The 56,568-nt window shown below is 65.5% G+C and carries 55 protein-coding genes (1 of these 55 only partly in view); 20 read left to right on the top strand and 35 right to left on the bottom strand.

Annotation, left to right across the window (positions count from 1 at the left end; all coding sequences use genetic code 11):
• Nucleotides 1-469, bottom strand: the 5' portion of a protein-coding gene (locus tag CH283_RS04995; protein WP_255183088.1) for a TetR/AcrR family transcriptional regulator. Its footprint begins 179 nt before the window's first position; the window shows 469 of its 648 coding nt (coding positions 1-469); the start codon lies at nt 467-469; its stop codon lies beyond the left edge, outside the window.
• Nucleotides 470-599: 130 nt separating this feature from the next.
• Here CH283_RS04995 and CH283_RS04990 point away from each other — a divergent pair, with 130 nt between their 5' ends.
• Nucleotides 600-2,081: an MDR family MFS transporter gene (locus tag CH283_RS04990; protein ID WP_094639063.1), complete on the top strand. Its 1,482-nt coding sequence runs from the start codon at nt 600-602 to the stop codon at nt 2,079-2,081.
• A gap of 1 nt (nt 2,082) precedes the next feature.
• On the opposite strand, the gene CH283_RS04985 is transcribed toward CH283_RS04990, so the two are convergent.
• From CH283_RS04985 to pdhA, 4 genes are read right to left on the bottom strand one after another with little or no spacing between them, the layout of a single operon-like run.
• The gene (locus CH283_RS04985) at nt 2,083-4,230 is read right to left on the bottom strand and encodes a thiamine pyrophosphate-dependent enzyme (protein WP_094639062.1); all 2,148 of its coding nucleotides are present in this window, start codon (nt 4,228-4,230) and stop codon (nt 2,083-2,085) included.
• Nucleotides 4,231-4,281: 51 nt separating this feature from the next.
• On the bottom strand, nt 4,282-5,571 hold the full coding sequence (locus CH283_RS04980) for a dihydrolipoamide acetyltransferase family protein (protein WP_094639061.1): 1,290 nt from the start codon (nt 5,569-5,571) through the stop codon (nt 4,282-4,284).
• A 49-nt stretch (nt 5,572-5,620) separates the two neighbouring features.
• Nucleotides 5,621-6,631 (bottom strand): alpha-ketoacid dehydrogenase subunit beta, encoded by a 1,011-nt coding sequence (locus CH283_RS04975; RefSeq protein ID WP_068050390.1) that lies wholly within the window; start codon nt 6,629-6,631, stop codon nt 5,621-5,623.
• A complete protein-coding gene (gene pdhA, locus CH283_RS04970) occupies nt 6,628-7,710 on the bottom strand; it encodes a pyruvate dehydrogenase (acetyl-transferring) E1 component subunit alpha (protein WP_068050389.1) in 1,083 nt (360 codons plus the stop codon). Before pdhA ends, CH283_RS04975 begins: the two co-directional genes overlap by 4 nt.
• Nucleotides 7,711-7,844: 134 nt before the next feature.
• Between pdhA and CH283_RS04965 the strand changes: the two genes are divergently transcribed.
• Complete coding sequence (locus tag CH283_RS04965) at nt 7,845-8,324, top strand: Lrp/AsnC family transcriptional regulator (protein ID WP_068050387.1); 480 nt, start codon at nt 7,845-7,847, stop codon at nt 8,322-8,324.
• A gap of 249 nt (nt 8,325-8,573) precedes the next feature.
• Complete coding sequence (locus tag CH283_RS04960) at nt 8,574-9,602, top strand: Glu/Leu/Phe/Val family dehydrogenase (RefSeq protein WP_255183104.1); 1,029 nt, start codon at nt 8,574-8,576, stop codon at nt 9,600-9,602.
• 89 nt (nt 9,603-9,691) lie between these two features.
• Here CH283_RS04960 and CH283_RS04955 read toward each other — a convergent pair whose 3' ends face one another.
• Together CH283_RS04955 and gabT are read right to left on the bottom strand one after the other, a co-directional pair.
• Nucleotides 9,692-11,143, bottom strand: coding sequence for an NAD-dependent succinate-semialdehyde dehydrogenase (locus CH283_RS04955; RefSeq protein WP_176460349.1), 1,452 nt, complete (start codon nt 11,141-11,143; stop codon nt 9,692-9,694).
• Entirely contained in the window at nt 11,143-12,507 is a 1,365-nt protein-coding gene (gene gabT / locus CH283_RS04950; RefSeq protein WP_094639172.1) for a 4-aminobutyrate--2-oxoglutarate transaminase, read from the bottom strand. Before gabT ends, CH283_RS04955 begins: the two co-directional genes overlap by 1 nt.
• 131 nt (nt 12,508-12,638) lie before the next feature.
• Here gabT and CH283_RS04945 point away from each other — a divergent pair, with 131 nt between their 5' ends.
• Both CH283_RS04945 and CH283_RS04940 read left to right on the top strand, forming a co-directional pair.
• Nucleotides 12,639-14,168 carry a PucR family transcriptional regulator ligand-binding domain-containing protein gene (locus tag CH283_RS04945; RefSeq protein ID WP_441344167.1) on the top strand — a complete coding sequence of 510 codons (1,530 nt, stop codon included), beginning with the start codon at nt 12,639-12,641 and terminating at the stop codon, nt 14,166-14,168.
• On the top strand, nt 14,165-14,950 hold the full coding sequence (locus CH283_RS04940; protein ID WP_094639058.1) for a YoaK family protein: 786 nt from the start codon (nt 14,165-14,167) through the stop codon (nt 14,948-14,950). Before CH283_RS04945 ends, CH283_RS04940 begins: the two co-directional genes overlap by 4 nt.
• On the opposite strand, the gene CH283_RS04935 is transcribed toward CH283_RS04940, so the two are convergent.
• Genes CH283_RS04935 through CH283_RS04925 form a run of 3 tightly spaced genes read right to left on the bottom strand, consistent with a single transcriptional unit; the run spans nt 14,866 to nt 18,019 of the window.
• Nucleotides 14,866-16,551, bottom strand: coding sequence for a flavin monoamine oxidase family protein (locus CH283_RS04935; RefSeq protein ID WP_094639057.1), 1,686 nt, complete (start codon nt 16,549-16,551; stop codon nt 14,866-14,868). The two genes, CH283_RS04940 and CH283_RS04935, sit on opposite strands and share 85 nt — an antisense overlap.
• Nucleotides 16,548-17,384: a carbon-nitrogen hydrolase family protein gene (locus CH283_RS04930; RefSeq protein ID WP_068050378.1), complete on the bottom strand. Its 837-nt coding sequence runs from the start codon at nt 17,382-17,384 to the stop codon at nt 16,548-16,550. Before CH283_RS04930 ends, CH283_RS04935 begins: the two co-directional genes overlap by 4 nt.
• Nucleotides 17,381-18,019, bottom strand: coding sequence for a helix-turn-helix domain-containing protein (locus CH283_RS04925; RefSeq protein WP_068050376.1), 639 nt, complete (start codon nt 18,017-18,019; stop codon nt 17,381-17,383). Before CH283_RS04925 ends, CH283_RS04930 begins: the two co-directional genes overlap by 4 nt.
• A 111-nt stretch (nt 18,020-18,130) precedes the next feature.
• On the opposite strand from CH283_RS04925, the gene speB reads away from it, so the two are divergent.
• Nucleotides 18,131-19,090 carry an agmatinase gene (speB, locus tag CH283_RS04920; protein ID WP_068050394.1) on the top strand — a complete coding sequence of 320 codons (960 nt, stop codon included), beginning with the start codon at nt 18,131-18,133 and terminating at the stop codon, nt 19,088-19,090.
• Nucleotides 19,091-19,094: 4 nt separating this feature from the next.
• On the opposite strand, the gene CH283_RS04915 is transcribed toward speB, so the two are convergent.
• The 7 genes from CH283_RS04915 to CH283_RS04885 form a co-directional block, all read right to left on the bottom strand.
• Nucleotides 19,095-19,994, bottom strand: a complete 900-nt coding sequence (locus CH283_RS04915) for a universal stress protein (RefSeq protein WP_094639056.1) — start codon at nt 19,992-19,994, stop codon at nt 19,095-19,097.
• Nucleotides 19,991-21,433: an amino acid permease gene (locus CH283_RS04910; protein ID WP_068050370.1), complete on the bottom strand. Its 1,443-nt coding sequence runs from the start codon at nt 21,431-21,433 to the stop codon at nt 19,991-19,993. Before CH283_RS04910 ends, CH283_RS04915 begins: the two co-directional genes overlap by 4 nt.
• Nucleotides 21,434-21,556: 123 nt before the next feature.
• Nucleotides 21,557-22,192, bottom strand: a complete 636-nt coding sequence (locus CH283_RS04905; RefSeq protein WP_068050368.1) for an ABC transporter ATP-binding protein — start codon at nt 22,190-22,192, stop codon at nt 21,557-21,559.
• Complete coding sequence (locus CH283_RS04900) at nt 22,189-23,100, bottom strand: ABC transporter ATP-binding protein (protein ID WP_094639055.1); 912 nt, start codon at nt 23,098-23,100, stop codon at nt 22,189-22,191. The genes CH283_RS04905 and CH283_RS04900 overlap by 4 nt, the downstream gene beginning before the upstream one ends.
• Nucleotides 23,097-23,915 (bottom strand): ABC transporter permease, encoded by an 819-nt coding sequence (locus tag CH283_RS04895; RefSeq protein WP_094639054.1) that lies wholly within the window; start codon nt 23,913-23,915, stop codon nt 23,097-23,099. Before CH283_RS04895 ends, CH283_RS04900 begins: the two co-directional genes overlap by 4 nt.
• On the bottom strand, nt 23,908-24,861 hold the full coding sequence (locus tag CH283_RS04890; protein WP_176460360.1) for an ABC transporter permease: 954 nt from the start codon (nt 24,859-24,861) through the stop codon (nt 23,908-23,910). Before CH283_RS04890 ends, CH283_RS04895 begins: the two co-directional genes overlap by 8 nt.
• A gap of 44 nt (nt 24,862-24,905) precedes the next feature.
• Nucleotides 24,906-26,513 (bottom strand): ABC transporter substrate-binding protein, encoded by a 1,608-nt coding sequence (locus tag CH283_RS04885; RefSeq protein ID WP_094639052.1) that lies wholly within the window; start codon nt 26,511-26,513, stop codon nt 24,906-24,908.
• Nucleotides 26,514-26,624: 111 nt separating this feature from the next.
• Between CH283_RS04885 and CH283_RS04880 the strand changes: the two genes are divergently transcribed.
• From CH283_RS04880 to CH283_RS04870, 3 genes are all read left to right on the top strand, one after another.
• Nucleotides 26,625-27,839, top strand: coding sequence for a PucR family transcriptional regulator (locus CH283_RS04880; protein WP_094639051.1), 1,215 nt, complete (start codon nt 26,625-26,627; stop codon nt 27,837-27,839).
• A 353-nt stretch (nt 27,840-28,192) separates the two neighbouring features.
• On the top strand, nt 28,193-29,260 hold the full coding sequence (locus CH283_RS04875; protein WP_094639050.1) for a TerC family protein: 1,068 nt from the start codon (nt 28,193-28,195) through the stop codon (nt 29,258-29,260).
• A 78-nt stretch (nt 29,261-29,338) separates the two neighbouring features.
• The gene (locus tag CH283_RS04870) at nt 29,339-29,887 is read left to right on the top strand and encodes a Dps family protein (protein ID WP_068050372.1); all 549 of its coding nucleotides are present in this window, start codon (nt 29,339-29,341) and stop codon (nt 29,885-29,887) included.
• Nucleotides 29,888-29,955: 68 nt separating this feature from the next.
• Here the strand turns inward: CH283_RS04870 and CH283_RS04865 are convergent, their stop codons facing one another.
• Nucleotides 29,956-30,399 carry a hypothetical protein gene (locus CH283_RS04865; RefSeq protein WP_094639049.1) on the bottom strand — a complete coding sequence of 148 codons (444 nt, stop codon included), beginning with the start codon at nt 30,397-30,399 and terminating at the stop codon, nt 29,956-29,958.
• A gap of 137 nt (nt 30,400-30,536) precedes the next feature.
• Here CH283_RS04865 and CH283_RS04860 point away from each other — a divergent pair, with 137 nt between their 5' ends.
• Entirely contained in the window at nt 30,537-30,734 is a 198-nt protein-coding gene (locus CH283_RS04860) for a CsbD family protein (protein WP_068050352.1), read from the top strand.
• Between the two features lie 82 nt (nt 30,735-30,816).
• Here CH283_RS04860 and CH283_RS04855 read toward each other — a convergent pair whose 3' ends face one another.
• Nucleotides 30,817-31,545, bottom strand: a complete 729-nt coding sequence (locus CH283_RS04855; protein ID WP_094639048.1) for an EAL domain-containing protein — start codon at nt 31,543-31,545, stop codon at nt 30,817-30,819.
• On the bottom strand, nt 31,542-32,798 hold the full coding sequence (locus CH283_RS04850) for a PucR family transcriptional regulator (protein WP_141215280.1): 1,257 nt from the start codon (nt 32,796-32,798) through the stop codon (nt 31,542-31,544). Before CH283_RS04850 ends, CH283_RS04855 begins: the two co-directional genes overlap by 4 nt.
• Nucleotides 32,799-33,069: 271 nt before the next feature.
• On the opposite strand from CH283_RS04850, the gene CH283_RS04845 reads away from it, so the two are divergent.
• Nucleotides 33,070-34,257 carry an esterase/lipase family protein gene (locus CH283_RS04845; protein WP_094639046.1) on the top strand — a complete coding sequence of 396 codons (1,188 nt, stop codon included), beginning with the start codon at nt 33,070-33,072 and terminating at the stop codon, nt 34,255-34,257.
• An 84-nt stretch (nt 34,258-34,341) separates the two neighbouring features.
• Here CH283_RS04845 and CH283_RS04840 read toward each other — a convergent pair whose 3' ends face one another.
• Genes CH283_RS04840 through CH283_RS04825 form a run of 4 tightly spaced genes read right to left on the bottom strand, consistent with a single transcriptional unit; the run spans nt 34,342 to nt 38,352 of the window.
• Complete coding sequence (locus CH283_RS04840; RefSeq protein WP_094639045.1) at nt 34,342-35,160, bottom strand: glycosyltransferase family 2 protein; 819 nt, start codon at nt 35,158-35,160, stop codon at nt 34,342-34,344.
• On the bottom strand, nt 35,157-36,164 hold the full coding sequence (locus CH283_RS04835; RefSeq protein WP_068050334.1) for a glycosyltransferase: 1,008 nt from the start codon (nt 36,162-36,164) through the stop codon (nt 35,157-35,159). Before CH283_RS04835 ends, CH283_RS04840 begins: the two co-directional genes overlap by 4 nt.
• Entirely contained in the window at nt 36,161-37,270 is a 1,110-nt protein-coding gene (locus CH283_RS04830) for a glycosyltransferase (RefSeq protein ID WP_068050332.1), read from the bottom strand. The genes CH283_RS04835 and CH283_RS04830 overlap by 4 nt, the downstream gene beginning before the upstream one ends.
• Nucleotides 37,267-38,352 (bottom strand): hypothetical protein, encoded by a 1,086-nt coding sequence (locus CH283_RS04825; protein WP_094639044.1) that lies wholly within the window; start codon nt 38,350-38,352, stop codon nt 37,267-37,269. Before CH283_RS04825 ends, CH283_RS04830 begins: the two co-directional genes overlap by 4 nt.
• A 168-nt stretch (nt 38,353-38,520) precedes the next feature.
• On the opposite strand from CH283_RS04825, the gene CH283_RS04820 reads away from it, so the two are divergent.
• From CH283_RS04820 to CH283_RS04805, 4 genes are all read left to right on the top strand, one after another.
• Nucleotides 38,521-39,447, top strand: a complete 927-nt coding sequence (locus tag CH283_RS04820; protein ID WP_068050328.1) for a WcbI family polysaccharide biosynthesis putative acetyltransferase — start codon at nt 38,521-38,523, stop codon at nt 39,445-39,447.
• A complete protein-coding gene (locus CH283_RS28640) occupies nt 39,444-41,765 on the top strand; it encodes a glycosyltransferase (RefSeq protein ID WP_255183087.1) in 2,322 nt (773 codons plus the stop codon). Before CH283_RS04820 ends, CH283_RS28640 begins: the two co-directional genes overlap by 4 nt.
• Nucleotides 41,766-41,850: 85 nt before the next feature.
• Entirely contained in the window at nt 41,851-42,084 is a 234-nt protein-coding gene (locus CH283_RS04810) for a hypothetical protein (protein ID WP_231893824.1), read from the top strand.
• A gap of 10 nt (nt 42,085-42,094) precedes the next feature.
• A complete protein-coding gene (locus CH283_RS04805) occupies nt 42,095-42,919 on the top strand; it encodes a CDP-alcohol phosphatidyltransferase family protein (RefSeq protein ID WP_082898784.1) in 825 nt (274 codons plus the stop codon).
• On the opposite strand, the gene CH283_RS04800 is transcribed toward CH283_RS04805, so the two are convergent.
• A complete protein-coding gene (locus tag CH283_RS04800) occupies nt 42,867-43,703 on the bottom strand; it encodes a YhjD/YihY/BrkB family envelope integrity protein (protein WP_094639043.1) in 837 nt (278 codons plus the stop codon). The two genes, CH283_RS04805 and CH283_RS04800, sit on opposite strands and share 53 nt — an antisense overlap.
• 39 nt (nt 43,704-43,742) lie before the next feature.
• On the bottom strand, nt 43,743-44,135 hold the full coding sequence (locus tag CH283_RS04795) for an OsmC family protein (RefSeq protein WP_094639042.1): 393 nt from the start codon (nt 44,133-44,135) through the stop codon (nt 43,743-43,745).
• A gap of 213 nt (nt 44,136-44,348) precedes the next feature.
• Between CH283_RS04795 and CH283_RS04790 the strand changes: the two genes are divergently transcribed.
• Nucleotides 44,349-45,302, top strand: coding sequence for a hypothetical protein (locus tag CH283_RS04790; RefSeq protein WP_094639041.1), 954 nt, complete (start codon nt 44,349-44,351; stop codon nt 45,300-45,302).
• A gap of 80 nt (nt 45,303-45,382) precedes the next feature.
• Here the strand turns inward: CH283_RS04790 and CH283_RS04785 are convergent, their stop codons facing one another.
• Nucleotides 45,383-46,564, bottom strand: a complete 1,182-nt coding sequence (locus tag CH283_RS04785) for a zinc-dependent alcohol dehydrogenase (protein ID WP_094639040.1) — start codon at nt 46,562-46,564, stop codon at nt 45,383-45,385.
• A gap of 124 nt (nt 46,565-46,688) precedes the next feature.
• On the opposite strand from CH283_RS04785, the gene CH283_RS04780 reads away from it, so the two are divergent.
• A complete protein-coding gene (locus CH283_RS04780; protein WP_094639039.1) occupies nt 46,689-47,696 on the top strand; it encodes an iron-containing redox enzyme family protein in 1,008 nt (335 codons plus the stop codon).
• Here the strand turns inward: CH283_RS04780 and CH283_RS04775 are convergent.
• Nucleotides 47,678-47,842 (bottom strand): CDGSH iron-sulfur domain-containing protein, encoded by a 165-nt coding sequence (locus CH283_RS04775; RefSeq protein WP_094639170.1) that lies wholly within the window; start codon nt 47,840-47,842, stop codon nt 47,678-47,680. The two genes, CH283_RS04780 and CH283_RS04775, sit on opposite strands and share 19 nt — an antisense overlap.
• Before the next feature lie 46 nt (nt 47,843-47,888).
• On the bottom strand, nt 47,889-48,575 hold the full coding sequence (locus tag CH283_RS04770; protein WP_094639038.1) for a HemK2/MTQ2 family protein methyltransferase: 687 nt from the start codon (nt 48,573-48,575) through the stop codon (nt 47,889-47,891).
• Nucleotides 48,576-48,778: 203 nt separating this feature from the next.
• On the opposite strand from CH283_RS04770, the gene CH283_RS04765 reads away from it, so the two are divergent.
• Both CH283_RS04765 and CH283_RS04760 read left to right on the top strand, forming a co-directional pair.
• A complete protein-coding gene (locus CH283_RS04765; protein ID WP_141215281.1) occupies nt 48,779-49,201 on the top strand; it encodes a hypothetical protein in 423 nt (140 codons plus the stop codon).
• A 49-nt stretch (nt 49,202-49,250) separates the two neighbouring features.
• Entirely contained in the window at nt 49,251-50,450 is a 1,200-nt protein-coding gene (locus tag CH283_RS04760; RefSeq protein ID WP_068050312.1) for an NAD(P)/FAD-dependent oxidoreductase, read from the top strand.
• On the opposite strand, the gene glsA is transcribed toward CH283_RS04760, so the two are convergent.
• On the bottom strand, nt 50,406-51,653 hold the full coding sequence (gene glsA / locus CH283_RS27940; protein ID WP_094648553.1) for a glutaminase A: 1,248 nt from the start codon (nt 51,651-51,653) through the stop codon (nt 50,406-50,408). The two genes, CH283_RS04760 and glsA, sit on opposite strands and share 45 nt — an antisense overlap.
• 114 nt (nt 51,654-51,767) lie before the next feature.
• Between glsA and CH283_RS27935 the strand changes: the two genes are divergently transcribed.
• On the top strand, nt 51,768-52,766 hold the full coding sequence (locus CH283_RS27935; protein ID WP_176460350.1) for a fumarylacetoacetate hydrolase family protein: 999 nt from the start codon (nt 51,768-51,770) through the stop codon (nt 52,764-52,766).
• 2 nt (nt 52,767-52,768) lie between these two features.
• On the opposite strand, the gene CH283_RS28635 is transcribed toward CH283_RS27935, so the two are convergent.
• The 5 genes from CH283_RS28635 to CH283_RS27930 form a co-directional block, all read right to left on the bottom strand.
• On the bottom strand, nt 52,769-52,903 hold the full coding sequence (locus CH283_RS28635; protein WP_255183086.1) for a hypothetical protein: 135 nt from the start codon (nt 52,901-52,903) through the stop codon (nt 52,769-52,771).
• A 151-nt stretch (nt 52,904-53,054) separates the two neighbouring features.
• The gene (gene katG, locus CH283_RS04750) at nt 53,055-55,235 is read right to left on the bottom strand and encodes a catalase/peroxidase HPI (RefSeq protein WP_255183102.1); all 2,181 of its coding nucleotides are present in this window, start codon (nt 55,233-55,235) and stop codon (nt 53,055-53,057) included.
• A gap of 79 nt (nt 55,236-55,314) precedes the next feature.
• Nucleotides 55,315-55,794: a Fur family transcriptional regulator gene (locus CH283_RS04745; RefSeq protein ID WP_068050305.1), complete on the bottom strand. Its 480-nt coding sequence runs from the start codon at nt 55,792-55,794 to the stop codon at nt 55,315-55,317.
• Between the two features lie 196 nt (nt 55,795-55,990).
• The gene (locus CH283_RS04740) at nt 55,991-56,455 is read right to left on the bottom strand and encodes a MarR family transcriptional regulator (RefSeq protein WP_068050303.1); all 465 of its coding nucleotides are present in this window, start codon (nt 56,453-56,455) and stop codon (nt 55,991-55,993) included.
• A 10-nt stretch (nt 56,456-56,465) separates the two neighbouring features.
• Nucleotides 56,466-56,568 (bottom strand): biotin/lipoyl-containing protein (locus CH283_RS27930; protein WP_141215328.1); only part of this gene is annotated, 103 nt, incomplete at its 5' end.

Genomic DNA, 56,568 nt, shown 5'->3' with positions numbered 1-56,568 from the left:
AGGAACGCGATTCGTGGTCACCGAGCCGTTCGGCCACCGCATCGGTGACGCGGCACAATGTCATCGCGTCGTGGGCGAAGGCCGCGGATCGCAGGTGCGCGTCGGCCCCGATCAGCCGTCGGGTGCGGAGGAGACGATCACGCACCTCGTCCGGTGCGGAGGAAAATCGTTCGACGGATCGCTCGTAGAGTGCTTCGATTCCGGTGATGGTGATGTTCTCCGGTGCCGTGGACGCCAGCCAGGCGTGCAGATCGACGTCCAGCTCGGGGTCGTTTCCGAGGACGGAATCTTCCTTCGACGCGAAGCTACGGAAGAACGTGCTGGGCGATACCCCTGCCCGACGCGCGATCTCGTCGACCGTCGTCGCGGCGCACCCCTGCTTCTCGAACAGGTCGAGCGCGGCGCAGGAGATCTCGAGCTGGGTGTCTCGGCGACGTCGTTCTCGCAGATCCATCACTCGTTCCGTCATCCTCGTCACTCCTTCGGGTTCTCACCGTCAACTTACCAGTAATATTCAAGTTGACAGTCACTGTCATGGTGAATCAAGCTATCTGGGCGGTCCGTTGTCCGCACCTTGTACCCATACTCGAAAGCTTCCGATGAACTCACCTCAGACCGACCACATATCCGAGTCCGCGCCGGACGACGAACTCGCGCCGGGCAGCAAACTTCTGATCGGCATTCTCGTCATTGCCGCGTTCGTCATGATCCTCAACGAGACGATCATGAGCGTCGCACTCCCGACCCTGATGGTCGACCTGAGCATCACGGCGACCACCGCGCAGTGGCTCACCACCGGTTTCCTGTTGACGATGGCAGTGGTCATCCCCATCACCGGATTCCTGTTCCAGCGCTTCACGTTGCGCCAGGTATTCGTGGCGGCGATGACTCTGTTCACCGTCGGCACGCTGCTCGCAGCCTCTGCCCCGGGCTTCGAGCTGCTCCTGCTCGGACGCGTCACTCAGGCCAGCGGCACGGCGATCATGTTGCCGCTGCTGATGACCACCGTGCTCACGGTGGTTCCGGCGCACAAGCGCGGCGCGATGATGGGCGTGATCTCCATCGTCATCGCCGTGGCCCCCGCCATCGGTCCGACCATCTCGGGAATCATCCTCGATTCGCTGAACTGGCGTTGGATGTTCTGGCTCGTCCTGCCGATCGCACTCGTCGCGTTCGCCATCGGGACCACTCTGGTGAAGAACGTGACCCAGACCGGTCGGCCGTCGTTCGATCCCCTGTCGGTCGTGTTGTCCGCGTTGGCTTTCGGCGGCATCGTCTACGGCCTGAGCAGCCTCGGACACTCGGCCGAGGAGTCGGTCGTACCGGTGTGGCTACCACTGGTGGTCGGAACGATTGCCCTGGTGGTGTTCGTGCTGCGTCAGGTCGCCCGTCAAGATCAGGGTGGAGCTCTACTGGACATGCGTCCGTTCCGTACCCCCACCTTCAGCGTCGGCCTCGGCATGATCGCGATCTCGATGATGGCCCTGTTCGGCGCTCTGATCCTGCTACCGATGTACCTGCAGAACGTCCGCGGTCTCGACACCCTGGACACCGGCCTGATGCTGCTCCCCGGCGGACTGCTGATGGGCTTGCTCGCGCCGTTCGTCGGGCGCATCTTCGACCGAATCGGACCGCGCCCGTTGGTCATTCCCGGTGCGATGGTGGTGAGCGCCGCGCTGTGGTCGATGACCGTGCTCGACGCGCAGACCGCACTGCCTTTGGTGATCGGCATCCACATGCTGCTCTCGGCGGGGCTCGCGCTGATCATGACGCCGCTCATGACCTCATCGCTGGGATCGCTTCCGACCCAGCTGTACTCGCACGGTAGCGCCATCTTCAACACGGTGCAGCAGTTGGCAGGCGCTGCCGGGACCGCACTGTTCGTCACCGTCATGTCGAACACCGCGGCAGCCCGAATCTCCGACGGCGCAACCGAGGTGGGAGGTTCGGAGGCAGGCATCCACACCGCCTTCCTCTACGGCGGGGCCGTGTCACTGGTGGCGGTAGCAGCGTCGTTCTTCATCCGAGCACCGGCGCGCAGTGATCGCGACGCCGTCGCCCCTGCCCAACCGGTTCACTGAATCACTCGACTTCGATCAGCTTCGCAGCCCCAGCGACGATCTGGTCTTCCGACAGGAGGACCAGATCAGCCGCGGCACCGAGTGGTACGAACGAATTCGCGCTCGACACTCTGCCGATGGCACCGTCGTAACCTCCCTCGACCAGAGCGGTCACGACGCCCTCGCCGACTCCCCCGTCGTGCCGGGTCTCGTCTGCGATCAATACCCGTTCGAATTCCGAGAGCCGGTGCAACAGATCCTCGCTCGGGAGCGGAACGATCCATCGCACATCGACCACCGTCACGCCGATCCCGCGTTCGCGCAACGTGGACGCGGCCCGTCTACTCATCACCACGCCGTTCCCGAACGTGACGATGGCCAGATCGACGCCATCGCCATGCGTTGTGACAGTCCCGAACTCGGCCGGACCTTCGTCGGCGCAGCGGAGCGCCCCGTCACCGTCGAGCAGGTCGGTGCGGTGATACAACGCGATCGGCTCCAGAAAGACACATACCCGACCCTCCTCCACGGCCAGTGCCACACAGGTTCGGAGCAGACCGGCGGCCTCCGCCGCCGAACTCGGGACAGCAACGACGATGCCGGGAATATCACGCAGAACCGCAACCGCGTTGTCGTTGTGAAAGTGCCCACCGAAACCACGCTGATACGCCAGGCCTGCGATACGCACGACCATCCCGTTGGTGAACTGCGAATCGGAGAAGAACTCGAGCGACGCGGCCTCGCCGCGCAACTGATCCTCCGCATTGTGCAGGTACGCCAGATACTGAATTTCGGGTATCGGAACGAACCCGGCGAGCGCAGCACCGAGGGCGGTGCCGAGCACCGTCTGCTCGTCGAGCAGAGTATCGAAAACCCGTGCTGCACCGAACTTCTTGCGTAGACCCTTCGTGACGCCGTAGACGCCGCCCTTGACGGCCACGTCCTCCCCGAACACGAGGACGTCCGGTCGCGCTGCCATGATGTCGGTGAGGGTCCTGTTGATCATGGCGGCGAGCGTCAGATGCGGCCCGCCCGGTGCAGGCCGCAGGCTCTGCTCGGTGGCGGCCACGGCAACGGGTCGCCGTTCGGTCAGCGGAGCCATCACCTCGTCCGCGGTGGCCAGGCGCGACGACGCCCCGGTCCGAAGTGACTCGACCATTGCCTCGGCCTCGGCCATGACGGTCTCGCGCATCGCCTCGTAGCGCACTTCGACGTCGGCTGCCGAGAGCACTCCCGCCCCGATCAGCGTACGTGCAGTGGCGAGCAACGGATCTCGTGCATAGTCGCCGACAATATCTGCGTTGGTGCGATAGGCCAGCTCGGCATCGGAACCGGCGTGGCCCATCAGCCGCACCGTCTCGAGATGGAGGACCACCGGTCGACGGCGAGTCCGCACGGTAGCAACGGCGGCGTCGACGATGTGCATCAATGCATCAGGATCGTGTCCGTCGGCCCGCACGTACTCGATCGAAGGAAATCTGCCGAGCGACTGCGCTATCCACCCTCGCGGCGATCGGGTACTGATGCCGATCCCGTTGTCCTCGCAGACGAACAGGATGGGCATCGGAACGGATTGGTGCGCGCAGTAGGCCGCCGAGTTGAGCGCCCCCACCGTCGTCGAGTGGTTGGCCGAGGCGTCGCCGAAGCTGCACACGACGATGGCGTCCTCGGGCCATGGAGTGCTATGCCGCAGAGCCTTCGCCCGGCCCAGTGCGAACGCCAGACCGACTGCGCGCGGTACCTGCGAGCCGATGGTCGATGTCTGCGGCACGATCCCCAGATCCGGATGCCCGAACACCTTGTGCCGTCCGCCGGACATCGGATCGCCAGTCGAGGCGACCAGACTCGCCAGCACATCCCGGATCGGGGTCGCGTCCGAATACTGTTGTGCGCGTGCCGCGTAGAAACCACCGGATCGGTAGTGCAGCAGCGCCGGGTCGGTGACCGTGGTCGCGGCACCGACGGCTGCGTTGGCCTCGTGCCCGGACGAGCCGATGGTGTAGTAGCCGAAGCCAGCTGATTGCAACCAGCGCGCGGCGAAGTCGAGATGCCGGCTCGCGAGTTGCGCGTCGAAGTACCGGAGCAGTCGGTCCGGATCGGCAACGGCCGAATCTCCGTTCCGAGCCGACCGAACCTGCTTCAGGAAGTACTCGTCGATCGCCTCGGCCACACTCGCACCTTTGTCTCCATCGAGCTGTCTGCGTCGAGCCGAGCTGAGGAATCAGCTCAGGGCGATCATATCCATCGGAGTGCTCAGCAACCGGCCGACGAGGGCCAGGAACTGCGAACCTTGCTGGCCGTCGACGAGGCGGTGATCGAACGAGAGCGACAGTGTCGTCACGGACCGCAATGCGATCTCGCCCTCGTGCTCCCACGGCATGCGGCGGATCGAACCGAAGCACAGGATGGCAGCCTCGCCGGGGTTGAGAATGGGAGTGCCTGCGTCCACTCCGAACACTCCGACGTTGGTGATCGTGATCGTGCCGTCCGCCAGGTCGGCGGGACTGCTCTTGCCCTCCTTGGCCGTTCGCGTCAGCTCAGCCAGTGCGCGGGCGATGTCCACCAGGGACAGTTCGTGCGCATCCTTGATGTTGGGCACCATCAATCCGCGCGGGGTTGCTGCAGCGATGCCGAGGTTGACGTAGTGCTTGGTGACGATCTCCTGAGCAGCCTCGTCCCACGAGGAATTGAGCGAGGGATTCGATTTCAGCGCAACGAGAACCGCCTTGGCGACCAGCGCCAGCGGGGTCAGCCGCACGTCGGCGAAGTGGGCGGAGGACCGTAGCGAGTCCAGCAGTGTCAGGGTGTCGGTGACGTCCACCGTCACGAACTCGGTGACGTGCGGAGCGGTGAATGCACTGCGCACCATCGCATCTGCAGTATGTTTGCGCACCCCCTTGATCGGGGTCCGCTCTTCGCGGCCGACCCGCAGTGGGGTCTGCTCCCCTGCAGTGTCGGCTCCGTGCAGATACGACTCGACATCGTCTCGGGTGACGTCGCCGCGAGCTCCGGTCGGGGGTACCTCGGAAAGGTCGACGGCGTTGTCCTTGGCAATCTTTCGCACCGGCGGTGCAGCCAGCGGTTTGCCGTTCTGCCCGGTCGGTGCTGTAGAGACCGGAGTGGTCCCCCGGCCGCCGCGCCGACTCGATCCTTCCTTCGCCACGCCGTAACCGACGAGAACCGGAACGCGTTCCTCGCTGTCCTCCACCGGACTCGCATCGTCCACATCGGTGCCGGCAACGACGACGTCGGGGTCCTCGGTGTCTCCATCGACTCGGATGTCGATGATCGGGACCCCGACCTCGACGGTGTCACCCTCCGACACATGCAGGGCAGCAACGACGCCCGCGAACGGTGAGGGAAGTTCGACGGCGGCCTTGGCCGTTTCGACCTCGGCGATGTTCTGGTTCAACTCGATCGTGTCGCCGACCGCGACCAGCCAGGTCAGCAAGTCGGCTTCGGTGAGTCCTTCCCCGAGGTCGGGCAACGGAAAGCTCTTGATGGTGGGCATCGTCGAAATCCTGTTCGGTAATTATCGGCGGCGGTCGGTGAGCGCGAGGTCAGTGCGAGCGGCAGCGGTCGACTGCGTCGAGAATCCGGTCGACGTCGGGGAGATAGAACTTCTCCAGCTTCGATGCCGGGTACGGGGTACCGAAGCCGCCGACGCGCAGCACCGGCGCTTCGAGGTTGTAGAAGCAGCGTTCGGAGATTCGAGCGGCGATCTCGGAGCCGAGGCCCATGAACACCGGGGCCTCGTGCGTGACGACCAGCCGTCCGGTCTTGCGTACCGAGGCCTCGATGGTCTCGAAGTCGATGGGTGAGAGCGAACGAAGATCGATGACCTCGATCGACACCCCCTCGAGGGCAGCGACTTCGGCGGCTTTGCGGGCAGTGGCGACGAGCGGTCCGTACGCGATCAAGGTGAGCTCGGTGCCCTCGGTGACCACCCGCGCCCGATGCAGCGGGTACGACGCGTCGGCATCGAGGTCGATCGGGCTCTTCTCCCAGTACCGACGCTTCGGCTCGAAGAACAGGACCGGATCGTCGCTGGCGATGGCCTGCTGAATCATGGAGTAGCCGTCGGCGGCGTTGCTGCACGTGACGACGCGAAGTCCTGCGGTCTGCGCGAAATAGCCTTCGGGAGACTCCGAGTGATGCTCGACGGCACCGATTCCGCCGCCGTAGGGCACCCGAATCGTCATGGGAATCTTGACGTTTCCACTGGTGCGGTAGTGCAGTTTGGCGACCTGCGAGACGATCTGGTCGAACGCCGGATAGATGAAGCCGTCGAACTGGATCTCGCACACGGGGCGGAATCCCCGCATCGCGAGTCCGACTGCGGTGCCGATGATGCCCGACTCCGCCAGCGGCATGTCGAGTACCCGTCCGGGGCCGAAGTCCTTCTGCAGGCCGTCGGTGATGCGGAAGACGCCGCCGAGCTTGCCGATGTCCTCGCCCATCAGCAGGACCTTCGGATCGTTCTCCATCGCTCGCCGCAAACCTGCGTTGATGGCCTTGCCCAACGGAAGACTGGTGGGTCGCTGCGGCGCAACATGTTCCAACGTGGTCATGACATGGCTCCTTCGAATCCGGCTCGGTACGAGGCGAATTGAACGCGCTCGTCGTCCAGGAGGGGGTGGGGATCGGCGTAGACGTTGTCGAACACCGACATCGCTTCCGGCTCGACGGTCTCGAGGCAACCGCGACGAAGCTCGGCAGCGACGTCGTCGGCCGTCCGCTTCACCGAGGCGGCGAACGCGTCGTCGAACACGCCGATTCGCCTCAGTAGCTTCTCGATTCGGTCGATCGGATCCTTGGCGCGCCATTCGTCGTCGGTGGCACCCGAGCGGTATCGCGTCGGATCGTCGGAGGTGGTGTGCGGGCCCATGCGGTAGGTGACGGCCTCGATGAGCGTCGGGCCGCTGCCCTCGCGGGCGCGAGCGAGAGCTGCCCTGGTGACGGCCAGGACGGCGAGAACGTCGTTGCCGTCGACGCGGACCGAGGGAATGCCGTAGCCCTCACCGCGAGCGGCGATCGTTGCCTTGGTCTGCACGGTCACCGGCTCGGAGATCGCCCACTGGTTGTTCTGGCAGAAGAACACCACCGGTGCGTGAAAACTGGCGGCGAAACCGAGCGCCTCGGAGATGTCGCCCTGGCTGGTTGCGCCGTCGCCGAAGTAGGTGATGGCCGCGCCCTCGGCTCCCTCGAGCTGCATGCCGATGGCGTACCCGGTGGCGTGCAATCCCTGCGAGCCGACGATGATCGCGGGCGTAGTCATGCGGTACTCGTACGGGTTCCAGCCGGACAGCGTCGAGCCGCGCCAGAAGCGCAGCATGCGGGTGGGGTCGACGCCTCGGCAGTAGGCGACGCCGTGCTCGCGGTAGCTGGCGAACACGAAGTCCTCGGTGTCGAGCGCTCGAGCCGAACCGACCTGCGCCGCTTCCTGCCCGAGCAGCGGTGCCCACAGCCCCAGTTCGCCCTGTCGCTGCAGCGCGGTCGCCTCGGTGTCGATGCGCCGGACGACCACGAGATCGCGGTACATCTCCATCATCGCGGCCGTGTCGATGTCCGCGACGAGAGGTGAGTAGGTCTCGTTGCGGACCACCGTTCCAGATTCTTTGATCAGCTGTACCAGCGAGGTGGTGTTCATGTTCGTCGCACTCTCCGTCGTGGTGTGATGTCCTTCACAAGAACACCACCGACAGCCAGAGTGCACAAGTGCCGACTTCAGAACTGCGCACGATGCACAATATTGGGTAACGACCGAGCGACAGGAAGTGCGCAATGACCGATTTGGACAAGACCGACGCCCGACTCCTCCTCGCCCTCTGCGCCAAGCCGCGAGCCACCGGCGTCGAACTCGCCACCACCTTGGGGCTGTCCCGCAACACCGTGCAGGCGCGCCTCGGTCGATGGGACGACAAGGGATCGCTCACGCCGATCGATCACCGCATTCCACCGAAATCTCTCGGCCGCCCGCTGCAGGCATTCGTCACAGCTCAGGTCAACCAGCACACCCTGGCTGCGGTCACCGAACACCTGCGCACCATTCCGGAAGTGCTCGAGGTGTTCGGACTGTCCGGCGCTGCGGACATGCACATTCGCATCGCCGCAGTCGACGCCGACGACCTGTATCGCATCGCAGGCCTCATCCTCGATATCCCCGGCGTCGAACGCACCAACATGTCCATCGCGATGAGCGAGTTGATCCAGTACCGCACCAAGCCGTTGCTCGAGCAGCTCGCCGAGGACGGCCGACGCTGAGCAGGCAGACCATCCCCGCGAGATCGATCAGGGCCGCACCGTGCAACATGCACGTTCTCGGCAACGGCGGTTGACCAGCGTGCACGTTCACGGCACTCTTCGACGGACATGTTCCCGGACACCATCCATTTCCGGGTACCGCCGCCTCATCACCGAAAGAGACCGCCTGTGTCCGTCGTTGCCGACCACCCCGCCGCCGCGCCCACCCCGACCGACCACGTGCCGACGGGCGTCTTCGATCGTCCCGACATGCCGCGCGACTCCGCACACGAACGCGTCGTGTTCTGTCAGGATCCCGACACCGGGCTGCGCGCGATCATCGCGGTCCACTCCACCGCGTTGGGACCCGCTCTCGGCGGAACTCGCTTCTACCCCTATGCATCCGAGCAGGATGCGTTGACCGATGTACTACGGCTCTCCCGGGGAATGACATACAAGGCGGCCGTCGCGGGAGTCGATCTCGGTGGCGGTAAAGCGGTGATCATCGGCAACCCCAACGCCATCAAGACCCCGACTCTGCTGGGCGCGTACGGCCGGTTCGTCGAGTCGCTCGGCGGAACGTACGTGACGGCAGGCGATGTGGGCACCAACAGCGACGATCTCGACATCATCGCCGAAGAGACGGCGCACGTCGTCGGCAAGAACACCACCGCAGGCGGCACCGGCGACAGCGGCCCCCAAACCGCGCTCGGAGTCTTTCTCTCCCTCCTGGCCGCAGCCGAATCGACCTGGGGCTCGGACGATCTGACCGGAAAGCGCGTCGGCGTCGAGGGTGCGGGCAAAGTGGGCTACAACCTCGTCGCCCTGCTTCGCGATGCCGGTGCCGAGGTGATCGTCAGCGACTCCTACGCGCCCGCCCTCGATCGCATCGCCCTGGACTTCCCCGGTGTCACCGTCGGATCCGACATCATCGGTGCCGACATCGACGTCTACGCCCCGTGCGCCATGGGTGCCACTCTCGACGCGTCCTCGGTGGCCCGGTTGTCGGCGTCCATCGTGTGCGGCGCGGCGAACAATCAACTCCTCACACCCGATGTCGAAGCCATGCTGGCTGCGCGCGGAATAGTCTGGGTACCCGACTACGTCGCCAACGCCGGTGGCCTGATCCAGGTGGAAGGCGAACTGCGCAGCAAGGATTCGGCCGAGGTGATGGCCACGATCGGCAAGATCCGCGATACCGTCGCCGGCATCTTCGCCATCGCCCGCTTCGAGGGCATCCTGCTGGGAGCCGCGGCCGATCGCCTGGCCGAGGATCGAATCGCCGCCGCGCAGAACTGACCGGCGGCCTGCATACGACGCTCCACCCCCTGCCGTAAATCGGCGATACCCGCGCTCTCGGTCGCGGAGTGGAGCGCTACGTGCAGCGGCTACTGCAGCGCAATGTACTTGGTCTCGAGGTACTCCTCGATGCCCTCCGAACCACCCTCGCGTCCGAAGCCCGATTCCTTGACGCCACCGAACGGGGCTGCGGCGTCGGAGATCGCACCGCGATTGACGCCGACCATGCCGGTGTCCAGAGCCGCCGACACCCGCAGGGCGCGGTCGAGGCTCTCGGTGTAGAAGTACGCCACCAAGCCGTACCTGGTGTCGTTGGCCGCGGCCACGGCCTCGTCCTCGGTGTCGAATCCGACGATCGCTGCGACCGGGCCGAAGATCTCGTCCTGCAACAGATTCGCATCGGCAGGAATCGAGTCGAGGACCGTGGGCGAGTAGAAGAAGCCGGGTCCCTCGGGCGTCGTGCCCCCGGTGCGCACCCGGGCACCCTTGGCCACGGCGTCGTCGACCAACGCGGTCACCGTCCTGCGCTGCTTGTCGTTGATCAGTGGGCCGATGTCGGTGCCCTCTCGATCACCAGGGCCGACCGTCAATGCCTCGATGCGTGCCGTCAACTTCGCGGTGAATTCCTCACGCACGGAGTTCGCGACGTACAGCCGATTCGCTGCCGTGCAGGCCTCGCCGCCGTTGCGCATCTTGGCCAGCATCGCCCCGTCGACAGCGGCGTCGATGTCGGCGTCGTCGAACACGATGAACGGCGCATTGCCGCCGAGCTCCATCGACGTCCGTAGCAGTCGGTCGGCTGCGTTGCGCACCAACAGCTTTCCCACTCCGGTCGATCCGGTGAACGTGACCTTCCTCAGTCTCGGGTCGTCCATCAACGGCCCGGTGACGGAGGCGGCGTCGGAGGTGGGAAGTATCGACAGCACACCGCTGGGCAACCCCGCGTCGGCGAACACCTGTCCGAGCAGAAGCATCGTCAACGGGGTGTCCTCGGCCGGTTTGACGATGACGGTGCAGCCGGCCGCGAGTGCCGGGCCGATCTTGCGTGTGCCCATGGCCAACGGAAAGTTCCACGGGGTAATCGCCAGGACCGGCCCGACGGGCGACTTGCTGACCAGGATCGAGCCGTTGCCCGCAGGGGCGGGGGTGAACCGGCCGCCGATTCGGACGGCCTCCTCGCTGAACCAGCGTAGGAATTCGCTGCCGTACTTCACCTCACCGTGGCTCTCCGCCAACGACTTTCCCATTTCGAGTGTCATCAGCAGAGCGAAGTCGGCAGCACGCTCCTGCAGCAGATCGAAGGCGCGCCGCAGAATCTCGGCTCGCTCGCGGGCCGGCGTCGCTGCCCACGCTCCCTGAGCCGCAACCGCGAGATCGAGCGCGGCGATGCCGTCGGCCGCGGTGGCGTCGGCAACTGTGGTCAGCTCGTCGCCGGTTGCCGGGTTCAGCACGGCGAATCGTGCGCCCGACGCAGAGGTCGACTGCACACCACCGAGCCAGAGATCGGTGGGCAGCGAGGAGATCAGATCGTGAGCATCCATCAGTTCCCCTGCGCCACAGTGCGAATCGAGTCTTCGAGCACGGTCAAAGCATCATCGAGCAACTCGTCGGAGATCACCAGGGGCGGCAGCAACCGGATGACGTTGCCGTAGGTGCCGCACGTCAGCACGATCACTCCGGCCTCGAGTGCCGCCGCCGCAACGGCTTTGGTGGCCTCCGGGTTGGGCTCACGCCCACCCGGGACGACGAGCTCGAGCGCAAGCATGGCTCCGCGGCCGCGCACCTCACCGATGATGCCGACCTCGGACGCCAACGCACTCAGTCGCTCGAACACGATGCGTTCGATGTCGCGCGCTCGGTCATTGAGCTCGAGTGTCTCCATCTGCTCGATGGACGCCAGGGCCGCGGCGCAGGCGACGGGGTTACCGCCGTACGTGCCACCGAGCCCACCGGGGTGCACGGCATCGATCAGGTCGGCACGGCCGGTGACCGCGGCCAGCGGCATCCCGCCCGCGATGCCCTTCGCCATCGTGATCAGATCCGGTACGACGCCCTCGTGCTCGCTGGCGAACCAGGCCCCGGTCCGAGTGAAGCCGGACTGCACCTCGTCGGCGATGAACACGACGCCGTTCTCACGTGCCCAATCCGCCAGTGCAGGCAGAAATCCTTCTGCGGGCACGATGAAGCCGCCCTCACCCTGAATCGGCTCGATCAGGATGGCCGCGAGATTGCCTGCACCGATTTGCTTGTCGATGACGGAGATCGCTCGCGCCGCAGCCTCGGCACCGGTGAGCGCAGAACCGTCGACGTTCAGACCTTCGCGGAACGGATACGACATCGGCGCTCGATAGACCTCGGGAGCGAACGGCCCGAATCCGCTCTTGTACGGCATCGACTTCGACGTCAGTGCCATCGTCAGGTTGGTGCGGCCGTGGTACGCGTGGTCGAACACGACGACAGCGGACCGCCCGGTGGCGTGACGTGCGATCTTCACGGCGTTCTCGACGGCCTCGGCACCACTGTTGAACAGGACGCTGCGCTTGTCGTGATCGCCCGGGGTCAACTCGGCCAGCTTCTCGGCGACCTCGATGTAGCCCTCGTAGGGCGCAACCATGAAGCACGTGTGGGTGAAGTGTGCGACCTGATCCTGCACGGCGGCAACAACTGCCGGGTTCGAGGCACCCACGGTGGTCACGGCGATTCCGGCCCCGAGGTCGATCAGCGAGTTTCCGTCCACGTCGACCACGACGCCACCGTCCGCGTCGGCCACGTACACCGGCAGCGTCGACGCCACGCCTGCACCGACGACGGCCTTGCGGCGCTGCGCCAACGCCGCCGACTTCGGCCCGGGGAAGGCGGTGACGATCTTGCGCTCCTGCGGAAGTCGGTACTCGATCGAGGCCATGGGTCGCACCTTTCGTGTGGGCTTGTCGTGCAAGTATGCGACTCGACGAGCGCGACGGCCGGACGCCATTTCGTACACCTCGACGGCACATTGCACTCCATTTCGGCAGTTCTGCCGCTACAGTTTCACCGGTGAGCGTGCAGATGTCCTGGCTGTTGAGGCAGCAACACCTTCGCCTGAGTCACCGCGGCGGACCGGAGCGCAGCGCTGCTCCCATCACCTTCGCGCAGGCGACCGAACTCATCGATCCCAGTCCGTGGCTGTCGGGCGGTGAACTGATTCTCACGACCGGACTCGGCTTCGACGCCGACGGCCCGGCCCTCGGTACCTACGTCCGGACCTTGGCAGCCGCGGGTGTCGCCTGTCTCGGATTCGGAGTCGGGTTGTCCCACAGCACTATTCCCCGTCACATTCTCGACACCGCCGAGGATGTCGGGCTTCCCGTCGTGGAGGTTCCCTACGACATCCCGTTCGCCGCCGTCATCAGAGCGGTCATGAAACGCATAGCCGAGCAGGAATACGAGCAGGTTCTGCGTGCGGCGTCGGTCCAGACCCGCATCACCAGGGCAGCACTGCACGGCGGCGTCGACGCGATCGTTCGCGAACTGGCCGTCGCCACGTCCACGTCGGTGGCGCTGATCGGCAATCGCACCGAATCGTTCCATCCCGCCGCCGCGGCGGATCTCGTCGAACGCGCCCGCGACGTGGCCCGCAGCATTCGCCCGTCGTCGGCACCGGCCACGGTGTCGGTCAGCGAACCGGGGTGCACCGTCACTCTGCATTCGGTCGCCATCTCCGGCGGGGCGTCGAGCTTTCTCGCCATCCGCACCGCAGGCCCGGTGACGGGCGTCGAGCAGATCCTGCTCGGGCACGCGGTGTCGCTGGTGACCCTCGAACTCGAGAAGCCCACGCGGCTGCGCGCCGAGCAGTCGCGACTCAACACGCTCGCGCTCGGATTGTTGCTGGACGGCCATCTGCCCTCCCCGGACGGCAGCGCGCTACCGAGCTATCTCGTCGACGCCGCCGACGACGACTCTCGCATCAGGGTCGCAGTTGTCCGCGGACCGTCCGAGCGCATCGTCGAGGCGATCGATGCCGAGTGCCGAGCCAGGGCGCGGCCTACGTTCACTCGGCAGACCGACACCGGTGTGGTGGTGTTGTTCCGCGGTAGCGACGACTCCGATGTGGTTGCCCGACTGATGGATTCACTGCCGAGGTCGGTGCGCGTCGGGCTCAGTTCCAGCCACCCCATCACCGAGACTCCCCTCGCTCTGAAGCAGGCTTCGCTCGCCTGCGCAGCGGCCGGCTCGGGCGATCGGATCGTCGAATTCACCGGATCGATGCTGTTGGCCTCCGAACCGGTACAGGAATCGTTGCGTGCGATGGCCGCCGTGACCATTGCAGTGCTGTCCGAGTACGACCGCACCACACACCGCCGATCTGGTGGGATCGCTTCGGGCTTTCCTCGAAGCGAACGGGCATTGGGAGACCGCTGCGGCGAACCTGTCCGTTCATCGCCACACGCTGCGAAACCGGATCACCCGATGCGAAGAATTACTGTCGGTCGATCTGACGTCGGCGCGGGTGCGGGCGGAATTGTTGCTTTCACTGCTTGCCGCGACATCGTGAACATCGTCAATCGTGTCAGTATTTCTCGATGAGCACGCCGCAGCCCCACATCGCCGTCGCCACTGCGAAATCGGTTCGACTCGGAGTACTGCTGGCGGCAGTCGGTGGATTCCTCGACGCGTACACCTACATCACCCGCGGTGGCGTGTTCGCCGGCGCGCAGACCGGCAATGTCGTGTTGCTCGGCGTCGATGTCGCCGCCGGTCGGTGGGTCGAGGCTCTGGCTTTCCTACCCCCGTTGGCGGCCTTCGTCCTGGGCGTCGCGACCGCAGAATTCATCGCGCTGCCCGCGGTTGCGAGGATCGTGCGACGACCGGTGCGGGCGGTGCTGGTGTTCGAGATCCTCGTGGTCCTCGTCGTCGGATTTCTGCCGGCCACCGTCCCCGACGCCGTGGTCTCGGTGATCCTCGCTCACGTCGCCGGAGTGCAGGTGACCACCTTTCGTGTGCTGGTGGATTCACCGTTCAACACCACGATGACGACCGGCAATCTCCGCAGCATGGCGATGGCGGCATTCCACCGGGTGGTCCAACACGATCTCGAGGCCGGCATCCGCGCCCGACGGTTCGGCGCGGTGATCTCCGGATTCTTCGGTGGGGCGCTGCTCGGCGCAGTCGCGGTCGAGCTGTTCGGGCTACGGGCGATCTGGGTCGTAGCCGTGATGCTGACCGTCGCTCTGGCACTGTTCGTGTTCGACGAGCGCACACCCAGGTCGTTGTCTCCGAAAGGTCAGTCGCCCAACCGAAGCGGAGCGATCGACTCGAACACATCGCCCGGCCCCGGATTGCCGTCTGCCGACGAACCGCCCAAGTGATGCACGACGCCCCACACCGCGTTGAGTGCGGTGTGAATGGCTCCCTCGGCCCACCCTGCCGTCCACGAGATGTCGTCGCCGGCGAGAAAGATCCCCCGGTGCCGAGGTTCGAGGTCGTGCTGCACGAAATGGGTGAACAGTCTTTCCTGGTATCGGTAGTGCCCCGGCAGATTCGCCTTGAATGCGCCCATGAAATCGCGTTCGGTTTCCCAGGACAGAGTCACCGGGGTGGAGATGATGTGACTGCGGAAGTCGACACCGGGATAGATCTCCTCCAGCGATCGCAGCATGATGTTCATGCGCTCGGTCGGGTCCAAGGCCAGCAGCTTGAGCGAGTCGTCGGACCACGTGTAGGACAGGCAGATCAGCCCGGGCTTGCCCTCACCCTGGTCGAGTAGGTACGTGCCGCGACTCATTCGATCGGTCAGCGTCATGCTCACCAGATCGCGGCCGGTGACCGGATCCTTGTCCTTCCAGAACGGACGATCGACGAGTGCGAACACCTTGGTCGAGCCCATGTAGTGGGTACGTTCGATGGCGGTCCAGTGGTCGATGGGAAACAGATCGTCGTCGCATCTGATGTTGCTCAGCAGCATCCAGCTCTGGGCGGTCACGACGGCGGCGGCGTAGGTGCGGATGTTGCCACGATCGTCGTGGATCGTGGTGCCGCCGTCGGTGCGCCTGATCTCGGTGACGCGCGACATCGTGGTGCCGCCGTTCAGTGACGCCACCGACGTGCCTGCGGGCCAGTGCGCCATGTTCGCCGGCGAGTCGGTCCACAACCGCATCGGGAGTTGCTGTGAGCCGCCGACGATTCCGCGATGGTGATCGTCCGCTGCCGTGATGACGACGCGAAGGATCTCGAGGATCGAGTTGGGATAGTCGGTGTCCCATCCGCCCGTTCCGAAACCGACCTGGCCGAACAACTCTCGCATCCGAAACGACGAGAAGTGCTCGGACGCAGCGAGGAAACCGTAGAAGGTCTGATCGTCGAACTTCACGATCAGCTCGTTCCAGATCCGCTTGATCTCGGCCACGTCCCGCCTGCGGATGGCGCGCTGCAGCGGAATCAACTCGGCGTGCTCCTCGAGCGTCCTGTTCCACGCGTCGGCGACCTCGGCGAAGATCGGCGGGAGATCGTCGAGCTTGCGTGCGTAGTGGCTCTCACCCTTGAGGTCGATCACCGTACTGGGGGTCACCTCGGCCAGCGGGTTCGGAAACGGCGTCGTCTCGAGCCCGACGGCGTCGAGGTAGTGGAACAGCGCGGTCGACGACGGCGGAAAACGCATCGCGCCCATCTCTGCCACCACACCGGGATGCCCGTCGAACGGTACCGAGCGCATCCGGCCGCCGATCCGATCCGATTCGTACACAACGGGTTCCATGCCGATCTTCAGCAATTCGTGGGCGACGACCATACCGGCGAGTCCGCCGCCGATCACGGCGACCCGGGTACCGAGGGCCGCGTCGGGAATGCTCCCCAGGCCGGCCGGATGCGCGAGGTAATCGTCGTACGCGAACGGGAAGTCCGGGCCGAACATCGTGAGCGGCTGGTCGTCCTCGGATGCGATTGCGCTGTCCGGGGTGACGGGTGTGGTCATCGGTCGGTCTCCTGCTCGGCCCGTGAGGGTCCTGTCGGGTAGAGGTCGGTGCGGCGGTCGGCCAGATGGGTGTTGACCGCACGCGATCGAGCGAGCTCGGCCGGATCCAGCTCGAAGGTCAGCAGTTCTTCGTGTTCACCGGCTCGCGCGAGGTCGTTGCCGGCCGGCCCGACGGCACAGGTCAGCCCGCAATATCTCAGGCTCGCCTCGGTGCCGCAGCGATTGACGTAGGTGATGAACAGTTGGCTCTCGTACGCCCGCGTGGGAACGACGTGAGTGGCGATGATCTCGAACGGGGTCATCAGACCGGTGGGAACGATCAACCATTCGGTGCCGGCATCGGCGTGCGCGCGAACGGCTTCGGGAAATTCGACGTCGTAGCAGGTGAGTACACCGCACCGCAGCCCGCCGAAGTCGAACTGCACCACCAGGTCCGGCCCCGGGGTGAAGTGGGTGCGATCGAGGGCCCCGAACAGGTGCGTCTTGCGATAACGCGCAACCGATTGTCCGGATGCGTCGACCACCTGCACCGCGTTGAACACGGCCTCGCCCCCGTGATTCGAATGACCGAGTTCGGGGTATCCGTACACGATCGCGACACCGTGTGTTCGCGCGATCGAGGCGATGCGCTCGAAGATCGAACCGTCGAACGTTTCGGCTCGTTCGCGCACGAGATCACCGATGTCGTAGCCGCTCACCGACATTTCCGGGGTCACCAGCATCGACGCGCCTGCTTCGGCTGCGCTGCGCGCCGCGGCATCGATCGCCGACAGGTTGGCCTCGACGTCGGCGGAGAACTCCGGCCCTTGGAACAGCGACACGATGACCGTCATGGGCGAAACTCCGGTTTCCTGTTGTGCAACTCTTCTGGCAGCGCAGGTGCCAGCACCCACAGGACCCGGGCACCACCACTGCTGTCGCTGCGAAAACTGTGCGGGCGTCGCGGCGAGAACGTGAACGCATCGCCCGGTCCGAGCAGCACGTCGTCACCGCCGAAGGCACCGCCTGGATCTTCCTCGAAGGTCACTCGAACCTCGCCGGACAGCACGTGTACGAACGTGACGTCCAACGGCAGGGTGTACGCCTCCGCGCCACTGCCGCCACCTTCCTCGATCTCCCCCAGCAGTACCTGGACCCGCCGCTCCCCGACCGGGGTCAACAGATACTCCGCCATCGCCGTTCCCCCGAACATGATGCGCGGCAACGATTGCGCGCGCACCACTTCACCGGCGGGGGCGTCGTCGAACAAAGAGCCGACCGGAACGTCGAGCGCAGCACAGACCCGAACCAACGACGCGACCGATGCGTTCACCTGATCGCGCTCGAGCTTGGACAGGTACCCCTTGGTCACCCCGCAGGTATCGGCGAGTGCGTCGAGAGTCAGCCGCTTCTTCTTGCGTGCTTCCTTCAGTCGCGCGCCGATACGTGGCGCGTCGTTCTCGACCGAAGCAGCAATCGACACCGTCATCGCCTCTCAGGAAACTCGTGTTGACAAGATCGTGCATCAGAGTAACGCTTGCCGGGCGAACTGGTCGACTCCACTGTCGCCGGACTCCTTAGAATTCGGAAGGAATTCTCGATGAACCCGAGCAGTCCCGAGCACCCACCGATAGGTCCGGTCGACGCGACCAAGGTCCCCCGCTACGCCGAGCCCACCACGTTCGCTCGGCTCCCGCGCCTCGACGAGGTGTCCCGAGCCGACGTGACCATCCTCGGCGTTCCGTTCGATTCCGGCGTGAGTTACCGTCCGGGCGCACGTTTCGGTCCCGGGCACATCCGTGCTGCCTCGAAACTGTTGCGGCCCTACAACCCTGCCCTCGAGGTCTCGCCGTTCGCCCGCCAGCAAGTTGCGGACTTCGGCGATATCGGAGTCAATCCGTTCGACATCACCGAGGCGCTCACCACGGTGCACGACGCGGTGACCGACCTGCGCGCCGACGGCTCCTCGGTTCTGACCCTCGGCGGCGATCACACCATCGCACTGCCGATCCTGCGCTCGCTCGCACGCGACCACGGACCGATTGCAGTGCTGCACTTCGACGCTCACCTCGACACGTGGGACACGTACTTCGGTGCGCCCTACACCCATGGAACCCCGTTTCGACGAGCCAGTGAGGAAGGCCTGATCGACCTCGAACGCTCGCAGCACATCGGTATTCGCGGCCCGCTCTACAGCGAGCAGGACCTCGAGGACGATCGCGTTCTCGGCTTCCAGGTGATTCGTTCCGACGATTACGAGGTCGACGGTGTCGCCAGCATCGTCGAACGGATGCGCAGACGTCTGGACGGCGGCCCGGTCTACGTCTCGGTCGACATCGACGTTCTCGACCCCGCACATGCGCCCGGCACCGGCACTCCTGAAGCCGGCGGCATGACCTCCCGAGAGTTGCTCAACACTCTGCGCGGACTCGTCGGCCTGAACGTGGTCGGTGCCGACATCGTCGAGGTCGCGCCGGCCTACGACCACGCCGAGATCACCGGAATCGCTGCGGCTCATGTTGCCTACGAGCTGTTGTCGGTTCTCGCTCTCAACCGATAGGACGTCACCGCCGCGGCAACACCAGGATCGGCACCGGCGAATGACGGATGATCTTCGTCGCCCGGGAACCGAGAAACACCCGAGCGATGGGTCCCAGTGGCCCGGACGATCCGATGGTCAGTACTTCGCCGTCCTGCCAGTGCAATTCGTCGAGGGCTTCGCGCCAACTGCCGGCCGAGGCCAACTCGGTCGTCACCCGATCGACCGGGAGTCCCACCGCAACCGCGTCGTCCACTGCTGCGGTGAGCGCCTCGCTGAGCCCCCGGGACAGCTCGGCGGCGACGTCGTCCTCGGCTCGCAGCCCGATTTCGGGCGGGTACATCGTCGCACCGCGGACCACGAACGACGCCAGACGAAGCGGAACGCCCGCTTCGCTGGCCAGTTCGGCGGTGGGTCCCACCACGCGCGAGGCCTCGCTGTCACCGGAGAACGCGCACGTGATCCGTGTCAGAGTCGCGCGCTCGCGCACGCGATAGCCGCGCGGGGCCAGCGCCACCGTCACCGGCGACGAGTGCAGCAGTTTGTCGGCGGTCGACCCGACGACGACCTGCCCGAGTGCGCCGTCGCCCGAGGAGCCGAGAACCAGAACCGCGGCCCCGAGACTGTCCGCCGCATCGGTCAACGCCGTCGACACCGAGCGGTGCGCGAGGCGGTGGAACGACGCGGCGATGTCGGGCGCTTTCTCCTGCAGATAGTGCCGCGCCTTCGCCTCGGATTCGGCTGCCGTTGCCGCCGCCCAATCCGCGAACTCGGCATCGACGCGGGCCATCGACGGCGTCGACCACGGCTTGGGAACCACCGTCGCCACGTCGATGTCGGAACCGGTCGACCGAGCGAGTTGGGCACCGAGATCGAGGGCACCGACGCTTCCCTTCCCCGGCGCGAACGCGATCAGCACGCTCATCGCGCGTCCTGCCCTGCACCACGCAATGCCGAATGGTGCCGACCCCAGAAGTAGTAGAACGCCAACACGACCGCGAGCCAGAGCCCGAACCAGAACCACGTGGTCCAGTGCAGCCCGGACAGGATGTACAGGCACGCGAGGACCGACAGCACCGGAGTCACCGGGTATCCCGGAACCTTGAACGGCCGCTCGAGATCGGGCATCGAGCGGCGCAGCACGATCACTCCGATGGACACGACGATGAATGCGACGAGGGTGCCGATCGACACCAGGTCCGCCAGCTTGTCGAGCGGAATGAACGCGGCGAGGATCGAGATCACGACGGCGACGACGATCGTGTTGTTGACCGGGGTGTGTGTACGGGGACTGACCTTGGCGAAAGCTTTGGGCAACATGCCGTCTCGGCCCATGGCGAACAGGATGCGAGTCTGCCCGTACATCGTCACCAGGGTCACCGAGAAGATGGAGATCACCGCACCTGCAGCCAGAATCGTTGCCGGCCAGGCTTGCCCGGTCACGTTACGCAGGATCTCCGCGAGCCCGGCTTCCTCTTGGCCGGCGAAGTCGGTCCAGGGCTGAGTGCCAAGGGCGGCCACGGCGACGACGAGATAGAAGACGATGACGACGATCAGCGCCGCAATGATGGCCCGCGGCATGGTCTTCTGCGGATCCTTCACCTCGTCGCCCGCGGTGGACACCGCGTCGAGTCCGATGAACGAGAAGAAGATCGTGCCTGCGGCCGCGGTCACACCAGCTGCGCCCAGGGGCATGAAGTCGGAGAAGTTTCCGGAGTCGAAGGCGGTGAATCCTACGATCGCGAACAGAGCCAGCACGCCGAGTTTGATGACGACCATGACTGCGTTGACGGCCGCCGACTCGCTCGCACCGCGAATGAGCAGAACGGCGCACAGCACGATCAGCACGACCGCAGGCAGATTCATGATGCCGGGATCGGCGTCACCCGGGGCAGCGGACAGCGCGTGCGGGATGGTGAAGCCGAAGAGATTGTTCAACAACTCGTTGAGGTACCCGCTCCACCCGACGGCGACGGCAGCGCTGGACACTCCGTACTCGAGCAACAGGCAGGCGGCGACGCCCATCGCGACCACCTCGCCCATCGTCACGTACGCGTAGGAGTAGGTCGAGCCCGAAACCGGTACCGCCGATGCCATTTCGGCGTAACAGATGGCTGCGAGGCCTGCCGCGATACCCGCGGCCAGGAACGAGAGCACCACTGCAGGACCGGCTTCGGGAACCGCGAGCGACAGGACGAAGAAGATGCCGGTACCGATGGTGGCACCGACGCCGAACATCGTCAGCTGAAACGTGCCGATGGTGCGTTCCAACCCGCCACTGCTCTGCTGGTCCGGATCCACGATCGGCTTCTTGCGAAGCAGTTGCGATCGCAGACTCGATGCAGGTCTGTTCGACGAGGTCATGTGGGCGACTCCCAACGTGGAGAGAAACTCTCGAATCAATCGGTTCGGCTGATTCTGCTCCCCGATCGAGTGATTCGCACACCGAACCGGCTCGCTCGTCTCCGCGAGTTCTCGATGTCGTTCTCAGCTCAGGTGGTGCACGGACGAGCACAGTGTGTCCAACAGATCCGCGTCGTGGCTGATCACGAGCACACCGAGTCCGCCGTCGACGGCCTGGCGTTCGACCGATCTGGCGATCGACGCCGTCGTCGCCGCGTCGAGCATCGACGTCATCTCGTCGCAGATCAGATAGCGCGGCCGTTGCGCCAACGCCCGTGCGACACAGGCGCGCTGCAATTGCCCGTCGCTGACCTGGTGTGGGCGACGGGACAGCAGGTCGGCGGTCAGACCCACCTGCTCTGCCAGATCGGCGACATCGACCGAGCGCCCGGCGATGACCCCGGGTTGCTCGATGATCGAGCGCAGTGTCATCCGTGGATCGGTCGCCTGCCGTGGAGACTGGAACAGCAGCGCGATCTGTGCGCGTGACGTCGCAGGTACCGAATACCCGACGCCTCGCACGGTGGTCCCGTCGAGCAGCACCGATCCGGTTCGGGGTTTCTGCAGCAACGCAAGCACTCTCGCGAGGGTTGTCTTTCCGCTACCGGACGGGCCGGTCAGCCCCGTGATCGTTCCCGGTTCGACCGAAACGCTGACCTGCGTCAACACATCGGGGCCACCCGGGTAGCCGGCGCTCACGGCCACCGCGTCCAAGCTCATCGGTGCACTCTCGTTCGGTACGACCGCGCGCCCACAGTCACCATTTCCGTGGGTCCACCGGAGTGTGGAGACAATGGCCGGCGGAGGTGATAGACGCAGTCGTCGGGAAGGTCCGTCAACTCGGGCGGCGATCCCGGGAGCGGAGTCATCCCGCGAGAGGGCAGCGCGTCCAGTAGGTCCCGGGTGTAGTCGTGCAGGGGATTCTCGAGCACCGACGCGGCAGGTCCCGTTTCCATGAGACGCGAGGCGTACATGACGGCGATGCGATCGGCGACCTCCGTCCTGATCAACGACGACAGGTCGTGGGTGATCAGCAGTACCGCTGCGCCGTCGTCCGCGCATGCCCGCAGAAGCCCGAGCACGTGGTCGACGGCCGCGCGATCGAGGTTGGAGGTGGGCTCGTCGGCGACGATCACCGTGGGGTCCGCGGCCAGCGCTCCGGCCAGAGCGACCCGCTGAGCCATTCCACCCGAGAGCTGATGTGGATGGAGATCGAGGTGTGCCGGGGCAAGCCCCACCCGCTCGGCGAGCAGATCGGACGTCGACGGCCCTCCGTGCGCGGCTATCGTCTCGTCCAGTTGCGATCGGACGGTTCGGGTCGGCGTGAGATGTGTTGCCGCAGACTGCGGAACGAGCGCGACGTCCCTGCCCCGAAACCCTGCTGCACTCGTCACGTCGAATTCTCGCTCTGCGGTGGTGACCACGACCGATCCGCTCACGGTCGCCCCGACCGGCAACATCGCCATCACCGTCGCCGCGAGAATCGACTTGCCGCAGCCCGACTCGCCGACCAGAGCGGTCACGGTTCCGGCCGGAACCTCGAGGTCGACATCGGAGGCGGCATGCACCCACCGTCGACCGATCGGAATGCGAACGGTCAGGTTTCGGACGGACAGACCCCGGGTCACAGGCGAAGCTCCGACGGACGCACAAGCGTCACCCGCGCCCGCAGTGCCGAACCCAGTACGGCCACGGACAGCGTGGCGACCAGCAGTATCGCGGCGGGGAACACCAAGGTCCACCAACTCCCCAGCAGCAGAGAACTGCGGGCTTCCTCGAGCAGGGTACCCAGGCTCGGCTCGTGCGGAGGCAGCCCGAACCCCAGGAAGGACAGCGTCGATTCGTGCCACACCGCGTGTGGGAGCAACAGCACGACGGCGATCATGGCCTGGGGTAGAACGGCAGGAACGAAGTGTCGAGTTGCCACGTGAAAACAACTGGCCCCGGCCAGAATTGCCGCATCGACGAACTCTCGCTCGCGCAACCGAAGGATCTCCGAGCGCACGATGCGAGCCACCTGGGTCCAGTGTGTCAATGCGATCGACGCCACGATGGCGACGACGCTACCGCGGAACATCGCCACGATCACGATGCCGAGCAACAGGTGGGGCAGCGCGTTGACGGCGTCGGTGCTGCGCATGACGATGCGATCGACCCGCCCACCCCACACCCCAGCGGCCAGGCCGACGACGCAGCCGAGGATCGTCGCCAGTGCCGCGCAGGCCACCGCGATGAGCAACGAGGTGCCGACGGCCGATGCGCTGCGCACGAACAGATCTCGGCCGGCCGAGTCGGTGCCGAACGGATGCTGCGCCGAGGGCCCCAGCCTCGCCGACGAGAAGTCGACGACGCGATCGTCCACCCCCGCGAGCATGGGGACCGCTACCGCGTACACGGTCAGAGCGGCGAGGGCCACGCCCGCGATCGCCGTTCGCCTATCCATCCGCAGGCACCCTCGGATCGAGTCGCACGACCAGTACGTCGGCGAGCAGAGAGCCGAGCATGACCGCGACAGTGGTTCCGAGAGTCAGCACGGCCAGCAACGGCATGTCGAGATCGCGTGCCGACTGCACGACAGCTCCTGCGACGCCAGGCCACCCGAATATCTCTTCCACCAGTACTGCCCCGACGACCAACTCGGGCAGTCGAACTCCGACGACGTTGACGAAGGGGGCCAATGCGGCGGGCACGATGTGGCGGCGAGTGATCTGGGCGGTGGGAATGCCGCGAGCCACCGCACCTGCCACGAAGTCCTCGCCACGCGCGGACGCGATGGACTCGCGAACCGACAACAGCAGCCACGGAACCTGAGACAGAGCCAGAACCGACGCGGGCAGCAGCAGATGGCGGAGTACTCCACCGAGGGTGGGATCGCTGCCGCCGTCGGAAAGTCCGGCCACGGGCAACCATCCGAGACCGAGCGCGAACACCGCGATCGCGGCGAGCGAGAGCACGAACGGCGGCACTCCCTGAACGGTGACGCACGCGGCGGCGACGAAGCGGTCCAACCGGCCGCCGGCACGAATGCCGGAAGCGATGCCGACCGTGAACGCAATCGCAATCGCGGCCGACAGCGCGACTCCCGCCAACAACATCGTCCACGGAATACGCTCGGCCAGAACCTGACTCACCGGCTGTCCGTAGGAACGCGACTGACCCAGATCTCCTGTCACGACGCCCTGCAACCACTGCCAGTAGGCGACGAACCACGGCCGATCGAGGCCGAGGGCAACCGTCATCGACGCCTTGTCTGCCTCCGTCGTCGTCGTGTATCGGCTTCCGAGGTACCCGACGAGCGGGTCGAACGGGGACGCCGCCGCGGCGGCGAAGAGCCCCAGCGAGACGACACCGCACACCGGAACCAGCAGCATCAGTCGACGGCGCACCATCGCTCCGATGCCGCGCGAAGTCGTGGCGTGCCGTCGATCGACGGTCACGACGCGCGAGTCCACGTCTGCAACGACCACCACGGACCCCACGTGACGCCGTGAGAGTGCGGCTCGAGTACCGGGCCGGACATCGTCCAGTCCGAATCCTTCGATACGTACGTGTGATCGAGAAAGACCAGGAAGACGTATCCCGGATCGGCCACGTAGGCGCGCTGCATCTCCCGGTAAGCCTCCGCGCGTACCGCAGGGTCGAGGCTGCGCCTGCCGGTGTCGAGGGCGGCGTCGACCGTCGGGTTCGAGTAGTCGGCCGCGTTGTCGTAGACACTTCCGACGCCCGGCGCGACGAACGACGAGTCGAGTGTGCGGTATACCTGCGTATCGGCATCGAACGGCTCTTCTCCGCCACCGAGCATCGTGGAGTCCACGCCGATCCTGGGGTCTATCCGGTCCCACGACAGTGCTTCGAGGGTGACCTCGACCCCCACCGCGACCGCGTCGGACGCGAAGGCCTGCGCCAGATCTCGACGCACGGTATCGGTCGAGTTGTACATCACGGTGATCTCTGCGCGCTGTCCGTCACGCGTGCGAATGCCATCGGGACCGGGAATCCAGCCGCCGTCGGACAGGATCTGGCGGGCCGCGGCCGGGTCGTACTCGAACACCGCAGTCGGTTCGTAGGAGTCGCCGAACACCGGCGGAACGGGTGTGGCCGCCGGTCGGCCGTATCCGCCGAGCACCCCGTCCGTCATCGCCTGTCGATTCACGGCGAGATTGAGGGCGAGCCGCATGTCCCGGTTTCCGGTGACCGGTGAATTCGTCGGCAACGACACACCCCGCCAGTCCGCGGAGACATTGGCCGACAACGACATTCCCTCGCGTCCGTCCAGGCTCTGCGCGAGAAGCGGCGGTAGGTTCGTCCCGTCGATTTCGCCCGACGCCATCCGCTGGGCTCTGGTGTTGTCGTCCGGGACGTACAGCAGGGTGAGCTTCTTCACCTCGGGCGCACCGCCCCAGTAGTTGTCGTTGGCCTCGAATTCGGCTCGATCCGGCGACAGATCCACCAGAACGTAGGGGCCGGTTCCCACAGGTGCGCGGTTGAGTGGGGATTCGGCAGCGAGCCCGGGTTCCGCAACGGCTTCCGACGGGACGATTCCGATGAGCAGCTTCGTCGGAAACGGCGCGTACGAATAGGCGAGTCGAAATTCGACGGTCGAATCGTCGATCGCGACGACCTCGTCGATCATGTCGAAGGACGATCTCGCCTCGGACGCCGATGCCGGATCCAGAATCGCCTCGTAGGTGGCGACGACGTCGGCTGCATCGAACGCGGACCCGTCGGAGAAGACCACTCCCTGGCGAAGCGTCGCCGTCCACACCGTCGCGTCGTCGTTCGCCGTGGGAACCTCGACTGCGAGTCCGGGTTCGAGCGGTGGCAGACCGTCGCCGCCGCCGATGCGCACCAGCCCGTCGTACATCTTCGCCTCGCCCGCGGCACCGTACCCGGCGACCGGGTTGAAACCACCGAGTTCGTAACCGTCGGCCAACACCAGCGCGTCGGCCGATGCCGCTCCCGATTGCGACGGTGCAGTGCACGCGCTGACCGACAGCACGCACGCGATCGCGACGACGGTCACCGAGCCGAATCGTGTCATCTACCTACCTTCGTCGAACGCCGAGTCGCGCGCGACGATGCTTCCACACCCGTGTAACCGATCGGTTTCGGCGACTTACGATGATGGGAGTCGACGAGGAGCAAGACACACATGGCCACACAGCGCGATGCGCTACCGCTCGATTCCGTCGCTGCGCAGTCGGCCTCGGACGCAGGCGGACTCGACGTCGCTCTGCTGGGCAGCTTCCTCGAAGTCCTCGCCGACGCCGTCGATGCCGGCGTCCCACTGAGCCGCCCGCAGCTGCACGAGTTCCGAGCGCAGGGTGATGCTGCTGCCCGCGCGGGCGTCGCACTGCGGGCATTGCTCGATCTATACCTGAGCTCGGCGTGGCGACTGTGGCGCGAACTACCCGCTGTCGTCGCCGCCGCGGAGGACCCGGCCGGGGTCGTCACGGCAGGCGAGGTGATGCTGCGCGCGGTCGACGACGCGGTGGCCGAACTGGCCGAGGGATTCCAGCTCGCCCGGCGCACTCTCGTGCGAGCCGAGGTGCTCGCCCGCCGTGAATTCGTCGACGATCTGCTCTCGGGCACCTCCGATGTCGCCGGGGTGCTCGGGCGGGCGCAGACGTTCGGCCTCGATCTGTCGAGTCCTCATGTGGTGGCCGTGGTGACGTCGACCAAGCCCTTCACCGACGCCAGCTCTGCCATCACCCTCGTCGAGCGCAGTGTGCAGGGCAGCAAGGGCGACGCCGAGTTGCTCGTGGCCACCAAGCAGGACAGGTTGATCCTGGTGTTCCCGGCACCCGACCTCGTCGCCGTCGACCACGTCCTCGACCGGGTGGGACGGTCCCTCGGTACGTCCACTTCGACGTCGAGCGAATCGGTCGATCTCCGTCGCAAAGGGGAATACGGCCGGACGCAGATCGGGGTCGGCCGCCCACGCAGCGGGGCGGTCGGTGTCGCGGCGTCGTACCGGGAAGCCCTCGACGCACTCGATCTCGCCGCCTCCCTCGGATTCGATGCATCGGTGGTCGATGCTCGTGATCTGCTCGTCTACCGCGTCCTGATCAGCGATCGTGCGGCGATCGCCGATCTGGTCGACACGTTGCTGACACCGCTGCTGAGCGCGCGAGGCGGCGCGGGTCCACTGCTGGAGACGCTGCAGGTGTACTTCGACACCGGTGCGAACACTGCATCCACCGCACGCCGCATGCATCTGTCGGTGCGGGCGGTGACCTACAGGTTGTCGCGAATAAAGGATTTGACCGGGCAGAATGTGGGCAACCCCGTCGAGGCATTCGCGCTGCACACGGCGGTGCTCGGAGCGAAGTTGCTCGACTGGCCCGAAGTCGGCTCGTCGTCATGACTCAGCGGGGCCGCTGAACTTGCCGTAACCCGGCAACGAAATCGGTCGAAACGTGTCCGCAAAACGACCATGCCTGCAGGAAAGCGAACAGTCACACTGGAGTAGTCGCGGAAAGAGGCAGTAATTTCCGCCCAGGCCCGAACGTACGGCCGGAAATACGGCAAGCCGAAGACAGACGAGAACGAAAAGGAGCGTGTGAAGATGGCGTCGTTGACACAGAAGTTGACATCGTTCGCTCGCAGCCCACAGGGCAAGAAAATGATCGACCAAGCACGTCGGTACGCAACCAAGCCCGAGAATCAGGCGAAGTTGAAGCAACTCGGCAGCAAATTCACGAATAGAGGTGGCCGTTCATGAACGTCGTCCCCTGGTGGGCATGGGCGGCATTCGGTGCCGTCGTCCTGATCCTGTTGGCCATCGACCTGTTGGCACACCGCGGTGCCCACATCATCGGTTTCAAGGAAGCCGCATGGTGGAGCGCACTGTGGGTCGGCGTGGCCATCATCTTCGGCATCGTGGTGTTCTTCACCTTGGGCACCACGGCCGGCGTCGAATACACGACGGCCTGGTTGTTGGAGAAGAGTCTGTCCGTCGACAATCTCTTCGTTTTCGCGCTGATCTTCGGCTACTTCAAGGTTCCCCGTGAGTACCAGCACCGCGTGCTGTTCTTCGGTGTGATCGGTGCCCTCGTCTTCCGCGCGATCTTCCTGGCCGCCGGTGTGGCCATCGTCAGCAAGTTCGCTGCCGTTCTGTTCGTTTTCGCGGCCATCCTGCTCTACAGCGCATACAAGCTGATGAAGGACGAGGACGACTCGTACGACCCGAGTACCTCGATCGCAGTTCGTTTGCTTCGCAAGATCATTCCTGTCCGCGACGAATACGAAGGCACCAAGTTCTTCGTCAAGGAAGCAGGCAAGCGAGTGGCCACGCCACTTCTCGCCGTCGTGGTGGCCATCGAGGCCGCCGACCTGGTGTTCGCAGTGGACAGTGTTCCCGCCGTCCTGGCGGTGACCGACGACCCGTTCATCGTGTACTCCTCGAACGCGTTCGCCATCCTCGGCCTACGCGCCCTGTACTTCCTGCTCGCAGGGTTGCTCGAGAAGTTCCACTACCTGTCCAAGGGACTGGCGATCATCCTCGCCTTCATCGGCGTCAAGCTGATCCTGCAGGCCGGACACAAGGTGATCAGCACCTCGATCCCCGAGATTCCCTCGCTGGTCAGCCTGGTGGTCATCGTCGTGGTACTGGCAGGCTCGATCATTCTGAGCCTGAAGAATCCCCCGAAGGAGGACGACGCAGACGCCATCGACAAGGTCGCTGCCGACAGCCCGATCGTCGATCCGACGGACGGAACCTCCTCGGCCGGCACCTCGCCGACCGGCACGTCGAGCACGGATTCACCGCGACTCGACAAGCCCTGACTCTTCACCACACATGCCCCGCCGATTCGATTCGGCGGGGCATGTTTGTGTTCCAGGGGGATGGGGCAATCACTGCACATGGCTGAAAAGAACTCGTACACCGTTCCCGGACTCACCTCGGAAGTGGGCGCGCGCGTCGCCGCGATCCTTCAGGATCGACTGAACGCCTACAACGATCTCCACCTGACCCTCAAGCACATTCACTGGAATGTCGTCGGTCCCAACTTCATCTCGGTACACGAGATGCTCGACCCGCAGGTCGAAGCAGTTCGCGGATTCGCGGACGACGTCGCCGAGCGCATCGCGACCCTCGGTTCCTCGGCCAAGGGCACCCCGGGCACCATCGTCTCCGAGCGCAGCTGGGACGACTACTCGATCGGTCGCGCAACGGCCATCGAGCACCTCGGTGCACTCGACCTGGTCTACACCGGAGTCATCGAGACCACTCGCAAGAACATCGAAGAGGTCGGCGAGATCGACCCGGTGACCGAGGACATGCTCATCGGCCAGAGCGCGCAGCTCGAACTCTTCCACTGGTTCGTGCGGGCACACCTGGAGAACTCCGGTGGTCAGCTCTCCACCGCCAACGCGACCAGCGAGGTCGACGCGGCGAATCAAGCAGGTTAAACACTCACGCCTCACGCACCGACCCCGCCGTCAACCGGCGGGGTCGGTGCTTTTTTCGTGGACCGGCGTCAGTTGGACGGTCTCGCCTCGTGCCCGCTGCGGCCGTGGGTTCGACGCTTCTCCTTCATCTCGGCCTCGAACACGTGGCGACGTCCGTCGAGCAATTCGTCTCGGACGGCCCGCTCGTGTTCGCGCAACGGGCCCCAATATCCGTCGTCGAACTCTTCGACGAGCTGGAACGTCCAACGACCCGGTGCGATGTTTCTGCCGATCATGTCCGTGTCGATTCGCTGCGCGATCGCGTCGTGATCTGCCTCGGCGAGTGCCTCGACGGCCTCCCCCAACAGCAGGTCCGAATGCCCCATCAGTTGGTGGAACGAGTACAGGTGTCCCCGAGCCCGCTCCACACACTCGAGCGCCTCGGACATCTTCCCCACTGCGGCCACGGTCGCATCGTCCACTCCGCTCGGGCGCCGGTGTTCGGGTGAGGGCATATCGGGGGCGGAATGCATATCGGTATCTGGGTCCATGGGCCTCGATTACCCGAATCGGGCCGGCAGAACCCGCAGGTGCAGTGCATGGTTACCGACGTCGATCACGGGTATAGCTACTCGTGAACGGATAGACAATCGATTTCGAGGAGTTCACCATGGCTGATTTCATCGACAAGGCAAAGCACAAGGCAGAAGAGCTCGTGGGCGAAGCCAAGGAAAAGATCGGCCACAAGACCGACAACGACGATCTTGCTGCCGAAGGCGCAAAGGATCAGGCGTCGGGCAAGACCAAGCAGGTCGGCGACGACGTCTCGGACGCCGCAGGCAACATCAAGGACAAGTTCAAGAACTGATCGTCTCGATCGGTCGCAACGAGACCCCGCACCCAGGCCCCGGCCGTCGAGGGTGCGGGGTTTCGTGGTTCCCGGTCCCTCGTCAGATCGGCGGATTCGGCAGCGGCATGGGACGTCCGAACATCCAGCCCTGACCGAGGGTTGCTCCCAGAGACCTGGCGCGACGCAGATGCCTGCGGGTTTCGATTCCTTCGGCCAGCAGAACGGCGTCGCTCGAACCGACATAGGCCCGCACCTGCCGTATCGCGGCGCGTGCGCGGTACGGGGACCGGACGATCGACGCGTCGAGTTTGACGATGTCCGGCGCGACCGAGGCCAACAGTGCCAACGTTGCAGGCGTGGAACCGACGTCGTCCATGGCCACCGAGATGCCGCGAGCGCGGGCTCCTCGGACCAGAGCCATCAGCAACGGCACGTTGCGGTCGAGGTCTCGCTCGGTGATCTCGAGGACGACGTCGAGGTCGTCACCGATCGCGTCGAGGTGGATCTCGACGTCGCGTACGTCGGCGAAACAGCCCGGCTCGATGTTGAGAAAGAATCGCACCCGACGCGAGTAGGCGCATTCACGCGCCGCCCGCAGCGCGGCGGCGCGACACGCTACGTCTACGCGACCCACCAGTCCGCGCTCTCTCGCCAGCGCGAACACGTCCTCGGGCACGGCCAGGCTCGGAGACGGCCACCTGGCCAGAGCCTCGTATCCGACAACTGTCCCGGTGGCCAGTTCGACGACGGGCTGAAACAGAGCGGCCACGGACTCCACCGAATCGAGCGCCGCCGACGCTGCGAGCACCGCGCCGTCCGGCGCGGTCACAGTGATCGCTCGTCCACCGGAACGCGACGGGCCTCGAGGCGGTCGGCGATCAGAGCAGCGTGCAGTCTTCGCAGTCCGGACGGCTTCATCGGATCGAGTCCGGTGAGCTGCTCCACCCTTTTGAGACGGTAGTCGACGGTGTTGGGATGCACCGTCAGCCAGGTGGCCGTCTTCTTTCGGTTGGAGTCCGAATCGACGAATGCTTGCAGTGTCGGCAACAGGTCGACCGAATCGCGCAGCGGATCGATCAGTGTCACAAGGTGTTTGCGCCCCAGGCCCGGCCTGCTCACCTGGTACTCGAACACGAGATCCGAAATCCGGTACGTCCCCGGTGCGTATCGGAGCCGACGCACGAGACTCAGCAGTTCGTACAGGTGGGGCGCGGTAGCGGCGATGTCATCGATCGCGGCCGACCCGGTTGTCGCGGTCACCGCCACCTGACCCGCGTCGGCCAGGCGATCGACCAATTCGCCGACGTTCACGCCTGGAACATCGGGCAGCAGGACGGTTCCGCCGGTGGGACTGATCGACGCGATGGGCACGCAGTCCGCGTCGAATGTGGCCAGCGCGGTGTGGATTCTTCGCAGTTTTCGAGCCGCCATCATCGCCGCGTCGATCCGACGGCCACCCTCGTCGGCATGGGCCGGAAAGTGCAGGGCGACCACGTGATAATCCTCGGCGAGCAGCGTTCCCATCCGATCGGCGATCTTGCGAGCCGTGCCGTCACCGGTCAACAGCGCGTCCAGCAGTTCCACGTCGTGACGGGGACCGTTCTGAGCCAGCGTGCGAAATTCCGTCAGGTAGGCATCGGACACGGCCGCGGTGACGACGTCCAACAGTTCCATGACCAGGACGGTTCCGTCGGCGAGTCGATCGTCGGCACCCCCGTCGCCCGGGCGCGGTGCCTGTCGCACAGCCAGTGCGCAGCCCTCGTTGACGGCATGTTGGATACGGCCGAGCGGTACGCCGTCTCGGGCCCACCGGGTCGCTGCGTCGCGAAAGACGTCCATCGCACCGGCTATCGGTAGCCGCCCGGATTCGAGTACTCCGGTCGCCAGTTCGCAGCAGGTCGTCGTCATGTCGTCGAGTTCGCCGCGGGCGCACTCGCGCGGCGGTGGTGTGTCCTCGGGCTCGCCGAAGTACTGATCCAGCATGCGTGCGGCAGTCTCCCTCGGCGTCCGCAGACGGTCGGATGCCCGTCGCCCACTGACGTATTCACCCTGCGACACGTGCACGCTTTCCGTTGCCGTCACCGAAGACCCCACCCCTCGCACTCGAAACCTACTTCAGGTTCGTTTCCCCGCTACGAACAGTAGAACAACAATCAAACCTGGGGATTGTTTTTCCGAATATATCCGGCAGTCGGTTCGGATTCGGGTCGTCGGAGCTCAGTTGTGACGATCTCTCACATACGACTCGGCGGTTGCGGGCAGATTCCAAACGCCTGACAGGAGAACGCGAATCACCGAAATCCGCGCTTACTGTTCCGCCTTGTCCAACAATCCTCGTCGAAAGTCAGGCTCCATGACCACTTCTCGGTCCACCTCCCGCACGACGCGGAAGGCAACGACGGTGCGCGCCGCGATGATCGCCGCAATGGCGTGCTCACTCACCCTCGGTACCGGTGTCGCAGCACAGGCACAGCCCGCCACCGCACCTGCTCCGCCCGCCACTGTGCAGGGCGACTCGGTTGTTCCGCCCGGCCCGACCGAGGCCTCCCCCAAGGCCGCCGACCAGGGCATCGCCCAGCCGAACATCGAATCCGCCGCTCCCGCGACCATCACCTACGACCCACGGACCGAGACCACGGGTTACGGACCGGAGCAGACGAACTTCCTGGCCGGATTCCTGTACAGCATCGTCAACCCCAATGTCGCACCTCAGGGTGCCAACGACTGGAACTGCAAGCCGTCGGCAGCGCATCCGCGTCCGGTCGTGCTGCTGCACGGCACGTGGGAGAACGCCTACAACAACTTCGCGCGGATGTCGCCTGCGCTGAAGAAGGAGGGCTACTGCATCTTCGCGCTCAACTACGGCGACAAGGACTCGAGCATCGTCGGCAATCTCGAGTCGCTGCGCGGCACGGCATCCGTCGCGTCGAGCGCGAAAGAGATCGCGACCTACATCGACGCCGTGCGCGCCGCCACCGGGTCCGCTCAGGTCGACATCGTCGGCCATTCCCAGGGGGGACTCGTGACCCGCCAGTACCTGCGCTTCGAGGGTGGTGCCAACCCGGCCGACCCGACGAAGAACAAGGTCAACACCGTCGTCAGCGTCGCCGGGTCGAACCACGGCACCACACTCGTCGGTATCGGCACTCTGGGTCGCACTATCAACAACCTGGGCCTGAACGTACTCGGCGTCGTCGGGGCCATCGCCGGACCCGCCGCCTCGGACCAGGTCATCGACTCGGATCTGGTCAAGGGATTGGCAGTGGGCGGTGACACCGACCCCGGCATCAAGTACACCGTGATCGGCACCAAGTACGACGAGGTCGTCACCCCGTACAAGACGACGTTCCTCACCGCCGGTCCCGGTGCCACCGTCAACAACGTCACCCTGCAGAACGGTTGCGAGATCGATCTGTCGGACCACCTGTCGATCTCGGTCTCGCCTCGCGCGATCGGCATCGTGAAGAACGCACTGGATCCGAAGGGCTTCCCCACGAGGTCCATCCCGTGCGCATTCAACTCACCCATCACCGGCGGCTAGTCACCGGCGAGCAAACCTCGGTGAGGGCGATCGGCTGCGGAGGCCGATCGCCCTCACTGTTGCGCGGGCACCCATCCGAGCGAATCAGCCGGCCGTGCGGCGGATCCCGGAGCCGTCGAACTCCACGAGTCCGCGAGCCGCGAAGGCGTCGAGCCATCCGATCATCGGCCACCGCCCCCATCGGTCGAAGAACGTGCGCGCGTTGGCGACGATGTCGTCGAGATGTTCCACCGGAGGATCGGAGACCGGATGGAACTGGTGATAGGCGTGCGCCCCACCGACCCACCGCAACCCCATGCCCAACGCCTCCGCGGTGGCTGCGAAATCGGTGTCCTCACCGCCGTAGCCGGTGTAGTCCTCGCAGAAGCCGCCGAGTTCGGTCCAGGTGGTTGCCTCGACCGCGAAGGACAGCGACCAGAAGACATCGAAGTTGCCTCCGTGCTCGACGGTGTCGACCGGCGGGTTCGGCCGCGCCGGGTGCGGTGCGGTCAGCAACGTCAGAGCCTCGCCCTCCGCACCCATGTCTTTCTCTTTCAGGTAGGTCACCGGACCGCAGAGCAGGGATCGGTCGTTGCCGGGCAGCGTTGCCGCACGGCGATACAGCTCGATCATGTTCGGGCCCGGAATGCAGTCAACGTCCAGGAATACCAGCAGTTCCGCGCCACGTTCGATTGCTGCGGCCGCGCCTCGATTGCGGGCGCGGGCCAGCGGCAGCGGGGTCTGCGGGGGCATGTCGATGCACGTCGCCGCCGAACCCGATCGAGCGAGCACGTCGACGATCGCATCGTCGCCCATCGAGACCACGACGTGTTCGACCTGCTCTTCCGATGCACTCAGACCGCGCACCTGAGCGGCCAGGTGCTCGTGTCGACCGGACACCACGGTGACGACGACGGCCTTCACTGTCGCGCCGTCCGAGGTGCGGCCTGCTCGATGGCCCTGGCAGCACGGACAGGTGCCCCCTCGGTACGCAACGCGGACCACCGCCGGCCACCGATCTCGAGAGCGCGATCGGCCGCAGCATGCCATCGCGCGACGGACGGCCACGAGTCGAGAACCTCCGCGAACGGGCCGCCCGCCAGCGCCGCGGCGGTGGCATGCTGCTCGTCGAAGGGTCGGGCCTGCGGCACGACGATGGCCGGCGCGCCCGAAGCGGCGACGTCGGCGACGGCGTTCTGGCCGGCGTGCGTGACGACGAGTGCCGCCGAACACAGCACCGGCCACACGTCGTCCACCCAGTCGCCGCCTGCGACGCCGAGCGCGCGGAACTCGAAGCGGGCGTCCACCGCCGACCACGAGTCCACCAGGTCTCGGGTCAGCGCAGTGCCACCGGCGGCACCCAGAACCACCACTGTCGGATCGGCGTGGGCAGTGTCTCTCTCACGTTCGGCGAACCGGCTGATCGAGCCTGCATAGGTGGTCTTCTCGGCGAAGGGACGCAGCCAGGTCGGGTCGTAGACCTCGCGCGACCACGGTGCGACGATGTGGGTCGCCGCCCGGTAGGCGAGGTTGTGGATCGGATCATTCCGCTCCCCCGGTATCGCCATCACGATCACGCGAACACCCATGAGCCGCAGGAACATCGCTACTTCCACCGATACGTCGACCACCACTGCCCGCGGTCGCTCGCGCGCCACCCACTCCGCGATGATCGCCATCCGTTCGGTCAGACCGTCCACGTCGTGGGGAGCCCAGTGCAGCACCCCTCCAGCCGAACTGTCCACCGCAGCATTGCCTTCCACGGAGTCGTCCACGTCGAGAGCAAGCGAGATCCACTCGGCCGCCGCATGCGCTGTCGGTCGAGCACGCGAGGACAACACCGTCATCGGCTCGGCCATCGACCGTGCGATGGCGTCGGAACGGGTGATGTGACCGACCCCGTGGTGGTGCGCGTAGTAGCCGATCATGCGATCGCGAGTCGGTCGTCCACCGAGTCGACCGCCGCGGCCAGAGTCGAGTGGTACAGCGCCTCGTACTCGTCCACCATCCGGCCCATCGAGCACACCTTCTCCGCCCGGGCCCGGACGTCGGACCTCCTCAGGGCTGCCGCCGCGGGGATCGCGGCGGCGAGGCCGTGTACGTCGTCGGCGGCCACCAGCACTCCCGACGAGCCGTCGACGATCTCCGGTATGCCGCCCCTGGCGAACGCGGCGACGGGAGTGCCGCAGGCCAGCGCTTCTGCCACCACCAGCCCGTACGGTTCGGACCAGACCGGCGAGACCAGCGCGACCTCGGCACCTGCCACCAACGCCGCCAAGGCAGGCTGATCGAGGTGTCCGACGTACCGGATGTTCTCGTCGAGCATGGGTTCGACGAACTCGTGAAAGTACTCGAGATTGCTCAGCGGACCGGCGATACGCAGCGAGCGCCCCGCTTCTTTCGCAGCCGCGATGGCCAGGTGCAGCCCCTTCTCCGGGACCACTCGACCGGACCACACCACATAGTCGCCACCGGTGCCGAACGGCCAGTCCTCCAACGAGATTCCGTTGCGAATGACGACGGTTCCTGCGGTGACATCGGCCCACTGCGAGGCGGCGAACTCGCTGACAGCGGCGAACGTGTTGGCACCGGGAGGAGCCAGCGCAACCGCGGACTCCAGCCACGCGAACGGAGGCGTGTGCAGCGTCGTCACCATCGGTACCGAGAGCGTCGCCGACATCGCCAGCGGCAGGTAGTGCAGGCTGTGGTTGTGCACGATGTCGAACGACCGAGACAGCGTCCCGGCCAGTTCCAACATCACCGCCAGATAGGCGTGATGCTCACGGATCGCGGTGGGGGTGATCGCCACGTCGGCGATCGAGATCGGCGTCAGATCCAACGTTCGGACCGGCAGCATCGTTGCGTCCAGGTCGACGCTCGATCCGTCTGCAGCGAACAGGCTCACCTGATGTCCACGCTCGGTGAGCGCGCGCACCAGGTTGTAGACGTGCGCCTCCAGACCGCCTGCGAAGGGTTGCGCCACCGGAAAACTCGACGACGCCAACACCGCGATGCGAAGTGGCTTCTCGTTCAACGCATCTCCTTTGTCACTGCTGAATAGATCGCGGCATGAGTTGCTGCGATTCGCTGTCGTTGCTCCGCGCGAACGCCCGAATCGAGCGCAGGCGTCCGATCGGCGTGCGCTGCTCGCACGGCAGCAACGAGGGTGTCGGGATCGAACGAATCGATTCCCATCCGGAAACTGTGCACCCGGGCCTGATCTGCGTAGAAGCCGCAGTCCGACGCGACCACGGTGGTGCCGAGATCGCGGCAGGCCTCTAGCCAGCCCGAGTGTGTTCCGAAGCGATAGGGCAACACCGAGACATCGATCGACGACAGATAGTCCCACAGCGCGTCGTCGTCGAAACGTTCGTGCACACGCACGTCGACATCGGGGAAGCTTGTGTAGTCCAGCAACTTTGCGCCGACCGTCGGGCTGTACCAATGGCTGGAGGACTCGAACACGTCCTCGTCGATGTCCAACCGGACAGTGGCGTCGGGTAGCGATCGTGCGGCCTCGACCACGGCATCCATCACAGCCAACGGGTCCATGTTGGACCGCAGGTTCTTGGCATGGACGCCGATGACGAACGAGTCCGACTCCGGGCGCGGCAGTGTCATCCGCTCCAGCGGCACGACGTGTGGATGGTCCACCACTGTTGCCTCGACACCCCACCGATCGTGAATCCAGGCAGCGGCTCCCGCGGTGAGGGTGATGACGGCGGCGGCAGCGGGAACCAGTACGTCCAACTGTCGCAGGTGATCGGCACTGTCCGCGAAATGGGGATTGTGCAGGTCGTGAACCGTCAGAACCAATGGCTGCCGGTGGGCGCGCAGATGCTCGACGGTGCGGGTGAGTTCGTCGGACGTGAAGGACTCGAACCCGAAATGCACGTGCAGCACATCGAAGTGCACGTCGGTCTGCTCGGCGAGCCACCGAGCATCGAGCAGTCGTGGGGGCCACCACTGGCCGGGTACGTCGACTCTCGCCGGGGCAGGATCGGGCAGCACGATCACCGCCGAGTCGACGGACATCTCGTTCGGGGCAGCGCCGACGACGGGCTGCAGGTGTCGGACATAGGCGTGCGAGGACGGAACCGATGCAACGCGAATCATGAATTCCTTCGGGTACAGGCAGGTGGATCGTGCCTGGTCCCGACACGCGATACGTAGCCTGTACCCGATTGCACCCGGGTTCAATCGGGGTTGGCGAAGCCCGTCCGCCGGGTCTACGTTGACGAGAGAATGGTCCAACAAGAACGATCACACGACGTCGGGGCAAGCATGGACGGTCGCACCCGCCATTACGGCGAATTCTACGGACTGGCGGACGACGCCGAGAAGGACGGACCGCTCCTGCTCGTCTGGGGAAACTGCCAGGCCGAGGCGCTGCGCATCCTCCTCGGTTCCGACCCGGCCATGCCGCTGCGGACGGTACGCATCCCTCCCGTACACGAGCTGGAAGCCTCGGACCTGCCCCACGTCGACCGCCTCGTGCGCCAGGCGTCGGTGCTGCTCACCCAGCCGGTTCGAGCCGGCTATCGGTCGCTGCCACTGGGGGTGCCCGATCTCGCCGACGCGCTCGCACCCGACGCCACAGTGGTCCGGTGGCCGGTATTGAGATACGCGGGGCTGCACCCCTTCCAGGTCATCGTTCGACACCCGAGCGACCCCGCTGCCGTCCCGAACATGGTGCCGTACCACGACTTACGGACGATTCTGGCCGCCCGTCGCGGCCTGGGCGGCGACGAGGACTGGGATCGATCGGTCTCGGGCGACGGCCTGCGACAGGCAGCCGAGGCGAGCCTCGACGAGTTGCGCCGACGCGAACGCCGGGACACCGACATCGTTGCCTCCGATCTGTTCGCAGATGCCGGGATCGACGCCACCCACACGATCAACCATGCGACCAACGTGGTGCTCGGTGCTCTCGCCCAGCGCATACTCGATCAGTTGGGGACCGGCAGCACGGTGCGGGATCCGGGACGCGAGTTGCTCGGCGGCGTTCGCGCGCCCGTCGAGGGACGAGTGCTGAATGCTCTGGGTCTGCAGGGTGATTCGCGGCCGAACTGGTCGGTGGACGGCGCTGCCGTGTCGCCGGATTCCGTTCATCGCGCTCACCTGCAGTGGTACGCGGATCGTCCCGAGTTCGTCGATGCCGCGCTCGAACGCCACGCCGAACTGATCCGAACCCTGGAGCTGGCACCGTGACCGGGACGGTACTTCATCTCGTCATGGGGCCCGACGAGCACGGTGTCGTCCGCTGCGCGCACGAATTGGCCTCCGCCACAGCGAGTCCGGTGATATCGGATCTCGAACAGCTACCCCTCGACAGTGCGGTCCACGTGCACTTCACCGACCGGTTGTTCGGCCGAACTGCACAGGCGGCAGCGGATGCTTTCGTCGCCTTCGCCCAGCGGCACCGCGCACCGATCACCGTCACGATGCACGATGTCCCGCAGGCGTCCGACGGCCACGCCTTCGAGGCGCGGAAGAAGTGCTATCGGCGGGTGGCCGATTGCGCCGCTGCCGTAATCGTCTCCAGCATGCACGAGCGGCTACTGCTCGACGAAGTCCTGGACGGTGGAGACGACGTTCGGGTGATCCCGCTTCCGATCGGACGCGCGGAGCCACGAACCGAAGACCGCGTCGCCCCGCGACAAGTCGTCGGCGTACTCGGATTCGTCTACCCGGGCAAAGGGCACGAGGAGGTGCTCGATGCCATGACGTCGCTGGACACCGACGTCGACGTTCTCTCGATCGGGTCCGCATCACCGGGCCACGAATCCATGATCGACGAACTCGGCCGTGCTGCGGAGCAACTCGGCCGATCGTTCACCTCGACCGGTTTCGTTCCCGATGCAGAGCTGAACGAGATCCTGCGGTCGATCGCGATTCCCGTCGCGTTCCACCGACACGTGTCGGCATCGGGTTCGATCAATTCCTGGATCGCGGCTGGCCGTCGACCACTCGTCCCGCGCGGTCGGTACGTGGAGGAAATGGAGACCAACTCCCCCGGGGCGCTGTGGATTCACGAGAATTCGGTCGAAGGCCTCGCGTCTGCGATGGCGGAGGCTCTGCGCCATCCCGACAGGACCTGGCAGAACCGCGACGTGGTCACCTACCCCACCCTCGAGCAAGCAGCCGTGCTGTACCGCGCACTGTTCGACGAACAGTGCGCACCAACGGCAGACCAGCTACCCGACGGCCGATGGGTGGTTCCGGGCAATCGGTGGGATCTCGCCGAGCCGGTCGATCGGGATCCGCGAGTGTCCGTGGTGATCCCGCACTTTCGCCAGCAGCGTCAGCTGGAGTTCGTACTGACCGCGCTGACACTGCAGAGCTACCCGGCCTCGCTGCTCCAGGTGATCGTGGCCGACGACGGGTCCCCCGAAGCACCGGACGTCGACGGCTTCCGGACGGCCCTGGACATCACCGTCGTTCGACAGGACGATCTCGGCTTTCGTGCGGCGGCAGTACGCAATCTCGGCGCATCGGTGGCCGACGGGGAGATTCTGTGTTTTCTGGACGCCGATACCGTTCCCGAACCCGGGTACATCGCGGAATCCGTACGGCTGACAGGGGCGGTTCCTGATGCCCTCGCCGTGGGTCGGCGACGCCATGCCGATCTGACGGGCTGGTCAGCCGAGGACGTGGCCGGGTGGTTCGGCGGCGAATTTTCCGGACCGCCGGAGTTGTCGGAGCCGGGGTGGCTTCGGGACGGGTATTCCCGCTCGCGAGACCTGCTCGATGCCGATCGACGTTCGTACCGGTACATCATCAGCGCCGTCATGTCGTGCAGCCGTCGGCTGTTCTCGGAGATCGGTGGATTCGACGAGACCTTCGTCGGTTACGGCGGAGAGGACTGGGAGTTCGCGCATCGCGCCTACGACGCCGGTGCCGTCCTGGCGCACCTGCCCCGAGCGGTCGCCTGGCACGACGGACCCGAATGGGCCGAGCGGACGGGTGGGGATCGCGAACGCAAGAATCTCGAAGCGCTGATGCTGTCCTCGCGCATCACCGACCCTGCGGCTCGCACTCACGGCCTCGTCTACGCCGTGCCCGAGATCGTCGTGGTCGTCGAGTGCGCCGGACACAGCTCTGCCTCGCTGCTCGCCACGGTCGGTTCCGTTCTGCGCGAGCGAGATTGCGCGGTGTGGCTGGACGGTTCGGACGCGGCGTCGTTGCGAGAGCAGTGGGGCGACGTGGACCCACGGGTCCATCTGGGTCGGCCCGGCGACACCGGCCGCAGCCACATGGTCGTACACGTCCGCGGACTCGTACTGTTCGGTGAGCACGCTCTGCGCCGGATGCTGGCAACCGGTGCCGATCACATGACCGTGGACGTGGGCGGCTCCGGTGTCGTCGAGTGTCGCAGTTCGCGGTCGAATGCGCGCGCGGCGCGGTGGGCCGATGAGCTCGGTCGTGATCGGCTCGATGCGGCCGAAGGCCTCTTCGGGCACATGCACCGCACGGCCGTCGAATTCGGGATCTCGACCGGTGAACATCAACCGAATCTGTCCTGGTGAAGGGAAATACGGTGCGGCGGCCACTGATGGAAGAATGGATGTCCGCGCTCGTCGGGGACGACGTAACAGCAAGGTCGGGTGAACAATGAACAGAACGCTGTATTCGATGCTCTGGATGATGGCGATCATCGCCCTCATCGCATTGATCTGGGGCACAGTCGGTTACGTGTACGCCGACGAACATCCTCTGCGCCGTGCGGCGTTCGTCGGTGGCGGAGTGTTGATCTCGGGCTGGCTGATCGTGCTCGCTGCCGTGGGCATCAAGATCTCGCGACTGAAAGCGCGGCGGAGAGCGAGCAACTCCGACGACGACCGATAGTCCGGCTGCGGTGCGGATTGAGAACGCCGCGGGCGGGTACTCCGCATCGAAGTCTCGACGCGCAATCGCCGGTCAACTGCTCGTCGAGTTCCTCTCAGTCAGTGCCGAGCAAGGGTTCTCGATGGTCAATCAGCGCAGTACGTCGAAGCAGCAGGGTGTGCCGGTACGTCCGGCGACTCGCGAGGAGTATCTGTCGACGTGGTCGACGCTGCACAACGGCATCGATCCTTCTGCTTCCGGGTTGGTCTCGGGTTGGCTTCGCGTCGTCTATGCGCTGAGCGCACCGTTGGTTCGCGCGTCCGTATCCGCCCACGCGGTCACCCTGACCGCCGTCGTGGTGGCAGGAGCGGCAGTGGCCCTGTCGCGCCCCGGCACCTCGGCACCACTGATCGCGGCTGTGCTGATCGTGATCTCCGGCCTGCTCGACGGTATCGACGGTGGGGTCGCGATGATCGGTCGCTCCCAAACTCAGTGGGGGTACCTGCTCGATACCGTCGCCGATCGCTGCAGCGACCTGCTGCTCCTGGCGAGCGGTCTTGCGCTCGGAGCACCGATGCCGCTCGTTCTCGCGGTCGGTGTGACGACGATGCTGCACGAGATGGCCCGTGCCCGCGCGGTCGGTTCCGGCATCGAGGATGTCGGCTTTCTGACGGTGTGGGAGCGCCCCTCGCGGGTGATCGCGGCTGCGGTCACGGCGACGGTCGCCGGTGCCGCTCCGGCCGCCGCCGGATCATCGGCGACGATCGGAATGTCGGTGACGTGTGCGCTCGCAGTCGTCGGGTTCATGCAGTTGATGTTCGGGCTGCATCGACGGGCCGATCGAACTCGGCGGTGACCAGCCAGCCGGCCAGAGCCAGTACATGGAACACGAACATCCACAACATCATTGCCACTCCACCGCCGATCGCGGTGAGGCCTCCGAACGGCGCACCCAGGTCCACCGGTATCGCCAGGAACAAGATGAATCCGTGGACGAACCCGGTGACGATGGACGAGGTGACGAGTGATCCGACGATCAACGCCCGCCCGCCCACCGCACGTGGCGCAATCACGCGATAGGTCCATGCCAAGGGGACGGACAGGATCACCCACAGGCAGTTGAAGCCGAGGAACACGCGCGCCGCCATGGCACCGATTCCGCCGCCGCCGGTCGTTGCTTCGAGCAACCGCGCTACGCAGAGGACGCCTGCCAGCAAGACAGGCGCTGCGGCGAAGAACGGCACCATCGCCAGCCGACCCCGCCAACCGGTGAACGATTCTCGGATCGGAGCGAACCGCACGATCGCCCGGCGCAGGCCCTCCCCGTAGAACGTGGCGGGAAAGATGGCGATCAGGACGCCGATCGGGCCGAGTTCGATTCCTGCAGTGGCCAGTCCGTCCACGGCCGCACGAGCACCCAGGGCGTCGGGCAACAACGTCGACATGGCGTCGAAGCCCCCGCGCACCCAGTCGGCCGACACCAGCAGAGCGCAGGCGCGGATGGTGAGGAGCAACAGCGGCACCACGGCGATGACGGCGTAGAAGGTCAGGCCGCCCGCGATCAAGGTGGTGTCCTCGCGGGCGAACCCGGCTTTGATCGCCCCGACCCCCCGCGCTGCCCTGGTGCGTATCGAGGTCATCTCGTGCGGGCACCGAAGTACAGGGCGACCGTCGACGGGTCATTCAAGGGTGACCTCCACTCCGTCGATGACCTTGAGGAACGGGCAGATCGAGGTCGCCTGCGCCAACACTGCTTCGGCGTCGTCGGTACCGGGAAGAGATACCGCGAGTGCGAACGTCGCGTCGTAGCCGGATGCGTCGGAGTCGGTGAGCACCACGGTGCCCTTCACTGCAAGCTCGTCGACGCTGCCCCCGACGGTTCCGAGCGCGATACGCAGAGATTCGACCAGGCAGCTCGACAATGCGGCGGCCATCAGCTGTTCCGGGTTGGTGTGCTCCCCCGGCCCCCCGAGTTGCTTCGGTTCGCGCACACCGAGGGACAGCACCCCGTCGTCGGAGGTGACTCCCGTCGCGGTGGCAGAGACAGTTGCTGTGTACAGCTCGGTGTTCATCGATGTCGGATGTCCAGTCGGCAGCCGATCGAAACCGTCAGGTTCCGCACCTGCGGGACGAGGCCGACGGGTACGTGTCGCTGTTCACATATCGGACACATCAGTTTGGTCGAACCTACCGACGGGTAATGCTGCAGTCAGGGCCGAGCATCACGCTGTGACCCACAGGCATCGGCCAGAGAAAATGGACCACCCGACCGAAAGGGGAGCACCATGAGCACATCGACGTTGATCGCCCAGTTGCGTGTCGCACTGCAGCTGACGAACACCGAAATCCAGATCGCCGAAACTCGCGTCGTTCAGGCGCGCACCGAGGCGGTACGCCGGGAGTTGACCCAGAACGCCGCGAACGGTCGCGACCGCGCCGCAGCCATCGAGGAAGCCCTTCGCGGACTCGGCGGACTGCCCGATCTCGTGTCGCCGTTCCTGGGACGCACGCTCGCCGCAGTCAAGGCAGTGGCCGAGCAAGCACAGCCGTTCGACGAAGCCCTGCTGGGCGATCTCGCCCTCGAGCAGCAGCTGCTGGGCCGCGCCAAGTACATCAAGGCTCTGGCCACCGCAGCGAACGAGCCCACCGTCGTCGCTCTGGCGACTCGGCTGGCCGCGGCGCACAGCGCCACGGTGGAATGGCTCGAGACCGTCCTCGCGGAAGATGCACTGGGCGGACCCGCAGCATTGCGTCGCACCCCGTTCCAGGCCGCCGCAGGCACCGCGGTCAAGATCGTCAACGCGCCCGCAACCTGGTCGGCTCGCGGTCTCGACCGCGCACTGGACGCAGCTCGCGCTACCCCGGACCGCCTCGCCGGACTTCTGGGCCGCGGCGCTCACGCCGGTGACGTGGCAGTCAAGACGCTGACGGCAAGTCGCGATGCAGCACTCGAAGCAGCCGAGGACGTCACCCGTAGCGAGGGCGTCGATACCGTCGCCGACGCAATCCACACCGCGCGGTCGGCCAGCGGAACCCTCGACGCCGACGAGCTGCCGATCGCGGATTACGACGACCTGAACGTCTCGGACGCCGTCGCCGCCATCAAGGACCTCACCAACCCGACCGACGTTCGCACCGTCGTGACGTACGAAGAGGCACACAAGAACCGCCACGGAGTCGTGTCCGCAGGACAGACGCGCGTGGCAGCAATCGCCAAGGACGTCATCTCCATCGACTGACGAAGATGGATCGATCCTTCTGCGAATACCGATGCGGCCCGTGAACTTCCGGGCCGCATCGCTGTATTCGAAGGACGTCTCTAGGGCTTCAACAGCACCTTGATGGCACCGTCCTGCTTCTTCTGGAAGATGTCGTACGCATGCGGAGCCTCCTCGAGCGAAAGCTCGTGTGTGGCAAACGAGTCGACGCCGAGAGGATCGTCGTCACCGAGCAACGGCATGATGTCGTCGACCCATCTCTTGACGTTCGCCTGCCCCATCCGGAGCTGAATCTGCTTGTCGAACATGGTCATCAGCGGTAGCGGATCGGCCATGCCGCCGTACACCCCGATGATCGAGATGGTTCCGCCGCGGCGGACGATGTCGATTGCCGAGTACAGCGCGCCGAGTCGATCGACACCGGCCTTCTGCATCATCGGCGCGGCAACGGCGTCCGGAAGCATTCCGACGATCTGCTGTGCGAGTTTGCCGACCGGCGATCCGTGCGCCTCCATACCCACCGCATCGATGACCGAGTCCGTGCCCCGGCCGTCGGTCATCTCGCGGATGACGTCGCCGACGCCACCGCTGTGCTCGGCCAGGTTCACCGTCTCGATTCCCCGTGCCGCGGCGCGGGCGAGTCGCTCGGGTACGAGGTCGACGGCGATCACTCGCGCGCCCTTGTGGTGTGCGATGCGCGCTGCCATGTCTCCGATGGGCCCGAGACCGAGGATCGTCACCGATCCCCCGTCTGGAATTGCCGCGTACTCGACGGACTGCCATGCGGTGGGCAACACGTCGGAGAGGTAGACGAATCGCGAATCCGGCGGTCCCTCCGGAACTTTGATGTGAGTGAACTGCGCCTGCGGGACGCGGAGGTACTCGGCCTGACCGCCGGGAACTTGCCCGTAGAGCTTGGAGAAGCCGAACAGTGCTGCACCCGTTCCCTGCTCGCGGACCTGCGTGGTCTCGCACTGGGTGTAGAGGCTCGAATCGCACATGTAGCAGTGCCCGCAGGAGATCTGGAACGGGATGACCACTCGGTCTCCGACTGCCAGATCGCCGGTCTGCGTACCGACTTCCTCGACGATGCCCATCGGCTCGTGGCCGAGGATGTCACCTTCGTCCATGAAGGCACCGAGAGTTTCGTACAGATGCAGGTCCGAACCGCAGATGTTTGTCGTCGTGATCTTCACGATCGCGTCCGTCGGCAGTTCTATCCGCGGGTCGGGAACGGTGTCCACGCCGACTTTCCTCTTGCCTTGCCAGGTCACTGCGCGCATGTGGTCCTTCCGATGGAACGACCTCGAAGTTCGATGTCGTGCAGTGCGCATTGCCTGTTGTGACAGGTCACAAACACAGAGGTCGTGAGTGGTTGGTACCGAGCGTCAGCGGGTAGCCACCACTATGACCGCGTTGTTCTCAGTCGATCCGTCCACCGCCCGCTGCCCTGCGCTGCCCACTCCCTGTGGGCCGATCTCCGATGCCATCACTCGGTGCCTGACCGCGGGTGAGCCGAACGGGACTGCGATCGTGCCGACGCCGACCGAGGTCGATGCCACGTCACGAGACGTGCAACTGTCGCTCCTGATCTGCTACGAACTGCACTACCGCGGGTTCGCGGGAGTCTCGGACGCCTGGGAATGGGATCCCGAACTCCTTCGACTGCGAGGAGCTCTCGAGTCCGCCTTCCTGGCCTACGTACGGGAGAACGTGGAACCCGGCACCGACGCGATCGCAGAGATGGACGCACTGTCCGTCGAGGCCACCTCGGGAACCGGCCCGTCCTGGTTCCTGCGCGACGAGGGGTCATGGGAGCAGATGCGCGAATACTTCGTGCACCGATCCGTCTACCACCTCAAGGAAGCCGATCCGCATGCCTGGGCCATTCCCCGCTTGACGGGTCAGACCAAGGCTTCCTACGTAGCAGTGGAATTCGACGAGTACGGCGGCGGTAAAGGCGACCGCCTGCACCAGCATCTGTGGGCCGAATCGATGGTGGCCGCCGACCTCGATGCAACGTACCTCGGCTACGTCGACCGCGTCCCGGCGCAGACACTGGCGTGGGTCAATCTCATGTCGCTCTTCGGCCTGCACCGTGGTCTGCGCGGTGCCACCGTGGGCCACCTCGCGGCAACCGAGATCACCTCGTCTCCGGGCTCACAGCGCTACGTGCAGGGACTGCAGAGGCTCGACGCCCCCGCAGCATGCATCGCGTTCTACGCCGAGCACGTCGAGGCGGACGCCGTGCACGAGCAGGTACTACGTCACGATGTGGTCGGCACGCTCCTCCGCGACGAGCCCGAATTGGAGGCAGATGTGGTGTTCGGAATGCGTGCGCTGGATTTCGTCGAGAACGAGCTCGCCGACCATGTGATGAAGCGGTGGTCTGCCGGTCAGTCCTCGCTGGACTGAGAGGGTCGCCGCTTGGCGCGGTGGCTCGTGTCGCACAGCGGATAGTTCTTGCTGCGCCGGCACGTGCACACCGCGACGACGAAGCGATCCGACTCCACCCGCGTACCGTCGTCGAGTTCGATGCTCACCGGTCCGTCGATCAGCATCGGTCCGCCGCGGACGATTCTCACCGTGGTGCGCGCACCTGCCGCGTCATCGCTTGTCGCCACGAACGACCACCAACTCCTCTGTTCGGCACCCCGGAGCCAATGCTCCGCGAGCTTCCAGCCATTCTGCGCGCCGGTGCATCACAGGCCCGAAATCGATGGTCTGCCGGCCGGCTTCCGTCACCGAGAATCCGTTGTCGGAGAGCATTCTCACGGTGCGGTGGGGGCCGGAGAACTCCGAATGGACGACGAGCAGCACGCCACCCGACGCGAGCAGGTCGGCCGAGGCGCGACACAGCGGATCGAGCACCGTCCGGCCGTCCTCGCCCGCATCCCAGGCGCGGTGCAGGCCCATCCCCGTCGGAGGAAGCTCGGACGGGACGTACGGGGGATTACAGAGCAGTACGTCGAACGGTTCGAGCTCGGCGGCCTCTGCCAGGGAACCCAACCTGACGTCCACCTCGACGCCTACCGAGCGTGCGTTCCGCTCGGCGCAGTCGACAGCGCGGGGCGAGATGTCGAATGCCACCACTTCGCGCGCGCCCAACAGTGCGGCAGTGATTGCCACGGCACCACTGCCGGTGCACATGTCCAAGACTCGCGCGCCGGGGACGATGCCCGTCGTGGCGGCGATGTCACACAGCAGAAGCGAATCCTCCTGCGGTTCGTACACTCCGGGATCGGCGTGCACGGATGTCAATGCTCGGATGGAATCGGATTCGGCTGTCGTCATCGGCGTGCCTCCCACGGTGTAGCGATCGATGTCGTATTCCCGTCGGACCCGCAGTCAAACCCGTTGCCGTTTCGAGGCTTACGAACACCCCACCCCGGGTAGTCCTGTGGAGCGTGGTTGAGGAGTAGCCCGCGGTCCCCGAATGTCGACTGTCGATTCCCCCGTGCGCCGGGCGAGGAGTTCGGCTGCTCAGGAGTGTGTTCATGATCGTCGTACCGTCCATTACGCCCCCGCTCGCCGAAGTGATTCCGTCACTGAACGCCTCGCGGAGCTTCGATACCGAGATGATGCTGTCGGTCGACGAGAGCGCGGGTGCCGACATCGTCGTCCGAGTGACCGGCACGATCGGTGACTCGGATGTCCCCCTCCTGGCCGAAACGCTCGGTGAGGCAGCCGAGCGCGGGCGAGCGTTGATACTCGACCTGTCGTCGGTGGCCGGAGCCTCGGCCGGTGTCCATTCCGTACTCGACGCCACCGCCATCCGACTAGGCCGGTGGAATCAGCAACTGTCAGTGGTACTTTCGCCGGCACTGCAGCAGTCCGGCATCGGTCTCGTACCCGATCGAGTCGAGGTACGAGGATCCACGACCGAATCCGTGCTCGCGCCGACAGCAGACACCCGGTGATCCGTTCGATGACGACGAGCGCACGCACCGAAGCGCGGCAGGTGTCTCTGTGACCACCCCCAACACGACCTACGACGTGCTCGTCGTCGGCGGCGGCAACGCGGGCATCAGCGCGGCAGCGCGACTTCTGAAGAAGGGCATCTCCGACGTCGCGGTGCTCGAACCCAAGAAAGTGCACACCTATCGCCCACTGCTCTCGTACGTGGGCTCCGGTCAGGCAGCTCTGACCGAGGCCGAGCGCACCCAACGTTCGGTGATCCCGACCGGATGCGTCTGGCTGGAGGACTCGGCGACAGCGATCGACCCGGTGAATCGTCTGGTGCGCTGCGCGTCGGGCACCGAGTACGGCTACCGGGATCTCGTGCTCGGACAGGGGCTCGTCGTCGACACCGACGCGCTGCCCGGAGTGTGGGCCGCGCTCCGATCCCCCACCGTCACCAGCAATTACCTCGACCGAGCCGAACGCACCTGGCAGTTGGTACGCGATCTGCCCGCCCACAGCAGCGCGGTGTTCACCGTGCCGCGGCCACCGGTCGGGTGCACCGGCACCACCCTCAAGCCGCTGTTCCTCGCGGCAGACCATTGGACCCGCACCGGCCGCATGCCGGGAATGGACATCACGCTGGTGGTGGATCGACACCGCCTACTGGGTGTGCCGCAACTCGACAGCATCGTGATCGCACGACTACGCGAGCTCGGCGTGCGCATTCTGACCCGCACTGCGGTGACGGCACTGCACCCGGAGAGCGGACACATCACCGTCACGGACCACGACGGCATCGATGAGCGGCTCGGCTACGACATGCTGCACCTCGTACCGCCGTTCCGCGGTCCGAAGTGGCTGGAGGAATCGAATCTGACCGGGTCCGCCTCGCACGGTGTCGTCGACATCGACGGACGAACTCTGCGCCACCGGATCCATCCGGAGATCTGGGCCGCAGGTGACGGCGCAGCCATCGACACCGATTCCTCGGGTGGCGCACTGCGCAAACAGATTTCGATTCTCGTCGACAATGTGATCGCAGCGCGCAGCGGCACTCCGTTGTCGGAGTACGACGGCTACACCGTGGCCCCCATCCCGGTCGACGCACACCGCCTGATCGCTGCCGAGTTCGATCGCACCGGAACCCTGACGCCGTCGTTGCCGTCGTTCGTAGACCCGCTGAAACCCCGGCGCTCCGCCTGGGCGTTCGACCGTTACGGCCTACCGCTGTCCTACTGGAACATGATTCTCGCCGGCCGACTCTGACCGATCGGGCGAGCCCATGAACCCGTCGGGGTCGTGGACGATGACCCGGTGACCGTCGTCCTCCAGGGCGCGAAACGCATCATGCAGGAGCCGTCGAGCCGTGCCGTCGATTGCCCGCACCTCACTGAAATCGACTGTTGTACTGTCATTTTCGCCGAAACCGTGGACCATTCGGGCGATGATCGCCTCGGCACCCGCGAACCGAAGATCACCCTGCAGCTCCACTGTGGTCATACCCTCCGCCTCGGTCACGCTGCGGATGGCCGATTCGCCGCTGGGTGCCACATGCATCATGTGCAGACCCAGATCGCGCGAGAGCCTCTCGAACACCGCCACCCCACGGACGCTGTTGCCGTGCTCGTTCAGCCTCGGAGACAGCACGGCAATCCCCACCTGACCGGGCAACACACCGATGATCGCCCCGGCAACCCCGCTCTTGGCCGGAATACCCACGGACGCAAGCCAGCTGCCGCTGCCGTCGTACATTCCACAGGTGGCCATGACCGCCAACACGTGTCGATCGATCGCCGGGTCGACCACCTGTTCGCCCGTGCCGGGATCCTTCCCACCGTTCGCCAACACCGCGGCGATCCGGGCCAGATCGTTGCAGGTCACGGTCACCGCGCACTGACGTGCATAACCGTCGACGACATCGGCGGGCTCGGCTCCGAGATGGCCGACCGACTTCAACAGGTGCGCGATCGCGGTGTTCCGGTCGTCGGATTCGAGTTCTGCCTCGTACACCTGACGGTCGACGGAGAGTCCGCGGCCGGCCATTCGGCTCAGAAGGTCCGTCAATCGCCCTGCCCGCTCTTCGCTTCCGTCGCCTCGAATCATCGAATGCACCGCCAGCGCACCGGCATTGATCAACGGGTTCCGCGGTCTTCCGGTCTCCGCTTCGAGGGATATCTCGTTGAACGAGTCTCCCGACGGCTCGACGTCGACGGCCTCGAGCAGCGCCTCGATACCGTTGTCCTCGATGGCGAGCGCGTACGCGACCGCTTTGGCGATCGATTGGATCGAGAATTCGGTGTCGGTGTCGCCCGCTCCGTGCAGCGATCCCCCGACGGTGGCGAGGGCGACCGCGAACGTGTCGGGATCCGCCGAGGCCACTACCGGGTTGCCCTCGGTCACCGTCCCTCCGTCGAACTGTCTGCAGTCCTCCAACACGGAGGCGAGGTATTCGGGAACAGGCGATCTCATGTGTCCACGCTAGTCCTCGGCGAACAGGTCTTGACATCACGGCCGTACTGCCGCTTACACTCCTGGTTCCTCAACCGTTGTAGGGCCCCCTCCCACAAAGATCGGATTCCTGACGTGCGATTGCGACGCCTGATCGCTGCCGACTCGACAGATCGTCTGGCCGTGTACGCACCCGAGTCGGGATCGTGGGTCGACCTCGATACCGCGGTGTCGACATTCGGTGCCGACGAGTCTCTCCGCCCGCTCACCCGCACCGTGCTCGGGTTTCTCGATGCCGGCGAACGGGTGCGCGACGCGGCCTCTGCCGTGGTGCAGCGCGCCGTGTCCGAGGGAGTCGCGGTGATCGACCGACCGGCACCGACACTTCCGGTGATCCCGGCGTCTCTTCGCTGCTTCCTCGGCTGGGAGGCTCACTGGGATCTGGCCGCGCACAACCTGGTTCGCCGCAACCTGCCGAAAGCTCTCCCGTTCATCCGCGGGTTCGAAGCCGTCACTCGATCGACGTTTCCGGCGCTCCGTCCGGGGCCGGGGTTCGACGACCATCCGGTCTACTACACCGGCAACCACCTCACCGTCGTAGCCGACGAAGCTCCGGTCGATTGGCCGTCCTACAGCCGGGCACTGGATTTCGAGCTCGAGTTCGGAGCCGTGGTGACCAGGCCCGTCCGCGACGTATCCGAGCGGCAGGCCACTGCTGCGATCGGTGGGTACGTGGTGTTCGACGACATCAGCGCCCGCGACACCCAGTGGGAGGAGCAGCGTCGCACCCCGTTCGGTCCGGTGGTCAAGACCAAGACATTCGCCAGCTCCATGGGAGCCGACATCGTGACCGCCGACGAGATCATGCCGTATCTGGATTCGTTGACGGCCACCGTCACCGTCAACGAGGAACTGTGGTCGACGACCGGCACCGCCGGTATGCGGTACTCGGTCGGCGAATCTCTCGCGTACGCCAGCCGCGGCGAAAACGTCCATCCCGGTGAACTGTTGACGTCCGGCACGCTTCCACGAGGATGTGGCCTGGAACTCGACCGCTGGATCGCCCCGGGCGATCGCGTCGAACTGAGTATTCAACGGATCGGATCGGTTACCAACACGATCGGGACCCGCTGAACTCAGCGCTCGGTATCGGATTTGTCGGTGGAGGCATCCTGGAACATCTCCAGGAACGATCCGAAGCCGGATGCTCCCTTGCGTGGTTCGTCCATGTTGTGGTCGACGGCTCCCGCCGCCCCCTCGTCGTGTGTCATGTCTTGTAGCTTGCCGCTCGCAAATTTCAGCGAATCAGGGACCGAGGACACGAATCGGCAACGAAAGATAACGGACCGATAACGACGAACTCGAAGCTATGGATGGATCGAGCACGGTTTCTATCCATAACTTCGAGTTCGGTGGAGAGAGTTAAGCCAGCTCGAAGCGATCGAGCATCATGACCTTGTCCCAGGCAGCGACGAAGTCCGCGACGAACTTGTCCTTGGCGTCGTCGCAGGCGTAAACCTCTGCGAGAGCGCGCAATTCGGAGTTCGATCCGAACACCAGGTCGTTGCGAGTTCCGGTCCACTTCTTCTCACCGGTCGCCGCATCCTTGGCTTCGTAGATGCCTTCCTCCGCGGCCGGGACCCATTCGGTGCCCATGTCGAGGAGATTGACGAAGAAGTCGTTGGTGAGCGTTCCGACCTTGTCGGTCAGGACGCCGTGCGACGACTTTCCGAAGTTGGCTCCGAGCACACGCAGTCCGCCGACGAGCACGGTCATCTCGGGTGCACTGAGCGACAACAGGTTCGCCCGATCGACGAGGGAGTACTCGGCCGGAAGCTTCTGACCCTTGCCGAGGAAGTTGCGGAATCCGTCGGCCTTCGGCTCGAGATCGGAGAACGAATCGACGTCCGTCTGCTCCTGCGTCGCGTCCATGCGGCCCGGCGTGAACGGCACGCTGACACCCGACGCCTGCTCGAGTGCTGCGACACCACCGAGAACGACGAGGTCGGCGAACGACACCGTTCCGGAGAACGACTGCTGGATTCCCTCGAGCACACGAATGACCTGTGCGAGCTCGTCGGGCTCGTTGACCTCCCAGCCTGCCTGCGGCTGCAGGCGCAGACGGCCACCGTTGGCACCGCCGCGCTTGTCGCTGACTCGGAACGACGACGCCGCGGCCCAGGCAGCCGAAATGAGCTGCTGCTGAGTCAGTTCGGAGTCGAGGATCGTCTTCTTGAGCTCGGCGATCTGCGCCTCACCGATCAGTTCGTGATCGACGGCCGGGATCGGGTCCTGCCAGAGCAGAGTCTCGGACGGAACCTCGGGGCCGAGGTAGCGGGTGACGGGTCCCATGTCGCGGTGGGTGAGCTTGAACCACGCCTTCTGGAATTCTTCGGCGAGCTCCTCGGGATGGTCGAGCCAGCGACGAGTGATCTGCTCGTAGATCGGGTCGACGCGCATCGCGATGTCGGACGTGAGCATCGACGGGTGGCGACGCTTGGAGGGATCGGCGGGGTCGGGAACGAGATCCGCGCCCTCGCCGTTCTTCGGGCGCCACTGGTGCGCACCTGCGGGGCTCTTGTAGAGCTCCCACTCGAATCCGTACAGCGTCTCGAGGAAGCTGTTGTCCCACTGGGTGGGTGTGGGGGTCCAGATGACTTCGAGACCACTGGTGATCGCATCCGCGCCGACGCCACTCTGGTAGCTGTTCTTCCAGCCCAGACCCATCTGCTCGATGGGTGCACCCTCGGGCTCGGCACCGATGTGCTCGTCGGGATCCGCCGCACCGTGCGTCTTGCCGAACGTGTGCCCACCGACGGCGAGTGCCGCGGTCTCGATGTCGTTCATGGCCATCCGGCCGAAGGTCTCGCGGATGTCCAGTGCGGACTGCACCGGATCCGGGTTGCCGTTGGGGCCTTCGGGGTTGACGTAGATCAGGCCCATCTGCACTGCGGCCAAGGGGTTTTCGAGACTGGTGCGGTCACCGTTGTAGCGCTCGTCGCCCAGCCAGGTCTGCTCGGGGCCCCAGTAGACGTCCTCGTCCGGCTCCCAGGCGTCGACGCGACCGCCGGCGAAGCCGTAGGTCGGCAGACCCATGGACTCGATGGCCACGTTGCCGGTGAGCACGATCAGGTCGGCCCAGGAGAGCTTGCGACCGTACTTCTGCTTGACCGGCCAGATCAGACGACGAGCCTTGTCCAGGCTGGCGTTGTCCGGCCAGCTGTTCAGGGGGGCGAAGCGCTGCATGCCCGCTCCGGCTCCACCGCGTCCGTCCTGCTTGCGGTACGTGCCTGCGGCGTGCCACGCCATGCGAATGAAGAAGGGGCCGTAGTGACCGAAGTCGGCAGGCCACCAGGGCTGCGAGTTGGTCATGAGGGCTTCGATGTCGCGCTTGACCTCGGCGAGGTCGAGGGAGTTGAACTCGGCGGCGTAGTCGAAATCTGCACCCATCGGGTCGCCGACGGCCGGGTTCTTCTTGAGAATCTTGAGGTTCAGAGCCTTGGGCCACCACTCGCGGTTGCCGCCACCCTCGACGGGCATCGGCATCGAGTCGTGCATGACCGGACACTTGCCACCCGACTCCTGTGGCTGATCCTCGTTCATCTCTTTTTCGCGTGTTGTGTGATCTTGTGACACGTGCTTCCTTCCGAAGTGTGACGATCGGGCTGTGATCGAGGTCGATTCACGAACTCTGCTGTGTTCGAGAACCGGGAGGGAACGAAACAGGAGCTGTCGACTGCCCTCGAGCAGCCGAACACTGTGCGCAGAAGCCCCAGTAGATGACTTCCGCCTCGTCGATCGTGAAACCGACGGAGTCCGATGCGGTGAGACACGGCGTTTCGCCCACCGCGCAGTCCACGTCGGCGATGACACCGCAGGAGCGGCATACCGCGTGGTGATGGTTGTCGCCGACACGAGATTCGTACCGAGCAGGAGATCCTGCCGGTTCGATTCGCCGTACCAGGCGCGCCGCGGTCAACGCATTGAGCACGTCGTACACGGTTTGCCGCGACACCTCGGGCAGCACCGATCGCACGAGCCCGAGGATCGTGTCGGTGTCTGCATGAGGATTGGATCCGACGACCTCGAGCACCGCGACCCGAGGACGGGTCACGCGCATGTCGGCGGTGCGTAACAGCTCCGCGTACGGTGAGATCGGCATCACAGCAATACTATCCTCCGCTTTTCTGGACAAAGTCAAGTATGCAGACGAATTCGCCGAATGTCGACCGCAACGACGCTCGACGCGTCACCTCGGAGCCGACACGACTCCCACTGTTCGTTTTTCGGTCACTCCCCCGTGGCCTCGAACCCGATCTCAGGCCGGGTCGGAGACAGCCGCACCTGTGCGGCCTCGATCAGCGCCTGCCGTTCCACTGCTTCTCGATGCCGCGCAACACCTCGAGCGTCCGAGCAGAATCGGCATCGACAGCCATCCTCGACCGGGCGCGCTCGAGCGCACGCTCGGCCCGCGTCACCGCACGGTGCCCCGAGTCGGTGGCCTCGACCATGTACTGCTGCCGATTTCGCGGATTGACGCTCCGCGCCAGCAGCCCCGCCTCGACCAGACTTGCCGTCGTGGCGGTGATACTCGTCCTGTGCCGCACCAACTCCCGCGACAGCGCACTGTAGGACATCGGCCCTCGTCTGCACACCAGTTCCAGTACCTCGTACCTCGCCCAGCTGAGCCCCTGCGCATCCAATGCCTCGGCCAGACGAACTCGCGCGGCCGACGCCATGCGCAGCACCGTGGACACGATTTCGAGCTCGGTCGAATGCACCGGAGAGCTACCACCGTCGAACGATTCAGCGAGGGCAGTCATCGAACACCCCCTACTTGATCTCTGCGAGGACGGTGCCTTGGGTGATGGCGTCGCCTGCGGTGACGGTCAGGCCGGTGATGGTGCCTGCTTTGTGGGCGTTGACGGGGTTTTCC

Source organism: Rhodococcus sp. 05-2254-2 (assembly GCF_002259095.1).
Lineage (GTDB): Bacteria > Actinomycetota > Actinomycetes > Mycobacteriales > Mycobacteriaceae > Rhodococcoides.
Note: the sequence above shows the minus strand (reverse complement) of the source record. Positions and strands in the feature narration are given on the sequence as shown.

Bases quoted from the DNA above. Each gene is read 5' to 3' on its own strand.
- CH283_RS04910 (WP_068050370.1), bottom strand. From the start codon at position 21,433: ATGACCTCGTCGAACAGACCTGCATCGAGTCTGCGATCGCAACTGCTT.
- CH283_RS04930 (WP_068050378.1), bottom strand. From the start codon at position 17,384: ATGACGGTCATCGTGTCGCTGTTCCAAGGGCCGGAGTTCTCCGCCGAC.
- CH283_RS04845 (WP_094639046.1), top strand. From the start codon at position 33,070: ATGACCACTTCTCGGTCCACCTCCCGCACGACGCGGAAGGCAACGACG.
- CH283_RS04765 (WP_141215281.1), top strand. From the start codon at position 48,779: ATGATCGTCGTACCGTCCATTACGCCCCCGCTCGCCGAAGTGATTCCG.
- CH283_RS04965 (WP_068050387.1), top strand. From the start codon at position 7,845: ATGACCGATTTGGACAAGACCGACGCCCGACTCCTCCTCGCCCTCTGC.
- gabT (WP_094639172.1), bottom strand. From the start codon at position 12,507: ATGGCCTCGATCGAGTACCGACTTCCGCAGGAGCGCAAGATCGTCACC.
- CH283_RS04975 (WP_068050390.1), bottom strand. From the start codon at position 6,631: ATGACCACGTTGGAACATGTTGCGCCGCAGCGACCCACCAGTCTTCCG.
- CH283_RS04870 (WP_068050372.1), top strand. From the start codon at position 29,339: ATGGCTGAAAAGAACTCGTACACCGTTCCCGGACTCACCTCGGAAGTG.
- CH283_RS04915 (WP_094639056.1), bottom strand. From the start codon at position 19,994: ATGAGCGTGCTGATCGCGTTCGCGCCGGGGAAGGGAAGCGTCGGTGCC.
- CH283_RS04860 (WP_068050352.1), top strand. From the start codon at position 30,537: ATGGCTGATTTCATCGACAAGGCAAAGCACAAGGCAGAAGAGCTCGTG.
- CH283_RS04835 (WP_068050334.1), bottom strand. From the start codon at position 36,164: ATGATCGGCTACTACGCGCACCACCACGGGGTCGGTCACATCACCCGT.
- CH283_RS04905 (WP_068050368.1), bottom strand. From the start codon at position 22,192: ATGAGCTTGGACGCGGTGGCCGTGAGCGCCGGCTACCCGGGTGGCCCC.
- CH283_RS04990 (WP_094639063.1), top strand. From the start codon at position 600: ATGAACTCACCTCAGACCGACCACATATCCGAGTCCGCGCCGGACGAC.
- CH283_RS04810 (WP_231893824.1), top strand. From the start codon at position 41,851: ATGAACAGAACGCTGTATTCGATGCTCTGGATGATGGCGATCATCGCC.
- speB (WP_068050394.1), top strand. From the start codon at position 18,131: ATGAACCCGAGCAGTCCCGAGCACCCACCGATAGGTCCGGTCGACGCG.
- glsA (WP_094648553.1), bottom strand. From the start codon at position 51,653: ATGAGATCGCCTGTTCCCGAATACCTCGCCTCCGTGTTGGAGGACTGC.
- CH283_RS04745 (WP_068050305.1), bottom strand. From the start codon at position 55,794: ATGCCGATCTCACCGTACGCGGAGCTGTTACGCACCGCCGACATGCGC.
- CH283_RS04775 (WP_094639170.1), bottom strand. From the start codon at position 47,842: ATGCTGATCGACGGACCGGTGAGCATCGAACTCGACGACGGTACGCGG.
- CH283_RS04925 (WP_068050376.1), bottom strand. From the start codon at position 18,019: ATGACGGTGTCGATTGCTGCTTCGGTCGAGAACGACGCGCCACGTATC.
- CH283_RS04785 (WP_094639040.1), bottom strand. From the start codon at position 46,564: ATGCGCGCAGTGACCTGGCAAGGCAAGAGGAAAGTCGGCGTGGACACC.
- CH283_RS04980 (WP_094639061.1), bottom strand. From the start codon at position 5,571: ATGCCCACCATCAAGAGCTTTCCGTTGCCCGACCTCGGGGAAGGACTC.
- CH283_RS04895 (WP_094639054.1), bottom strand. From the start codon at position 23,915: ATGGATAGGCGAACGGCGATCGCGGGCGTGGCCCTCGCCGCTCTGACC.
- CH283_RS04885 (WP_094639052.1), bottom strand. From the start codon at position 26,513: ATGACACGATTCGGCTCGGTGACCGTCGTCGCGATCGCGTGCGTGCTG.
- CH283_RS04800 (WP_094639043.1), bottom strand. From the start codon at position 43,703: ATGACCTCGATACGCACCAGGGCAGCGCGGGGGGTCGGGGCGATCAAA.
- CH283_RS04740 (WP_068050303.1), bottom strand. From the start codon at position 56,455: ATGACTGCCCTCGCTGAATCGTTCGACGGTGGTAGCTCTCCGGTGCAT.
- katG (WP_255183102.1), bottom strand. From the start codon at position 55,235: ATGAACGAGGATCAGCCACAGGAGTCGGGTGGCAAGTGTCCGGTCATG.
- CH283_RS04865 (WP_094639049.1), bottom strand. From the start codon at position 30,399: ATGCATTCCGCCCCCGATATGCCCTCACCCGAACACCGGCGCCCGAGC.
- CH283_RS04795 (WP_094639042.1), bottom strand. From the start codon at position 44,135: ATGAACACCGAGCTGTACACAGCAACTGTCTCTGCCACCGCGACGGGA.
- CH283_RS28635 (WP_255183086.1), bottom strand. From the start codon at position 52,903: ATGACACACGACGAGGGGGCGGCGGGAGCCGTCGACCACAACATGGAC.
- CH283_RS04820 (WP_068050328.1), top strand. From the start codon at position 38,521: ATGGACGGTCGCACCCGCCATTACGGCGAATTCTACGGACTGGCGGAC.
- CH283_RS04890 (WP_176460360.1), bottom strand. From the start codon at position 24,861: ATGGTGCGCCGTCGACTGATGCTGCTGGTTCCGGTGTGCGGTGTCGTC.
- CH283_RS04875 (WP_094639050.1), top strand. From the start codon at position 28,193: ATGAACGTCGTCCCCTGGTGGGCATGGGCGGCATTCGGTGCCGTCGTC.
- CH283_RS04935 (WP_094639057.1), bottom strand. From the start codon at position 16,551: ATGACCACACCCGTCACCCCGGACAGCGCAATCGCATCCGAGGACGAC.
- CH283_RS04790 (WP_094639041.1), top strand. From the start codon at position 44,349: ATGAGCACATCGACGTTGATCGCCCAGTTGCGTGTCGCACTGCAGCTG.
- pdhA (WP_068050389.1), bottom strand. From the start codon at position 7,710: ATGAACACCACCTCGCTGGTACAGCTGATCAAAGAATCTGGAACGGTG.
- CH283_RS04960 (WP_255183104.1), top strand. From the start codon at position 8,574: ATGCCGCGCGACTCCGCACACGAACGCGTCGTGTTCTGTCAGGATCCC.
- CH283_RS04940 (WP_094639058.1), top strand. From the start codon at position 14,165: ATGAGCACGCCGCAGCCCCACATCGCCGTCGCCACTGCGAAATCGGTT.
- CH283_RS04825 (WP_094639044.1), bottom strand. From the start codon at position 38,352: ATGATTCGCGTTGCATCGGTTCCGTCCTCGCACGCCTATGTCCGACAC.
- CH283_RS04955 (WP_176460349.1), bottom strand. From the start codon at position 11,143: ATGGATGCTCACGATCTGATCTCCTCGCTGCCCACCGATCTCTGGCTC.
- CH283_RS04880 (WP_094639051.1), top strand. From the start codon at position 26,625: ATGGCCACACAGCGCGATGCGCTACCGCTCGATTCCGTCGCTGCGCAG.
- CH283_RS04770 (WP_094639038.1), bottom strand. From the start codon at position 48,575: ATGACGACAGCCGAATCCGATTCCATCCGAGCATTGACATCCGTGCAC.
- CH283_RS04780 (WP_094639039.1), top strand. From the start codon at position 46,689: ATGACCGCGTTGTTCTCAGTCGATCCGTCCACCGCCCGCTGCCCTGCG.